Source organism: Vibrio sp. D54 (assembly GCF_021728075.1).
In the GTDB taxonomy this organism is placed as follows: domain Bacteria; phylum Pseudomonadota; class Gammaproteobacteria; order Enterobacterales; family Vibrionaceae; genus Vibrio; species Vibrio alginolyticus.
In genome coordinates, this window is the sequence record NZ_JAKKCS010000002.1 from 1 (window position 1) to 57,671 (window position 57,671).

Consider the following 57,671-nt stretch of genomic DNA (forward strand, 5'->3'; position numbering starts at 1 on the left):
TGTAAGCGTTGTGAGGCGTTGAGCTAACCTGTACTAATTGCCCGTGAGGCTTAACCATACAACACCCAAGGGGTTTTGATGGACTCAATGAAAGAACATTGAATGTGTAAGAACGAGAATTAAAAAAACAGCTTTCCAGATTAAAGAATTTGCTTGGCGACCATAGCGTTTTGGACCCACCTGATTTCCATGCCGAACTCAGAAGTGAAACGAAATAGCGCCGATGGTAGTGTGGGGCTTCCCCATGTGAGAGTAGGACATCGCCAGGCTTTAAACATCGCTTTCAAGTTCTCTTTAATTGAGATAACTGAAGGCAAAACTAAAAATTAGCATCAATAGTATAAGACTAAGTTTTAGTGACAATTTGTGGAGAGATGGCTGAGTGGTTGAAAGCACCGGTCTTGAAAACCGGCATACGTTAATAGCGTATCTAGGGTTCAAATCCCTATCTCTCCGCCACTTTTAAAAAAACCGCTGTTCTTACAGCGGTTTTTTTGTATCTGCTGTTTTTTAACCGCTGTTATCGAAACTTCTAATTGATTTTTCTCTAGCTCTTTCTCCAAGTTTTTGCGTACCTACTTTGGGTTTAGTTTACGCAGTAATACCTTCAATCGAAGACATTTCCATACGTCTCATTTGGGCTTCAAATAGAGCTTTCTTAAGTCTCAACGTGGGATGCTTAAACGCATTTTGATAGAGTTCCAGTCTAAATACTGCGGATGCACTTGGAGAAAAAATGAAGCTACTTTACTGGTTAGATGAATGGCAAGCTCTTACTCAACAAGAACAAGAGATGGCTTTACCTATCTCTGGCTACGATTTACTTGATGATGTGTTTGTGAAGTATGAACTCGTCGATCTTAACAAGCCATTGTTGTTTACATTTTCTCCTTCCGGTACTGATGTGCAGGTACAAGATTTAACTCCGGATTTTTCTCCTTGGGGCTACGAGCTCGGAATACAACAACAAGTAAACATTATTGCCTTTCAACATTTAGGACAAAGTAATTGGTTCCGTAGTCGGAATTTGATTTTCTTTCTGGAGCAGCTATCTGAGTTGCTTCATCCCTTCAAATGTCGTTTGGGTTATGGGCAAAGTCGAGGTGGCTTTGCAATTGGCGCGTTCGCTAACTTGCTGAAACTAGAACATCTTTTGTTGTTTTATCCTGTTAGCACTAAAAATAAAGCGTTAGTGCCTTGGGATGATCGGCCGAGTACTGAGCTTGCTCAGCAGTTTGCTTGGGAAAGCGGCTACCATGATCGAGATTTGGGCAATGCCAAAGGTTATATTATTTATGACCCATCCAATCGCATTGATCGTCTTCATGCTGAACGTTATCCAGAGCTTACCCATTTAAAAGTCGTCGGTATGGGACACGGCACTCAATCCACACAATTAGATAAATTAGAATTTTTTAATCTGGTGGCGCAGGAGTTTGTTCGCCATCAAACCTTAGATATTGACCAATTTAATAAGCAAATTCACGCTTTGTTTTAAAAGAGGACTGATATCAGAGTCCCCTGTAACCAGGGGGAGATGATCACACACTAAAAACTAGATTTTTAACACAATTGCTAGGCGCAATTTAGATGGAGGATTAATGAAGTTACTGTACTGGTTGGATGAATGGCTGGCTCTTTCTCGTGAAGAACAGCAAACCAGGCTACCGATGTCCGGGGAGGACTTACTTGATGATGTATTTGTTAAGTATGAGTTTGTCGACCGCAATAAACCGTTGTTGTTCACCTTTTCCCCTGCTGGTACGAATCTACAAGTACAGGACTTACACTCAGACTTTGCGCCTTGGGGCTATCGCTTAGCCCAGAAACAAAAAGTAAATATTATTTCATTTCAGCACCTTGGGAAAAGTAACTGGTTTCGTAGTCGTAATTTAATTTTCTTTCTAGAGCAACTGTCGACTTTACTTGAGCCCTTTGAATGTCGTTTAGGCTATGGACTTAGCCGCGGTGGTTTTGCTATTGGTGCCTTTTCTAATCTATTAAAGTTGGATCAAGTATTGATGTTTCACCCGGTCAGCACAAAAAACAAAGTTTTGGTGCCATGGGATGATAGGCCAAGTACTGAACTTGCCCAACAATTTGATTGGGAAGGAAAGTATCACGACCTCGACCTTGGCGATGCAAAAGGCTATATCATTTATGATCCAACTAATGAAATCGACCGCCTTCACGCCAAACGCTACCCAGAGCTCACTCACTTGAGAGTCTTTGGGATGGGACATGGTACCCACGCGACGTATTTGAATAAATTCGGTTTTTATAAGCAAGTGGCCGTAGACTTTATACGTTATCAGAAGATAGATATAGCGCAGTTTCGTCATCAGACCAAAACGCTGCGCTTAAAAGAAGATTACTATCAGTGCCTTAACAAGGCGAATGCGAGCTCACAGCATCGTTTAAACTTACTGAGTACCGCTCATAATGTACTAATTGAAGAAAAGAAAGAACATGTGAAGGAGCATCAAGCACAAATCGATATTCAGCCACTTGTTGATATTGCACTTAAGCATGAGTATGACAACCCGCAAGATGCAGTACAGCTTTTGGAAGTCGCTCAGCAGTTGGTTCCGAATGATCCCGTTGTGGAGCACAAGTTGCAGCAACTGTCGTAACGTTGAGATGTAATGCGGACGATATTGGTCAGTGGCTTTTGTCGCTGGCCTTTTTAATAGCTTATGGATTGATATTTCGATGAAATCTAATGAAGCAGTACAAAATAAAAAGCCCAAGCAAATGCTTGGGCTCCATAAATGTTAATGCGAGTTTTAAAACTCTTTTGGCGCAAAGCCTGTCATCACATCAAGGCGAAGTTCTTTACCAACTTTTGTTAATGGGTGAACGATTACTAAGCCGCGTACGCGTTTTTTCAGTTTGCCGATGTCCGCTTGTTCTGCTTTGGTGATTTCACGAGAGAAAGGCATATCAAGTAAGCTTTTACGTTCTTTATTCAGCTCATAGTTTTGCTTGTGCTTTAACTGGTTAAGCTTTTTGGTCAGCTGTTCTACTTCATCCGTGAACTTTGTAATCATTTCGTGATCACCACGAGAACGTGCCGCATCAAGTTTACGTTGGCATGTATCTAAACGGTTGTGCAGCTTTTGAATATCAGTTTTTATGCTCATGGTAATTTGGCTCAAATTTTAAATAGTCGAGGAGTATAGCATAGCTGAGATCACACGCTCTACTATACTTCTCGATTGTCTGGCTTTAGTTAATCAGTTCATTGCCCGATACGTTACCAGAGAAAAAGGCTTCGACGTTATCAAGCGTCACAGAGGCAATATTATTAAGTGCTTCGTGAGTCAAGAATGCTTGGTGGCCAGTAAACAGCACGTTATGACAAGCCGATAAACGGCGGAAAACATCATCTACAATGACATCGTTAGATTTATCTTGGAAGAATAAGTCTTTTTCATTGTCATACACGTCTAGGCCAAGCGCACCAATCTTACCTTGTTTCAACGCTTCTATCGCCGCTAGTGAATCTAGCAACTCGCCTCGACTGGTGTTAATGATCATCACGCCATCTTTCATTTGCGCGAAGGCTTTTTCGTTCAATAAGTGATAGTTTTCTTCACTCATTGGGCAATGGAGAGAGATAACATCCGCATTAGCGTAGATTTCTTCAAGCGAACAGTAACGGGCTCCCATTTCTAGTGCTAATGGGTTTTCGTAGGGGTCGTAGCAAAGCAGCTCCATGCCAAGCCCTTTGAAGATACGCATCGTCGCGATACCAATCTTACCCGTACCAATAACACCAACGGTTTTTCCGAAAAAGTTAAAGCCAACAAGACCTTCTAGCGAGAAGTTGGCGTCACGTGTCCGTTGGTAGGCCTTGTGAAGACGGCGGTTTAGGCACATCATTAAACCAACCGTGTGCTCTGCCACTGCCTCTGGTGAGTAAGCAGGAACTCGAACCACTTGTAAGCCTAGTTCTTTGGCTGCTTGTTGATCAACTTTATCATATCCCGCGCAGCGCATAGCAATAAGCTTGGTCCCGCCCAGAGAAAGCTGTTTAAGGACAGGAGCTGAAAGATCATCATTAACGAACGCACATACAACATCACTGCCGTGCGCCATCTTGGCTGTTTTTTCGGTTAGTCGGAAGTCGTGATAGTGAAATTCAAAATCGCGGTTATTTTTAATTTTATTAAAAGAGGCTTCGTCGTAGGATTTTGCACTAAAAAAAGCAATGTTAATCATGGTTCCCTCTCAAAAAGTGCGGACTTTATAAATAAATATGCTTATAAAGTAATGCAACTTAGCCGCAATGAATAGAGAAATCTTCTCTTTGACTTTGTTGTATCAAATAACGATAAGAAGTACGCCTTTCAGCGAGTGCTATCTTACGGTTCCGCATTAGATACTGTTTGCTTTACGAGCATTAACTGACTAGCATTATCGCTCTTTTCTTGTTCACTTTATTAGCTTAGGCGTTACGACAATGTCAGTAAAATGGTTCTCTATGTTCTTGTGTTGTGTGTTTGCTTCGGGCACTCACGCAGCTGTTGACCTTGTTAAAGTCGACAAGTCTAAGCGTCGAATGTATTTGATGGAACAAGGAGCAGTGCTAAAAGAATACCGAATTGCTTTAGGAGCGAACCCGCAAGGACATAAACAAGAAGAGGGAGACAATCGCACGCCAGAGGGCGAGTACACTCTAGATTATGTTATAGAGGACTCTGCTTTTTATCGTTCTGTGCATATCAGTTACCCTGATGCGATTGATACGTTGGAAGCGAAGCGCCGAGGTGTGTCCCCTGGAGGGAACATCAAAATTCATGGCTTAAAAAACGGTGAGAGTCAGTTGCCGATTTACATCCAAAGTTTTGATTGGACTAATGGGTGTATTGCGATTACCAACGAAGAGATGGATGAATTTATCCAGCTTGTCGAGATGGGGACACCAATTCAGATTGAGTGGTAATAAAAGGTCCCCTTTAATGTTCTGGCTCTTATAGGCTATGGCATAAAGCGCTGTGGATGATCACTAAAAATACCGTCTAACTGAGGCAGGTATTTCAGTTTATTTGGATTGTTCACCGTATAGCACATCACTTTGTAACCGGCTTGTTGGAGTTTGTTTATCTGGCGAGTACGAACCCAGTTAATGTTTAGGTTGCAGCTATAGGCACTAACTTCTTCCAAAAGGCGTTTATCTTTTCTCGTAAAGAATTCACTTAACACACCCAATCGGTAGCCACTGCAGTATTTGTGCATCGCTCTAATGACGTCATGACTAAAGCTCGATAGGAGTACATTCTCTTGCGGCATTGGACTTTTTGCTAACGCATTGGCGAGAGTCTGCGCCACTTCTTCCGCTGGATGGTTGTCTACTTTAACTTCAATATTCAAGTTAAGCTTATTCTCAGTAGCTAAAGTGAGCAGTTCATCTAGTGTCACGATCTTCTCGCCTGAAAAGTCTGTGCTAAACCAACTACCGAAATCTAATGCTTTTAACTCTTCCAGGGTGAGCTCATCAACACGGCCTTGTCCATTGCTGCATCGATTGACGGTATGATCATGGCAAACCACTAAAACATTATCTTTGGTAGGCTGTATATCCACTTCCACCCACTTTAATCCCAGGTCAATGGCTGCTTGAATGCTTATTTTTGTATTCTCAGGGTATGAACCTGCCACGCCACGGTGACCAATTAATAACGTTTCCATTCGCTTTATCTTTTGCTTTGTGGTTGCCAGATTGTACTCGTTTTTTCTATGAAGATATATCTAGGTGCATATTGTTAGGAACCTTTAGTGCAAGTGAACATTAAACTCTAATAGTACGTTGCTGCTTCTTGGACTGAGTCCTGTTGACTTAAAGCCCTAGGATGTGTAGTTGTTTAATTTGTAAATGAGTAATAGAATGCGAACCATTTTTATTTGAATGGTGAGTGGTAATGTCTCGAGTTTTGATAGTGGATGATGACGTTCCTTTGTGTGAGCTATTAGAAGCAGTTTTGCAAGAGGAGGGCTATATTGTCTCTTCTGTACATTGCGGTGAAAGTGCTTTGCAATATATGGAAAAAACGCCGGTAGATCTTGTACTGCTTGATGTCATGTTACCAAACCTTAACGGCATGCAAGTTGCCCGGAGAATCTGTCAACGCTTCGCGACACCTATTCTAATGCTTACTGCTCTTAATGATGAAAACTCGATGCTTGATGGCTACCAAGCGGGAGCCGATCAGTACATAGGAAAGCCTTTTAATGTTGCTGAGCTTCTGATGCGCATCAAAGCGATTCTTCGTCGTGTTGGTTTAGAGCGCCAACGTCAGGCGATGTGCAGTACCGTTCAAACGATCAGTGAACAGCTCAATAGCTTACCACTCACAAGCACGGAAGCCGAGTTACTGAGCTATCTAGTCAAAAACCAAGGTGTGGTGATTTCAAAAGCGGAACTCCAAACCGAAGTATTAAAGAAAGAGCTAAGCCCTTTTGACCGCAACCTTGATATGCACATCAGTAATATACGTCGCAAGCTAGTAGAAGCAGGGCTCTCTAAGCAACATATCAAAACCTTCCGTGGCAAAGGTTACAGCTACCTAGAGGCTGTAAACAATTAATGAAGCTCACGTGCCCACCTTTTATCGCTAAACGTAAAGATAGCTTAGCGTTTAAGTTGTTTAGTTATATGACTGCAATTGTGATAAGTATTTTGGTCGTACAAGCAATGGCTGAGCAAGCTCTTGTGAAAGCCATGCTAAAAGTGCCGGACAGTGTGCGAGAAGAAATGCTCGATCTTGCACATCAAGCCAATGTGCTGATTGAGCACGGAGACATGGATGAACTTGCTGACTGGGCGAACGCGCAAAACTTTTATCTGTTTGTGCTGAATGAGCACCAGCAACCCGTCACTCACCGTTTAATGCATCCACACTTCGAGTTCAAACTTCAATTTAAAAGAAGTATTGATGATCAACTTGAGGGAAAGGTAAATCGCCCGATTATCAATATCCCTTTGGTTAAAGATAATAGCTTGGTGATTCAACTGCCACATCGACTGCATCCCGCACATGACTTCATTTTATATTTCTCTATTCTCAAAGTGGTGATTGCGGTAGTTATTTTAGCGTTGTTCTCATTGCTAATGGCACGCAACTTACAACAGCCGCTTGATCGCTTAAGAGAAGCAAGCAAAAAGCTATCTAACGGCGACTTTAATGTCAGTGTGGTGAAAGAGTTAAAATCGAATACGCGCGAGTTTAACGAGCTGGCGCAAGACTTCGACCACATGACACAGCAAATTCATTCTCTTGCCGAAAAGCAGCGATTGCTTATAAGAGATGTCTCCCACGAGATCCGAACGCCGTTAGCAAGACAGAATTTAGTTCTACACCTTTTGCGGAAGCGAGTTGGGGAAAACGAGCAAAGCTTGGTGACCAGGCTAGAAGACGAAGCTAAAGAGCTAAACCATTTGATAAGCGATATCTTGGAGTTCAGTCGCTTGGAAAATGCGCGTTTCGACAAAGGTGCGAAACGCCGTGATTTAGAGGTGTTGCTCGCACCGCAAGTAGAGCGGTGCAAAATCGATTTAAAACCAGAACAAACATTGTCATTCCGTTCAGAAGCAACATGCGCCAAAGCTTTTTGCGAAGAAACGCTCATCATTCGTTGTTTGAATAACCTTGTTGGAAATGCCATCAAATATTCAGGGCAAGCATCTCAGATAGAAGTTTCTCTGGCTAATCATGTCAAAGATGGGCAGCAATTGATTTCCATGTCTGTATCCGACAATGGGCCTGGTATTCCAGAGAACAAGTTGGTCGATATTTTTGACCCATTTACTCGCTTAGATGCATCAAGAGATAAGAAGCTTGGCGGCTACGGCTTAGGTCTCGCGATTGTCAAAGAATCCATGCGCATTATGGGTGGATCCGTTACGGCGAAAAATCGTGAACAAGGAGGTCTGAGTGTTACTTTGGTGTTCAAGCAGTAAGTATGGTTAAGTCTTATTAACCGTGATGCTGATCACGTTATTGTAGCTCGTCATCAGAGAGTACTTTACAAAAGTTTGCAAATGCAAAGAATGTAAATTTAATGCAAATGGTAATACTTATCACTTATATTCACCCGCGAAATAATTAAGAGGGAATCGCATTCAACAAGCATGTGACCCGAAAAATAATAATCGGAGTGAAAGGATATGTTTACTAAGAGCCATTTGGCGCTAGTGATCGGTGCGGTATTAGCAACACCTGCAGTGGCGGACGTTCAAACAGACGAACATGTAGTTGTAGAAGGTCGAGAGTTCGGCTACAAGGCGGATACAAACAGTACAGCAATGCGCATGGAAATGACGCAACTGGAAACGCCAGGACAAGTAGCGGTTATCGATGAAACGGTAATTGATGAGCAGCGTGCAAGTACACTTGGTGAAGTGCTACGTAACGATGCAAGTGTTAGCGCGGGTGGTACAAGCCGTAACCGCGAACGTTTCTCTCTACGTGGTTTTGAACTTAGCAGTTCAGACGGTTTTCTTCGTGATGGCCGTCAACACTGGTCACACTACCGCCAGCCAATTGAGCTTTTAGAGCGTGTTGAAGTGCTTAAAGGCCCATCAGGTCTGCTATACGGTAAATCTGAGCCGGGTGGCTTGGTAAACATGGTTTCGAAAAAACCAACAACTCAAACACAAGCTAGTTTGAGTCAAGATCTAGGTTCGAATGATCACTCACGCACGGTGCTTGATGTGAGTGGCGCGCTAAATGATGCAGAGACACTGCGCGCGCGCGCAATTTTTGCCAAAGAAAGCTACGGCTCTTGGCGCAGCTACGGCGATGGTACCGAGCCAGAAACGGATCGTACGGTTGCGGGCCTAGTGGTTGAGTACGACATCACCGACAACTTTATGGTGTCAGCGCATTACGATCGCACGAAAGACGATGGTAGTGTGGATTCTGGTGCTTACATTGTGGATGGTAAAGCGGTTCGCGGTGACAAGCACATCTGGGATGCCCAGTGGTCAAAGATTGACAACGAAGTAGAAAACTACGGTATCGATATTAATGCTCAAGTGACTGACAATGTAAACGTAAAAGCGGGTTACAACCGTCAAGACTTTAAGCGTTTTGATGTAGAGTCTTACCCTAAGTTTGACAATTATGACAAAGACGGTGTGATTCGACACAAAGGGAATGATCGCTCCGATAATTGGGTATTTGATACTGCATATATAGATGTGACGACGGACTTTACTTTGTTCGGTACGGAAAACACGTTGTTAGTGGGCGCTAACTACTTAGATTACAGTTATGATCGCTTTATGGCATTTCATAATGAGGCGAGTATTGCGCCAGGAGAAACGGTGCCTAAGCCTGGCTATCGTAGTTCGAAGAAATCACCAACGACTGAGTACGATACTTGGGGTATCTACGCGCAAAACATGATGACTATTAACGAGTCTTGGCAAGTACTTGCAGGGGTTCGTTATGATGAAAAGCGTGATGATGACCTGACAGAGAATCAAGTTTCTCCTAAGTTTGGTGTGATTTTCCACCCAGCGACAAATGGCTCGGTTTACGTTCAGTACTCTGAAAGCTTTATGCCGCAAGGTGAAGTCAGCAGTGGTCGTGGCAAAACTTACGTGAACGATGGCGAGAAGCTAGACGCAGAGCGTGGTATCTCTTACGAGATCGGAACTAAGTGGGAACTGTTCGATCAGCGCTTATTTGTATCCGGTGCAGTGTTTGATATCACATTAGAGAACATCTCGCTGGATGTTGAAAGCGGCAAAGACGCGGGCGGTAATCTCCTACACAAGAAAACGCAAGGTGGTGAGCAAGTTCACAAAGGTGCTGAGTTAATGGCTCAAGGTTTTGTGACCCCAGAGTTGTCGCTAACGGCTTCTGCAATGTATTTGGATGCAGAGTTGACGAAAGCGGATAAAAAATTCGAGGGTAACCGCCCTGCAGATGTGCCAGAGTTCTCGGCAAGTCTATGGTCTAGCTACAAGGTTCAGGACAATACGAACCTAAACCTCGGTTTGATTTATGAAGGTGATCGCTACGGTGATGCAAAGAACACCTTCAAGAAAGATGGCTACGCTCGCGTTGATATGGGCGTGTCATACAAACATAAGTACGATGAAAACTTGGATATCATTGCTCGATTCAATGTCGAGAATTTATTCGATACCGACTACTTCGCAGGTGGTGGTAGCACGAATAGCGAGCAAAAAGGTGCGAGTGGGGTTGTGGTTGGAGAAAGCCGCAACTACATGGCAACAATCCAGTTCAAGTACTGATAACAATTTGATTATTAAAGGGGAAGGGTAGTCTTCCCCTTTGGTCGTTTTTGGAACACAGAAATATAACTCGTATGAATCTAATGAAATCAAGTATCGCTCTGTTGATATCATCGGTTTTGATTCCCGCTCACGCGGCGAACTTAAACGATGCACAAGCTGTGCAGAGTAAAACAAACCAGTCGTCGGCGGTAAGCCAAAAACGTATTGATGCAAGCGCAGAAAAATCACTTACTCTAGAAGCTGAAATTGAGCAGCTGCAAGAGGAAGTCGGTAACTTGAAGATTTATCGCGATCATCTTGCAAGCCTTGTTGAGAGCCAAAATCAAGAAGTTGATAGCTTGAACGAGCAAATTGAGCAGATTGCTCAAACTCGTCAAGGTGTCGTGCCTTTGATGTATCACATGCTTGAAGGCTTAAAAGCGCTCGTTGCTAATGACAAACCTATACGCAAAGCGCAACGTGAGGAACGAATTGCAAAGCTGGATTCCATGATGACGCGTGCAGACGTTGCGGATGCAGAGAAGTTTCGTCGTATTTTAGAAGCGTACCAAATTGAAATGGATTACGGCACCAAGCTTGGCGTTTACCAAGGCAAGATTAACCTGGGTGACAATGAAGCTGTGGAGGCGGACATTCTCTATTTAGGGCGTTTGTCTTTGGTAGCGCGTAGCTTATCTGGTGACACATTTTGGAGCTGGTCACAGCAACAACAAGCATGGCAACAAGTGGGTTCTGAGCAAAAATCAGAGCTAGATAAAGCGTTCGCTATGGCGAATAAACAGATCGCGCCGAGTATGTTAACTCTGCCAGTGTCGTTAACCGCTGCGGAGGGCAAATAAATGATGAAAAAATGGTTATCGGTTGCACTAATCTCGACAGCCGCATTAATGCCTCATACAACTGTTGCTAGTGATGCATTGTTACAAAAGGCGCAGCAAGAAAATCGTCAACAGCAATCGCACAATGTCGCGCGTGAATCAGGTTTTAAGAAAACAGAGCAAGAGCTACAGGCTATAAAGAATAAATTGGCCGCAGAGCGAGCGGCTCTTCAAGCAGAAGCGGACTCATTAAGTGTTACTTTCGGTGAAAATGAAGCGGAACTGGCGCAGCTAGAAGAAAAGCTACGTCTAGAAACCGGGAGCTTAGGTGAGCTATTTGGCGTCGTTCGCCAGAACGCAAAAGAGCTAGAGTCAGAGCTCAAGAGCTCAGTAACGGGTGTAGATGCAAACTCATATCAGAAAGATATCGATGCTATTGTTGCGGCTAAATCACTGCCAACGTTGACCCAACTTCAGGCGATGTGGCACAGCATGGTAGAACAAATCAAAGCAAGTGGTGAGATGGCAAACGTCTCTTTCACACTGCTAAATGGCGAAGGTCGTGAACAAACGGTTAATGGTGTTCGTCTTGGTTCTATGGCGCTGCTGGATGACACTGGCTACGTTAAGTGGAATGGTCAACGCGGAGATGCGGTAAACTATCTTCGTCAGCCTGAAAGCGGTCCAACAGCGAATACTATTTCCTCTGGTGACATTGATGCGCTTGTCATTGACCCGTCACGCGGCATTCTTCTTGAGCAGATCGCAAACTCACCGACTTTGGCTGATCGCCTAAATGCAGGCGGCGTTGTCGGTAAAATCATCCTTGGTTTATTAGCTATCGGCCTATTGATTGCGCTCGTACGTGGTGCATCACTGATGATTTCGCGCCAGAAAATCATGAAGCAACTGAAAACTCCAGCACAGCCAGAAGACAACCCTTTGGGTCGTGTGCTTGCGGTGTATCAGAAAGATAAGCATCGCAGCGTAGAAGCGTTAGAGCTACGTCTTTTGGAAGCCGTTGTTGATGAGCAAACCCACCTAGAAAAAGGGTTGTCGATGCTGAAGCTTCTTGCTGCGCTGGCCCCTATGCTTGGTCTACTGGGCACGGTAACGGGTATGATCGAAACCTTCCAAGTCATCACTCAATTTGGTAATGGTGATCCGAAAGTAATGGCGGGTGGTATTTCGATGGCGCTTGTAACTACTGTACTTGGCCTTGTTTCAGCCATGCCATTGTTATTGGCGCACAACGTATTGAGCTCTCAAGCAGAAAATATTCGCAGTATCTTAGAAAAGCAAGGTATCGGTTTAGTTGCAGAACAAGCTGAGCGTGATATGCCGAGCAACAAGAGTCACTCTAACACCTTAGCGGAGAACGCAGCGTAATGGAGCAGATCCTACTCAGCACATTGGGTTTGATCAGTGAGGATTGGGCCACAACCTTGATGAGCTTTATGCAACAAGGTGGTCAAATCCTATGGTGGCTAGCTGCCGTCGTGGCGGTGTGCTGGCTGTTGGTCATGGAGCGAGTTATTTATCTCACAACAGTTTTTCCTGGGGTAAAGAAGCAGCTTTGTGAGCAGTGGCAAGCAAGATCAGAGCACCACTCTTGGTACGCACATCAAATCCGTGAAGGATGGATTGCAAAAGCGCAAATCGAACTGCGCCAAAACCTATCGACTATTAAGCTGCTTGTGGCGGTTTGCCCAATGCTAGGGTTGTTAGGGACGGTGACGGGCATGATTACGGTGTTTGACGTAATGGCATCGCAAGGCAGCAGCAATCCGAAATTGATGGCTTCTGGTATCTCACTTGCTACGCTGCCAACCATGGCGGGTATGGTAGCAGCGCTGGCGGGCATGTTTATTCATGCTCGCCTTAGCAAAGTGTGTGAACGAAAAGCTATCCAGTTAGAACAATCTTTAAGGAGTCAAAAGTGAGACTCGGACGCAGACCTAACCAACAAGATGAAGCTCAAGTCGATTTAACGTCGATGCTTGATATCGTCTTCATCATGTTGATCTTCTTCATTGTGACCAGTTCGTTTGTACGTGAATCCGGTGTAGAAGTGAACCGCCCTCAGGCTTCTAATGTGGTAAGCCAAAAAGATGCGGGCATTTTTATCGCGGTAACGGCAGCAAATGACGTGTACATCGACAAACGAGTGGTTGATATTGAGCGTGTTGAGGCCTCTATTGAGCACCTGTTACTTGATCAGCCTGATGCTTCGTTAGTTATCCAAGCTGACGAGCATGCTTACAATGGCACTGTCGTGAAAGTGATGGACGCTGCAAAAGCGGCGGGCGTGAAAAACATCGCATTGGCGGCGGAGAAACCTTAATGGGCAGGCTGTTACTTGCACTACCAGCATCACTGTTAATTTCTGTGAGCCTGTTTAGCTTTATGGCGTGGATGGTTGATAAAGGCAACCAGCGTGCGCCAGAAGCTTCGGAAGCGGTTCGTTTTGATATGGTGATGGTAGAGAATGAAGCAGACGTGCAGCGCCGTCAACGTTCAGTGCCGGAGCAACCAGAACCACCCCAAGCGCCGGAGCCAATGGATCTGTCTCAAGCTGACACTCAAATGGAGCCAATGAGCCAGATGACGCCAGTCAGTGCTTTAGGTTTGAACACTGCCCTTGAAGGTATCGCGATCAGTGCACCAAACTTGAAGGGAACAATGGGCAACCAACAAGCACTGCCGTTGTATCGTGTTGATCCTCGCTATCCAAGTAAGGCGCTGAAACGTAGAGTTGAAGGCTATGTCATTATGCGTTTCACGATCGATGCAACTGGACGACCAAAAGATATTGAAGTGATCGAGGCTGAGCCACAGCGTATGTTCGAAAGAGAAGCGATTCGTGCGCTTAAAAAATGGAAGTATCAGCCAAAAGTTGAGGATGGTGTGTCAATTGAGCAGTATGGACAAACCGCTAAAGTGGAGTTCAAGTTAGCCAAATGATGAAAAAATTCTTAATCGGTACGGTATTAAGCCTGAGTGCACTTTCAACCATTGCCAGTGAGTTAAGCCAATACACTGCCGCGAGAGTTCAACGAGCACACAACTTGGCTCAAGAGGAGAAGCTAAAAGAAGCGATTTCATCTCTTGAAGCTATGGAGCTTTCTCGTGGATATGACCAAGCTTATGTCGCTCGAATGTTGGGTATTTTTTACTGGCAGAATGAACAAACTCAAGCAGCAATTAAGCAACTTGAGTTGGCAGTCAATAGTGGTTTGCTACAAGATGAGCAAGCATGGCAAACCCGAAAAATGTTGGCCGATATACTGCTGAACGAGCAACGCTTTTCTAAGGCGTTACCTCATTACTATGCCTTGAGCAAAAACATTCCTAAAGGTCAAAAAGCGCATGAGCTATGGCTGCGTATTTCCCAATCTCATTATCAACTGAGTCAGTGGCAGAAAGTGCTTTCAGCAATGGCTCGTTATGAGAAGTTTGGTCAGCTAGACAAGCTTGGCGCATTGTCGATAAAGCTTTCTGCTGAGCTAGAACTGAAAAAGTGGAAGCCGGCAATCTCGACCATCAAACGCTTGATCGCGATTGAACCTGAGCGAATTGAATGGTGGCGTCAGCTTGTTGCTCTTTACCTGCGTGTTGATGACAACAAACGTGCTCTGGACTCTTTGGCGTTGGCAAAACTGAAAGGGTTACAACTTAGCCAAGATGACTTAAAGCTGCTGGCACAATTGTACGCGAAACGAGGTATTCCTGAGAGAGCTGCGTTGGTAATGAACGAGCTAGAGGATGTAAACTCGAATAGTAAACTGAAAGCTCAGCAAGCGACGTATTGGCAAATGGCAAAAGAGTGGGAAGAGTCTATTGATAGCTGGCGTATTGCTGCTCAGCTAGATAGGCAGTATTACTGGAACTATTCTCAACTGTTGGTGCAAGAAGGCCATTATAAAGATGCCATTGCCGCGCTCGATAATGTCAGAGGTCGTAAAGCGGATGTTGCACTTATCAAAACTCGCGCTTACTACAAACTTAAGCGGTTTGACGATGCGCTCGCTAATGCCAAAAGAGCGAATGAGATTAAGCCATCGAATCAGGCAAAAAGTTGGGTTAAGTATCTATCTCAGCTACGTAAAGTAGAATCGACGCAGAACTCATAGCGAACATTTTTATTAAATACCCGAGCTCAGTCTCGGGTATTTTTTTGTCTAAAGTAAACAATGTAAATTAAATGCCAATACGAATGATTATCACCTAAATTATGCCCCACATTTATTGGTGATGATTGTTTCTATGTTGCTTACAAGCAAAGGTGTTCAAACTTGGGCTCGCCGCCTACATATCTATATTTCGATGGCTCTTCTCTTAGTTACGCTGTTTTTTGCAGTAACTGGTATTACCCTCAATCGCCCCGAATTGTTTGAACGCAGTGAACCTATCATTCAACAACATACTCTGACGGTTCCGCACTCAGTTCTATTCTCACATTCAGATACCTTTCAACCTAATCGTGAAGGGCTGGTGGCTTTCTTGACTAAAGAAACCGAGCTTCGCGGCACTCCCTCCACACTAGATGTGTATACCGAAGTTGAGCAAGGTGAGTTGTTACTCGGAGAGCTTTCTATGGATTTTAAAGGCCCGGGTTATAACGCTACGGTCTTTATTGATATGACTACTGGTGCAGCAGACGTCGAAACGACGCACTACGGTATTGTTGCGCTGCTGAACGATCTACATAAAGGACGCAACAGTGGTGGGATTTGGAAGTGGTTTATCGACGTCACTGCGCTTTTGATGGTGTTTTTTGTTCTTACAGGCGTGTGCTTGTTACTGCCTAAGAAGAAGACGCTCAGAACGTCAATGCAATGGATGAGCTTTGGTACGTTACTGTCGCTCGTAATTTATTTTGTTGCTGTTCCATAACAGCTTTTTTAGAGAACACTTATGTTGAACACAGGAAGATTTTTCCGCCGTAATCACTTTTGTAAAGCCGCTTTGATCGCGGCTTTTGCTCCTTTCTCTCTTTCCGCGGCGCCTTTACCTGATAACGCGAAGGTCGACTTCGAACTCGAACTTCCAAAGATAGATACCTCAATGTATGCACGCCCTTATGTGGCGGTTTGGGTTGAAAACGATCAGCGTAAACCAGTTAAAACCATTCAGTTATGGGTAGGGAAAGACGAATGGTTAAAAGATCTACGCAGCTGGTGGAGAAAAGCGGGTCGTTATGATCGTGAACTTGTTGATGCGGTGACGTCTGCAACACGTCCTGCTGGTCAATACCGCTTCGTCTGGGATGGAACCAATGACGCAGGGGAGCGTTTGGAGCAAGGAAATTACACGTTGTACGTCGAAGTCGTTCGTGAACATGGTGGGCGAAACTACTTACGTCAAAAATTAACGCTAGCGGACAGTGACGTGCGCTATGAGCTTAAACCAACACAAGAGACGGGTGTCATCACCGTCAATTATCAAGTTAAGTGATTAAAGGACACAACAATGAAAACCAAAATGAAAGCAGTGGCATGGGCGAGTGTAATGGCAATGGGATTGGCTGTAACCACCACCGCACAAGCACATCCACGTTGGGTTCTGCCCTCTCACTTTACGGTTTCTAAAGAAGGCGGTGACTGGCTGACATTTGATGTTACTGCCTCTCACGGAACGTTTGTTTTTGATAAGCCTGCGGGTAGTGACCAGGCATTTGTGGTGATGCCGGATGGCCGCTCTGAGCGTCCTAACTTTGTTGTTCGTGGCAAGCGTCGCTCTATGTTTGATTTCTTTTTTACAGAAGAAGGCACGCACAAAGTTGCGATTAATAATCAGCCGAGCTACTACACACAATACAAAGCGGGCCGTCGTGATACGGTGAAATGGGCGCGAGCAAGCAAAGCTGAGCGTGGTGATGTGCTTCCCGAGCAAGCGCGTGATGTGGTTACTCAACTAAGTTACACCCGAGCAGAAAGCTACATTACGGTTGGTATGCCAACGGACAAAGCGTTGGAGATTGAAGGCAAAATGCTAGAGATGAAACCGATCACGCATCCATCGGACATCATTGAAGGTGAGCCTGTGACTTTCCAGTTTTTCTTTAACGGAGAGCCACAAGAGGGCGTTACTGCTGAGATTACACGTGAAGGGACCATGTACCGAAACCATCAAGAACAAATCGATGTGGTGAGCGATAAAGATGGCAAAGTGATCTTCACGCCAGAAGTCGCCGGGCGCTACTTAATGAAAGCGAACTACAAAGGTGAATTAAAAGATAATCCATTGGCGGATAAAGCGAGTGCCAATGTTCACCTAACGTTTGAAACTCAACTTAACTAATCGAATTAGGCTCAGCAATTGCTGGGCCATTTTGGAATTATCATGAATAACACTTCTCTTCTAAAAGCGGTTTTGCTTTTTTCTGGATTTGCGTCCTTTCACGCTGCTGCACATTTTCCTCTGATGAGCTGTCACTTGGCGCAAGATAAAGTGATTTGTGAAGCGGGCTACTCGGATGGATCGACAGCGGTCGACTACGATGTCGAAATGTACGATTACGACGACAATCTGATCGCCAAAGAAAAAACAGATAAGCGTTCCATCGCAGAATTTACTCACCCTGAAACAGATTTCTATTTGGTATTTGATGCCGGACATGAAAGCCCGGTGGAAGTGGATATCGTTGAGCTGAAAGAGAAATGAGTGTACAGAAAGTTCGCCCTGATGATGGTAACCGAGAAGGAAAGTGGGTCGCACTGACAATCGCAGCAATTCTCAGTTCAGCAGCCATACTTATGCCCTACCATCAGGTCGCGACTGAAAAGCCAGACATGCAGTCTCATCAAGTGTTAATCACGGATTTACATCAAAATGAGTTGGGGTTGATCGCTGAGCTTAAGCTCGCTCATGAAGAGATTCGTGATTTGCAGTTAGATACCGGAACTTGGCCTGAGATCTCTGATATGGAGGTGCTTTGGATTGCTCCGTTCGTGAAAGACCAAAACTGGAAGCGTAAAGGTTCTCATCAGTGGCAACGAATTGATGACGGTGTCTACATTGGCGTGAAGACCAGTGCCCAAGGCTCTGCTTCCATGCTGTTGGATAGCCGCAGTTCTCAAGCTGATATTTGGTTTAATGATTCTAGCCGTTCGTTAAATGTGGAGGGACTAAGCGAGCTAGCAAAACGCCACGATTTCGGTTGGAAACAAATCGTTGTGTCAGACTCTTCCTCTCACTCTCACGCCCATTAAGACAACATAATTGATAAGTACTATGATCAAACGCTCTCTTTTACGTCGTATTCTTACAGCCACCGCGTTATTGACGGTGTCTTCTACTGGCTTTGCTGCCGATAAACTCAGTATTGGTATTACGCTTCAACCTTATTACAGCTATGTTAAAGCCGTTGTTGGTGAGAAGGCGGACATCGTTCCTTTGGTTGATGCTGGTTTTAATCCTCACAACTATTTGCCACAACCTAATGATCTTAAGCGCTTAAATGAAATGGACGTAATAGTGATCAATGGTATTGGTCATGACGATTTTGCACTGAAAGTGATCAAGGCTTCTCAGCGTGATGATCTCGTGGTTATCGAAGCGAACAAAGAAGTGCCTATATTGCCCGCTATGGGGCAGTCTGTTGGTCAAGGAGCAGTGAACCCTCACACCTTTGTCGGTCTATCAACAACCATTCAAAAGGTTTACACCATCGCGAGTGAACTAAGCCAATTGGACCCAGACAATGCTACGTTCTATCGCCAAAATGCTCGTAAATACGCGAAAACATTTCGCCTGATGAAGCGTGATGCAATGTTGTCTCTTGGTGAGTTGGACACGGCTGGTATGAAGGTGGCGACAACCCACAATGCTTACGGATATATCCTTCAGGAGTTTGGTGTTGACGTTGCCGCTGTCATTGAGCCTGCTCATGGTGTAGAACCAAGTGCAAGTCAGCTACAGGAAACGATAGAGAAAATTCGTGAATCGGGCATTGATGTTCTGTTTTATGAGCTCAATATGCCGAATCGCTTTGTTGATACCATCGAAGAGGCTACTGGGGTGCAGCTTTATCGCTTTTCTCACATGACTCACGGTGAGTATGAGGCTGATAAAGTCGAGGTTGAGATGCGAGATAATGTGGAAACACTAATCGAAGCCATGAAATTTGTGGCGAGTAAGCGAGCAGGGGAAAAGGCGTGATGACTGGACCTTCCGTTTCCTTAAGTAACGTGGGCCTAAAATACGCCGACAATATCATTTTGCAGAACATCAGCGCCGAATTCGAGAACGCGAAATGTCACGTGATTATGGGACCGAACGGCGGTGGTAAAACCTCTTTGCTTCGTTCGGTACTTGGACTCACGCCATTTTCGGGAAACATAGCGCTCAATTGGCCAGAACCATCAGCTGCATCGGGGAAGATAGGGTATGTGCCACAAAAAGCGATGTTTGAAGCAAGCCTCCCGTTAACCGTGATGGATTTTGTACTGCTTAACCAAACTCGTATCCCTCTATTTTGGCGACGTAAAACGAAACAAACTCAACATGCCCTGGCCCAGCTGGATCGCGTGGGTATGGCAACGCGTAGCGACCGTCGTATGGGGCAACTCTCTGGCGGTGAGCAACAGCGTGTTTTGTTTGCGCAAGCTTTACTGGATGAGCCCAATTTATTGGTTTTAGACGAACCTACAACTGGCATGGATGAGCAAGGTGTTCGATATCTTGAAGGTTTGATTCATGAAGTCGTTGGAGAAGGCAAAACGGTACTGGCAGTACACCATGACGTGACCGCAGTGCGCCGTTTAGATGCGCAGGTCCATGTTGTAAATCGTCAAATTGTGGCGTCAGGGCACCATTCAGATGTGCTAAGTCCTGATCGTATAGAAACATTATTCAAGCACTACACAGCAAAAGTGGAGGCTGCATAATGGATTGGTTGCGAGAGTTAGCGGTTAGCGGCGTTGAAGCTGGATGGTTAAGCGATAGCTTTTCTTATGCTTTCATGGTGAACGCAATTGTGGCAGCGCTGATATTAGGGCCATTACTTGGTGGTCTTGGGACATTAGTCATCGCCAAGCGACTGGCTTTTTTCTCTGAAGCGGTTGGGCATGCTGCGCTTACCGGAATCGCGATTGGTGTGTTGCTCGGTGAGCCGCCAGAGAATCCGATCATCGGATTGTTTAGCTTTTGTATGATTTTTGCGCTGTTGCTTCACTTTGTTCGTAATCGTACGAATGTACCTTACGACACACTGGTTGGGGTTTTTCTTGCACTAGCGTTAGCGGTTGGTGCTGCGCTGTTAATGTACGTTGCTCGCAAGATCAACATTCACATGTTGGAGAACGTGTTGTTTGGCTCGATCTTGACTGTGACGGACAACGATATCCTTATTTTAGCGATCAGCTGTTTGATCATATTACTGCTTCTTATTCCAACGTTTAACCGCATTTTGCTAACTTGTATCAGCCCGGATATTGCACGTGTACGCGGCTTTAATACCAGCTTTTATGATTACTTATTTGTCATGATGATCACCTTGGTCACCATCGCCGCGGTAAAGATTATTGGCGCGGTATTGGTTGGTGCATTGCTACTGATTCCTGGTGCAACGGCTAGGTTATTGACTAAACGCATGGGCAGTTTCGTTCTCCTTTCTTCTTTATTGGCAACCATTGCGTGTTTAGTAGGAACCATACTGCCTATGGAGCTTGAGCTACCAGTGCCATCAGGCGCATCCATCATCATTGTTTCTGCGGCATTTTTCCTAACAGCAACGGTTTACCGAATTATCCAAAAAACGTAACCCTTTTTATAAAGTAATGAACATGAAGATAAAAAAATTAGCGATAACTTTTGGTTTGGTTATAGCGACGACACTTCCATCGTGGGCAAGCGCCAAAGACATTTTAACCAGCACTCCCGTCACGTACATGTTGTCTGAGCAACTCATGAAAGGTACAGGGATAGAGACTCAGTATCTGCCTCCAAAGCGTTACGGCGTTGAGCGTCTTGAAAACTGGTTCGCAAATAAAGGTACAGAGCAAGTTAAGCAAGCGGGTCAAGTCGCGACGGTTGCTATTACTCTTGGTGCGATTTGGAAACAAGACCCGACTTATGTTTACGCTCGACAGGGCAACATTCACTTGATTGAAATCGATGCATCGCAGGCCATTTCTCCTAGAGCTCAAGGAGTTGCAGTACTGACATTAGAAAATGGGTCAACATCGAAGTACGCATGGCTTAACCCTACAAACTTAATCCGAATGGCGGGCATTGTTGGAGAGGATCTACAACGTGTATATCCTGAACACCAAAAGGCGATTCAAACGAATCAACAGGCTTTTATGCTCAATGTGCGTGAACTGATCAACCAACAACAGGCAGAGATCTTCGATAAAGGCATCGATTCAGTGGTACTGATGAGTGAGTCACTAGAGGACTTTGCCTCTGGCAACCAATTGTTTGTGGTTGGGCGCGAATTTAAGCCGGAGCTCGAGTGGACAGAAGAAGACAAATTATCTTTAAAAGCTCAGTTTGAACAAGATAAAACGCTATGGTTAGTGACGGATAAACGACCGTCGAAAACCTTGACATCGCTTATTAAACCGAGCCGCATACTGCAAATTGATGTTATTGACCGCTGGGGCAGTAAGGGTATCAAAACTGAGAAGCCACTCGCACGTTGGGAGATGTGACACGTAAAAAGCCACAGATTTTATGATGGGGAATGAAAAGTTCCCTATTTTTTTGTGACTAAGTTCAAAATGTGAGCATTGATACCACTGGTTGCATAAGAAAGTGTTTGTTTCATTTCTATTTCATTACTACTTTGTTATGTGTTCGTTGCGATTGATTCGGATTTAATCTGTTTCTAAGCGAACCGGTACAAACAACTATACGGATGTTAACAATGAAAATGAAAACTCTAGCCGTTGCAGTGGCGGCACTAGCATGTGGTTCACAGGCCTTCGCAGCAGAAGTTTACAACAGCGATGGTACATCTTTATCGATCGGCGGTCACGTTTCAGTTGGCGTAGGTGAGTACTACGAGGAAGATGTGAAAGTTCACCAAGTGTCTCCACGTATTAACGTCGCGGGTAAGAAAGACATTGGCAACGGTATCACTATCGACGCTAAAGGCGAATGGGCGCTTAACTACCTAAATGGTGGTGAACAATCGTTCAAAACTCGTCTAGGTTACATCGGTGCAACTCACGAACAGTACGGTCGCCTTGTTGCAGGTACTCAATGGTCACCTTACTACGATGTAGCTGGTGTTGCGGATCTACCAATCGCGTTTGCGAACGACTTTTTGTACGACAACCACGGCAACCTAGGCTCAGCTCGTGCTGATAAAATGCTTAGCTACCGTAAAGGTTTTGAATTTGGTGAAGGTTTTGCTTTCAACCTAGGTCTAGGTTGGCAAGGTGAGCAAACTTCAGATGCAACAACATACGAGCAACGTGGTCAAGTTGCACTGAGCGGTTCTGTAGCTGGCTTTGGCCTAGGCTACGTATACAGCGGCGGTGATGTTAAAAACGCGACTCTAGGTACTAAGAACGCTGAATCACACCTATTCTCTGTAAATTACGGTCAGTACGGTTCAGGTCTATACGCAGCAGTAGTATACGGTATGAACGAGTACTTCTACCAAATGCGTAAAGACACTTCTCAACTTGAAGCTCTTTTGGCATACGGCGTAAACGATTGGACATTCAGCGTTAACTACGAAGGCGTAGAAGACGAAGAAGACAACAAGACACTTTCAAGCGAAACTGCGCTACAAGCAGAGTACGCTGTAACTCCTGCTTTCGTAACGTTTGCAGCTTACCAGTTTGATCTAGGTAACGACTACAACAATGAAGAGAACGACTACTGGACTCTAGGTGCTCGTTACTACTTCTAATAAATAGGCCAGTTTCTACTGCCTAAACACATTTATTGTGTTAACGCCTACTCGTTGTGAGTAGGCGTTTTTCTTTCTGCTATTCTTTGGCTATAAGAGACACTGTTAGTTCTCTGCTTAGGTAACCCCAGAGAGTGCGTCTATAAAAATGCCCGCAACTTGCGGGCATTTTTTGTTGTTAGAGATACAGTTCTATTAATACGCTTATTTTTTATCGAGTAAATCGAGGAAGAAGGCATACTCTAGCGCATCTTCTTTTAAGCGCTTAAATCGACCAGATGCGCCGCCGTGTCCGGCTTCCATATCGGTTTTGAACAACAAAACGTTATCGTCTGTCTTCATTTCACGAAGTTTGGCGACCCACTTCATTGGTTCAAAGTACTGTACTTGAGAGTCGTGCAAGCCAGTCGTTACCAACATGTTCGGGTAGTTTTGCGCCTTGATGTTGTCGTAAGGCGAGTAACTCAACATATAGTCATAGTATGTTTTGTTATTTGGGTTACCCCATTCATCATACTCATTGGTGGTCAATGGAATTGATTCATCGAGCATAGTGGTTACCACGTCCACAAACGGAACATGTGCACCGATACCGCGGTACAGTTCTGGTGCTTGGTTGATGATAGCCCCCATTAAGAGACCTCCTGCAGAGCCACCAACAGCGAAGACTTTATCTTTCGCGCCGTAGCCTTGTTCAACCAAACCTTTAGTCACATCAATAAAGTCGTTGAATGTGTTTTGCTTGGTTAGTTTTTTACCGTCTTCATACCAAGGGCGGCCAAGCATTTCAGATCCACGAATATGAGCAATGGCGTAAACAAAGCCGCGATCCAATAGACTCAAACGTGTCGAGCGGAAAGTTGGCTCAATGGTTGCGCCATAAGACCCATAACCATATTGGTAGAGTGGATTCGTACCATCTTTCTTAAATAAGTCTTTACGATACACCAAAGAAACGGGTACTTCTTTACCGTCACGGGCTGTGACCATGATGCGTTCTGATTGGTAATTGTCAGGATTAAAATCACCAAGTACAGGTGTTTGCTTCATGATTTCTGACTCGCCCGTTGTTAGATCGAAATCGTAGTAGGTTCCTGGAGTGGTTAAACTGCTGTAATAAATACGAACTTTCTCGTTATCCAGCTCTAGGTTACCTGTCAAATAGGCAGCAAACGCATCGTCATTAAATGTGAGGGGGAATTCTTTTCCTGTTGAAAGCTGACGTACAGTGACGCTTGCTAGGCCGTTAGAGCGCTGCTCATAGACGATGTGATCATCGAATAACTCGAAGTCGACAAGTTGATTATTGTCGTCTGCGGCAATCACATCTTGCCATTTAGAGCGGTCATGCATGTCATTTTGATGAACTTTCATCAAACGGAAGTTGACGGCTTGATAGTTAGTATAAATGTAGTACCAATCGCCTAGCTTAGAAATACTGTATTCAATGCCATCTTCACGAGGATAGAACGGTTTCGCCTTTGCTTTAGAGTTGTTCGCATCAATGATAGAGACCCCACTGGTTTCTGTACTCGAATGCCAGATATAAATATCTTCGCCATCTTTGCTTTTGCTTAGTGAGGTGTAATAGGCGCTGTCGGTTTCCTCAAAAATCAGCTCATCGTTGCTTTGTGGTGTGCCCAATACATGACGATAAACTTGGTAGCCCAATAAGGTCTGTGGATCTTTTTTGATGTAGTAAAAGGCGTTGTTATCGTTCTGCCATGCGACAGCGCTTGAGGCCCCTTCGATTTCATCTTGTAGGTAATTGCCTGTTGTCAGGTCTTTGATCTTAAGGGTGTACACTCGGCGGCTTAATGTGTCTTCGCCATACGCCAATAAGTTTTCATTCGGACTAACGTATAGGCCGCCGATACTGAAAAATTCATGTTCTTTTGCTAGTTCATTGACATCTAAAATGATTTGTTTGTCTTTGCCTGCAAAGTCTTTAGCTCGCAAATGGACTTCGTACTCGTTATCTCCGGTCACTTCACTGGAGTAGAAGTAGTTGCCTTTACGAACCGGTACTGAGTTGTCGTCTTTTGCGATGCGCCCTTTAATTTCTTCAAATAGCGTATCTTGAAGTGTTTCAGTGTGCTTTAGAACGGTTTCTGCGTACTGATTTTCTGTCTCTAGGTGCTGTAAAATTTCAGGGTCTTTACGTTCGTCGTCACGCATCCAGTAGTAGTTATCAACGCGGGTATCGCCATGAATAGTCATCGCGTGAGGGATTTTTTTCGCAACCGGAGCTTGAGTTTGTTGAGCAACGATCTGTGTTTGGGAGTATTGAGTCATGCTAGGAATTCCTTGATTGCTGCATCCGGCGACAAGCGCGACCGAGACGGCCAACGTAGTTAAAGTGAAACGCATCTGATTTTATCCTTATTGTACACCCAAGTGGCCTCATCCTGAGGGCTGGGCTTTCATTTTGTTAGTGGTTTTCAGTTGTCCATTCTTTGTTATGGGGTATACCGAAAAAGTGAGAATCCTCAATATTTCCGAGTTGGATACTCAATTTGAAGAGAGCTGAAAACACATTGTGTAAGCAGCTGTTATTTTTAACAAATATCAATTCGAAAGTTAAATCATTCTCATCGGGAAATCGATATAGTGTGATATGAAAAAAGGGACACACTTGTTGAGTGTGTCCCTTTTGGATTTTGAAAGTAAGCTGATAATGATCAGATAACTTGCGGTACTTCGTTTGAGTGATTGTGTGCTCGATTCACCCACATTAACCCAAGCATTGCAATTACCGACATTGCCATCATCAAAATGCCCAAAGGCATCTGGTTATGCGCTGGAAATAGTGACGCGAGCAAAGTTGCGACACCTGCCCCCAAGTTTTGCATGCCACCCAATGTCGCGCCTGCTGTTCCTGCATGGTATGGGAATGGCGCAATCGCTCCAGTTGTTGCTGCTGGGAAGAGAATACCCGCACCCAAAAAGTACACGGTTGCGCCTCCAACCAGCGTTAACGCCGTGGTCAAACCAAACAAGCCTGGGATGAGCACAATAGCAGAGCCCACAAAAATAGAGACCAAGCCTACGTTTAAAGCACGACGCTCAGAGCGACGTCTTGCGATGTAGCTAGATAAGCCCGCACCCACCAAGTAACCTGGGATCGGCAATATAAACAGCAAACTTACCGTTGTTGCAGGTAATTCTAATACCCCACCCAACAACACCCCAGCCGCTGCTTCGAATACACCCACACCAGCGAATGTTGCAACCAGGCAAATCAAAAAGCCTTGAAAGCGACGGTCAGACAAAACGTGTTTGTAGCTTTTGGCTACTGGTTCGAATTTGCGTTTCTCTTTTGGTAGCGTCTCCATCATGCTTGTCATCATGGTGATCACAACCGCGATAGCAAATAGCGCTAAGAACAAGTAGCTCGACCGCCATCCGAAAGCTTCTGTTAGGTAACCGCCTAATACTGGTGCCATTAATGGTGAGAAAATCACACACATGCTAATTAAGCTGTTTGCTCTGTGTAGATCAGAGCCTTCAAAGCAATCGCGAGTCAGAGTGCGTGACATCGCACCGCCGCAGCCAATACCTAAGCCTTGGATAAAGCTACCAATCAAGAACCATTCAAATTGATGTGCAAATAATGCTACCAGTGTACCCGCGATGTAGATAAGCAGCCCGACGATGATGATCGGTTTGCGTCCCAAGCGGTCCGATAGTGTGCCATACGCAAATTGCGACAAGCCATATGGGATTAGGTAACAAGCCATCACAGCTTGAAGTGATGACGCAGATACCAAAAACTCGCCCGCCATATGACCGATTGAAGGCACGTACATTGTCTGGGTCATTTGACCCACGGCAGTCAATATAGCGATTAAAAAGGTAAGTTTCGCTAATGGAAACGAAGCAGACATTTGCGTATCTCTCCAAAAAATTTAAGACGTAAAAACCCTTAGCGCTCTTTTACAGAGTGCCAACTGACTTCTTGTGTTGCGGGGGTATTTGCGCGAGATAATAGTGCTTGCTTGTATAATTAGCAATCGAAAAGTGTGAAGTTGAGCAAGATAAAAATCTATGATTTCAATTAGAAAAACTAATCCGATTTTGTTTTCAAAAAGCGGTGCATTTCTTTGTCTAATTACGTTAAATTTTTTACTTTTCGTGAATAGAATGAGCCTTATAGGTAACTGGTTTTAATGGTTAAAGTGCAAAAATAAAGCGTCTGCTCGGTTGAGCTGAGTTCAAGATGAAACGAGTGAATAAAAGGTAGAGGAAAGCATCAGAAAGAAAAGGGAGCCGAAGCTCCCTTAGAAATGATTATGTCTATTCGCGCTCAGATGCGTATGCGTAAAGCATTTCTAGTGCGATGGTTGCTCCCGCTAGTGCGGTAACATCACTGTGGTCGTATGGAGGCGATACTTCGACAACATCCATACCCACGATATTCATGCCGGCTAAACCACGAATAATTTTCAGCGCTTTGTCTGAGTTCAAGCCACCACAAACTGGTGTACCAGTTCCCGGTGCGAAGGCCGGGTCTAAGCAGTCGATGTCAAAAGTGACATATATTGGCTTGTCTGCGACGGTGCGACGAATTTCTTCTAGGATCTCGTTCACCGGCATGTCATTCGCTTGCATCGCATTAATCACATTGAAGCCGTGATCTTGCTGTTTGTACTCCGTACGAATGCCGATTTGTATTGAGTTCTTCGCTGAGATCAAACCTTCTTTCGGCGCATGGTAGAACATCGTACCGTGGTCGTATGAACTGCCATTTGCATAGGTGTCCGTATGAGCATCAAAGTGAATCAAAGCCATTTGGCCATGATGCTTCGCATAGGCACGTAGGATAGGTAGCGTGATGAAGTGGTCACCGCCCAATCCCAACATGGTTTTACCACTTTTTAGAATTTCACTGGTTGCCGCTTCAAGGCGGTAAGTAAAATCTTCCGCATCACCGCAATCGAACACGAGATCACCTGCGTCGATCACTTTCAGTTTATCCAATACGTTGAAGCTCCACGGGAACTTCTTACCTTCCCATGCCAAGTTGACTGAGGCACGGCGAATTGCATCTGGACCCATACGCGCACCTGGACGACCAGATGTTGCCATGTCCAGAGGGACTCCCAACACCACAACGTCTGCGTCTGCCGATACCGGGTTACGAATGTACGGCAGACGTAAAAACGACATAGAGTTGGAGTAAAGCGAATAATCAGTTTTAGTAAACAAATCATTCATATCAGAAGTCCTCTAAATAGGTGTATCCTGCTAGACCTTGTTCTAGTTCTGCTAGGATTTGTGCTTGTTCATTGGCTTCAACTCGCTGTGAAACCAATTGTTTATAATTGTCACGAATCGCATCCACGTCGATATGAACGTAGCGCATCATGTCTTCTACACTATCACCTTCGTTGATGTAACTGATCTCAAATTGACCATGTTCATCAACATTGACTACAGCACTGTGGGTATCACCAAATAGGTTGTGCATGTCACCAAGGATTTCTTGGTATGCGCCTACTAGGAAAAAGCCCATTAGGTACGGTTTGTCTTTGCTCCAAGCTGGTACAGGTAGCGTGCTCTCGATTCCTTGACCATCAACGTAGTGATCGATCGCGCCATCAGAGTCACATGTGATGTCCAACATCACTGCACGACGCTCTTCCGCCTCGCCAAGGCCAGAAAGTGGCAGAACAGGGAACACCTGATCAATACCCCAAGCATCTGGTAGAGATTGGAAGAGAGAGAAGTTCACGAAGAACTTATCCGCAAGACGTTCGCTCAACTCGTCCAGAATCGGACGGTGGAAGCGATTCTTAGTGCTCATCTTGCGGCCTAATTCGAAGTAAATGCGTAGTGACAATTGTTCTGCCCACGCACGTTGTTCCAAGTTAAGCACGCCTGTAGCAAATTGAGAGTGCACTTCTGCCAAATCACTTTGGGTATCATTGTAAATCTCAATTAACGCACGAGCGTCTGTACCATCTTGTAAGTTTTCCCAGTTTCGCCACATGTTTTGTAGCAAAAGCGGAGCGTCCTCATCAAGCTCATGTACTTCTTCCGGTAGGTACGACTCGGTACCAATTACGTTAGAAATCAATACAGCGTGGTGCGCTGTTAGCGAGCGACCCGATTCCGAAATGATCACTGGCATTGGTTGTTCGTATTGCAGACACACATCGCCCACTGTGTTCACGATATTACGTGCGTATTCTGCAAGGCCGTAGTTCATCGAATTCGATGATTGGCTGCGTGTGCCGTCATAATCCACTGCCAAGCCGCCGCCCACATCGAAGTACTCGATGTTTGCACCGAGTGCGCGTAGTTCGCAGTAGAAACGTGCAGACTCGTTCACACCATTGCGTACATCACGGATGTTTGCCATCTGTGAACCAAGGTGGAAGTGAACCAGTTGCATCGCGTCTAGGTTGCCTTCGCGTTTAAGACGTTCAATAACGCTAAGCACTTGCGATGCTGATAAACCAAACTTCGATTTTTCACCGCCACTTGCTTGCCATTTTCCTGCGCCTTGAGAGGCGAGGCGAATGCGTAAACCAAGGCGCGGTTTTACGCCCAAACTTTTCGCTTCTTCTAGTACCAGATCCAGCTCAGAAAGCTTCTCTAGTACGATGAATACCTTGTGACCCAGCTTTTCACCGATCAGTGCAAGACGCACATACTCACGGTCTTTGTAGCCATTACACACGATTACGGAGCTACCTTGTTGAGCCAATGCAAGTACCGCCAACAATTCTGGCTTGCTACCCGCTTCAAGACCAAGCTGCTTGGTTTCTAGTTGAGCTTGGCTCGCTAGAATTTCATCCACCACTTCACGTTGTTGGTTTACTTTAATTGGGTACACCAACAAGTATTTGTTTGGATATTGGTATTCTTCAATTGCTTGGTTGAATGCGTGGCAAATACCATGCACACGTTGGTGCACGATTTGCGGGAAGCGTACTAATACAGGCAGATTTAACTGCTTCGCTTCTAGCTCATTTACAATAGCGCTGAAAGGGATTTGATGTGCACGATCACTACGTGGTGATACATATACTTCGCCTTGGTCATCAATGCCGTAGAAACCTTGGCTCCAGTAGTGAACGTTGTAGTCCGCGCGGATGCGGTCTAATTTAGTTGCTTTTTCCAACTCGATTCTCACAAAAATGTACTTAACTCCTTAATTAATTAGAAGGAAAAGTACAAAAAAGCAAATCATGAGGTATTTACCTCATACCCTGACACGAACTCCGTGTGCGCGCATTAACGGATAAAAGGGCCCTTGAGTCTAATGATTAAAATCTATCATCTCGATTATGATTTGTTGTCGTCGCTACGTGTGAATATTTGTTTACCGAAGCGTCCATTCTGCTGTTATAGTTGGTCTGACCAGTAAGGGTTCGGTCATGAAGCATCTCACTAAAATAAGGACATATTTTGCAGCTGCACAGAATTCAGGGGTACATTCAGACCATGTATCTCGCCGAATATCCCGATAAATTATTGTTGCTTGATGGTGCCAGTCGAGCAGACATCCCTCATCTTAAAGACTTTATTGAACATCAACTCCATCGTCCTTTTTCTGACCTAAAGTTGGTTGTTGTGACCCACATGCATCCAGACCATGCTGGTGGTGCGCACAAACTACGTGATTTAACAGGATGCAAGCTATTGGCCGCAAAGCGAGAGAGCCAGTGGTATAGCGGTATAGACGGTTGGCTCATGCATTTGACCGATTTGATGTTAGCACGCTGGATGGCGAATCGGATGCGTAAACCAAAGCAAAACCTGTGGTATTCCCGCAAGCTAAAGCCAGATATTGAACTTATTGATGGAGAGTTTATTCCTGGATTTGATGATTGGCAGGTGCTAGAAACGCTAGGGCATACTGATCGAGATCTGTCGGTTTATCATTCTGAACAAGATGTGTTGTATGTGGCGGATTTAATGGTGCAGGTGAAAAAGCATCTGATTGCGCCGTTTCCCATATTTCATCCGAATCAATATCGGCAATCATTAAAGCGTGTGTTTGAGATGAATCCGCAATGTTTGCTTTTGGCACATGGGGGAGAGGTGACTTTGGATGAAAAAGCGTATCAGCACATTTTGAATACAGCGCCGACTAAGCCGATGACCCATTGGCGAGTGACAAAAGTTAAAGCGAGGGGATTGTTGTTTGCGCTATTTCGTAGGAAGTAGGCGAAGATAAAGCCAGACGAGTGATGCTCAACAAAAACGTTCGATCACTCATCTGAAGCTACGGGGTTAAGATGCCAATAAGTGAGATTGGCTAGGATCAACGAGCACTTTGTCTGCCATGCCCTGACGACCTAACAGCATCATGTAAGTCATTTTTTCACGGTTAGTCAACGTAATGTCGATTGGCCATTGTTGGTCGCCCATACGCAGCATCGTCGTGATCACGCAGCGGTGCTCAAAAGTACCGTTAGAAGATTTAACCTTACGGTTTGCTTTTAGTTTCGCTGTGCAGCGAACCACTTGTTCTAAATGGTATACATCTGGGTGCAGATCGAATGCAACATAAGACTGACCATCTTTTTCAAAGCAATCAATATTGTCTACATGTAATGAAGAGGTTTGAGCGCCTGTATCAATACGCGCTTCAAGGTGAGTAATCCCTAACTCTGGCAAGCAAATAGCTTCGGCATTCCCAATGATCATTTTCTGATTCATAGTGTCATCCTAGCGACGAGTAACAAGAGAGCCGGTTTTTGGCTCTCTTGTGCGTTAAACAAAAATCAACCTTTACCGCGAGTACGGTTTGAATTTGGCTTAGCGTTTTTCTCGATAAAATCGAAGATCATACCTGCAATGTTTTTACCAGTTGCTAGTTCGATGCCTTCTAGACCAGGGGAAGAGTTCACTTCCATTACCACTGGGCCATTTTTAGATTGAAGGATATCCACACCACAAAGGTTCAAGCCCATCACTTTCGCTGCATTTACAGCGGTCGCACGCTCTTCTTTGCTCAAACGCACGAGTTGTGCAGAGCCGCCACGGTGAAGGTTAGAACGGAACTCGCCTTCTTTTGCTTGGCGCTTCATTGCGGCGATTACTTTATTTCCGACAACAAAACAACGGATGTCCGCGCCTTTTGCTTCTTCGATAAATTCTTGCACCATGATGTTAGCTTTCAAACCCATGAAAGCTTCAATCACGCTTTCTGCCGCTTTATTTGTTTCTGCAAGTACAACACCAATGCCTTGAGTGCCTTCTAGCAATTTAATCACTAGAGGTGCGCCACCAACGTTTTTGATCACGTCCTGAATGTTGTCAGGATGGTGAGCAAAGCCAGTGCGTGGCAAACCGATGCCTTTACGTGATAGCAGTTGCAATGAGCGCAACTTGTCACGAGAGCGGCTGATCGCGACAGATTCGTTGACACAAAATGTACCCATCATTTCAAACTGACGTACAACAGCAGTGCCGTAAAACGTAATAGATGCCCCAATACGTGGAATAACAGCATCGTATTGCGGTAATTCTTCACCCTTGTAGCGGATCTTAGGGTTGTTGCTCGTAATGTCCATATAACAGTGAAGCGTGTCGATCACATCGATTTGATGCCCACGTTCTTCACCCGCCTGTTTTAGGCGCATGGTTGAATATAAATTCTCATTACGAGAGAGAATAGCAATACGCATGGCAATTCCTTAGTAAGTCAGTACCAAATTAAAATATAAGTATAGAGCATAGAATGCAGTAGGCAGGTGATCATGTTATGACATAACCTACTTACTTCAACGATTTAGAATTGTGGTTGAACAACCACGTCGTCAGAGGTGCGCACCTTAGGGCGTTTTTTTGTGAGATGAAAACGAAAAAGCATCGTCGACACGACAAAAATATTTTATCGAACGCTCACGCCTTGCGGTATGAGACTGTCAAGGGTGAGATAAATAAAATTGAGCAAAAATTTCATCGCTTTGTCACGAATTATCGCTTAAAAAAGCGGCCAATTTGACCGCTGTTTTTAGCTGTTTTGATAGTGACTTAAAAAAAGTTCCGCCGTTTGGGTAGCTAACAGCCTAGATTCTTCATTCGATAAAGAGGGGCGAATTCCCATTAACTGCGGCCAGAATGCACTGCCTTTAAGTAAGTTGTGCAATTGAGTGCTTGCTATATGTACATCATCAATTTGCAAAGCGCCACTGTTCGATTTCTCAGTAAGCCAGCGGTACAGGGCGGTTTCCTGTTTCGACATTTGTTCTGCTTGTTCTTTGAGATCTTCCTGCTTAAATAAGAAGTGCCCAAATGCCACTTTTGCCAGCTCAATATAGTTTGGTTCCGTCACCACAATGATCTCGCTGTAGAGTAATTCAATCAATTGATCTTTGAGTGGCAGAGTGGCCAAGCGTTTAATATCGCTTTCCATCATTGACGAACGCCAAAGCTCAGTCAGCAACTCCGTCACGATCGCTTCCTTAGAAGGGAAGTGATTATAGACCGTGCGTTTAGATACTTGTGCGATTGCAGAGAGCTTATCCATGCTGGTGTTTTGCACCCCAAACTCTTGGAACGCTTGCCTTGCCGCGCACAAGATGGCTTCTCTTTTGGTTTCGCTACGACTTTTTCTTTTTACATTCATAAGCTTGCTAAGTTAAGAAGATCATTTCTTGATCTATTTTACACTAAGTAGTTTACTTTTGATAATTAGAAAGTAAACTGCACCGTGTAGTTTACTTTTGTTCGGGTTAACTTTTTATGAAAAAAACTTTGCTAGCCACAGTAGGAGCGTTCGCGATGGGTACATCCATGATTTCTTGTTCTAATGTTGATACTGAAAAAGCGCCAACATACCCGGACAAATTTTCAAACATAGAGTTGGAATACAAAAGCGGTTTAGGCGACATGTTCGGAATCATGAAAGCGTATTTTATGACTGAGCGCCTTAACCCAACACCAACGATTGAAATTCCAGTGCATGCGATCACAGCGCAGCAGCTGTTAGAAGAGCAAGATGACGTCATCTATCGTCTGGGTCACTCAAGCGTATTAATGAAGCTCGATGGAAAACTGGTGATGACCGACCCTGTATTCAGTGATCGCGCGTCTCCTGTGAAATGGGTTGGACCAAAACGTTTTCACAAAACCCCCATCACGATAGAAGATTTGCCAACTATCGATGTGGTGGTGATCAGTCATGACCATTACGATCACCTAGATAAAGCTTCTATCAAAGTGCTAGGCGACAAGGTGGGCACTTTCTTGGTGCCGTTAAAAGTTGGCCAATTGCTGGTGAATTGGGGTGTACCCAAAGAAAAAGTGATCGAACTAGATTGGTGGGAGTCACACTCTGTTGACGGCATTGAATATACACTAACTCCGACTCAGCATTTCTCTGGTCGAGGTTTGACAGACCGCGATACGACGCTGTGGGGCAGTTGGGTTATCAATGCACAACAACACAAAGTGTTCTTCAGTGGTGACTCTGGTTACTTCAATGGCTTTAAAGAGATTGGCGAAAAGTACGGTCCATTTGACTTCACCATGATTGAAACAGGTGCGTACAATGAACTCTGGTCAGACACTCACATGTTCCCAGAGCAAAGCGTTCAAGCACACATCGATGTGCAGGGCAAAGTTATGATGCCGATCCATAACAGCACGTTTGATTTATCGATGCACGATTGGAATGAACCGATGCAACGCGCGTTAGACATCAGTGAAGAGCGCGGTGTAACGTTAGTTAGCCCTGAGATTGGTCAACGCTTGGCGATTGCGGAGCCTCAGCCTGCTCAGGCATGGTGGCAATAATTGCTGAACTAAACAGCCAAACACCAGAATAGTTAAGTCACTTATCAGTAGTTACTATTAGTAGTTACGTGGTCAGGGATAAGGATAAAGGTGCGATGAAAGCAAAGTGGACGTTGTTACTTACATTAAGCATTCTGCCGACCTTTGCACTAGCAGGGGTAGAGCAAGATATCTCGACGTTGATAAAACGAGTTGAGCAATCCTCTTGCACCTTTATCCGCAACGGCAAGGCGTACACTAATCAAGAAGCGGCAGAACACATGCGCAATAAATGGGATTACGCCAAAGATGACGTTGATTCCGTGGATGTGTTTATAAAAGAGGTCGCGTCAAAGAGCTGGTTATCTGGCAAACCATATTGGGTGGATTGCCAAGAGGAACGCATTACCAGCGAAGAGTGGCTAACATCATTGATGCGCGCCACCGATCACATCCAATAACACTTCTTTGATGGTCTGATAGCGCAGAGGTAGAGCACGACTGCGCTTACGAACTAGAAATAGCTCTTCACATACAGTGTTTTTCAATTGAGCAATGTGTAACGTGTCTTTTAGCGGAAAATTGTCGACCGCACTTTGAGGCAGCACGGTGAAGCCAAGTCCTTTGCTGACAGGTAGCAAAATTTGGCTCAATTGATTTACGTAGCCGGATAATGGTAAATCGCTCATCTTAATTTCTTGGAGCTCTGGTTCTTCACATTGGTCAAAAAACAGCGTCATGTAATGCTCGGCATCAGGGTGGCTAATGACACCACAGTCATGCAAGAGTTGTGGCGTTATCTGCTTATTTTGATAATGCTTTGGCAGAACCAAGCACAACCTCTCTTTACCAATTCGCTCACTGTGAAACAGACCTTTGTTGGGAACATCAGTCACGATACCAATATCAATGTGCCCTTGCGTTATGGCGTTGAGAATAGATTGATTTGGCGCGGCTTCTAAATGTAACGATAAGCTCGGGTGCTGTTTTTGCTTCTCCAAAATGGGCCCATACAACATTAACGCCATTGCACCAGAACAAGCCAGTTTACAATGGCCTGAAAACGCATCATCAAAACTGAGCTCTTCGAGCAGCTTCTTCTCTCTATCTTCTAACTCGAGCGCATATGCGTAGACGATCCTGCCTTGCTCGGTTAATTCGAAGCTTTTGTTTTCGCGCTTGATCAAGGCATGCTGACAACTTTGCTCTAATTTTTTGATGTGTTGGCTGACGCCAGGCTGAGTCATAAAAAGTTTTTCTGCCGTTTGCGTAAAATGACCGACTTCAATCAATGTCTTAAATGTATGTAACCAAACAGGATTAAGCATAGTGTGTGATTTTCTGAGAGCTTTGTTGGGAGACGTAAAGAAAATGATAGCACGGTGTTTTATGAAAACAGAGAAGACTTAAACGATAAAAGATGAATCGTTATCAATACATTACAGACAAAATAAAACCCCGCCTGGTTTCCCAGACGGGGCTTATTCTTTTTCGCAGCAATCCAGCTACTAATAGGTGCTCCCTGCATCTATCCTTGATTGTGGCTAAGTCCTTTAACCGAGTTCCTTGTTCATCGCCTTCCTAGCGGTGTCCATTCTTGCCTATCATCCTGACGGGCGAACTCTATCCTAGAGCTTAACTACATCCTTGCTGACAACTCATCCTAAGCTATCAAATCTTCATCCTGAAGATACCCAATCCTTTAGGCTTTTTTCCTGTTCCCGCCAACATCCTGTCGACAAATTGAGTATTGATGTTTTGCTGATTTGACTCAATTAACTTTTCTAAATTATTTTTACTTATTATTTTAAGTGAATTTAAATATTACTTTTAAATCATATATTTAATGTTTTTTCTGGCATTGCTCTTAGAGGTGATTAATCTATTTACTTACAACTCTTGTAAGAGATCTCGCACAAGTTTGGTGGTGAATGTATTAATGTGCGCTTTTTGTTCCGAGTTCTGTGGATTGAACTGGATCACAATGCGTTAAAAGGGAGACGATAAAGATGAAAGTGAATTGATCTTGAGTAGAGATTTGTTTGAAAAGAAATAAAAATTCTTGCGGTTTTTATAAACAGTATGGTAAATCTGAAATGCCCACCTTGTTAATCCTTATTAAGATTCAATGACAGTATAAGTAGGGAACTTGATTGCCATTTTTCTGTCATATCTGGTGAGTAAGTTAACTGTGTCAGATAGATAATATGCCGTTTGCCAGTAAAAACAGGCTGCAAGAAATCGGTAATTATCATTATGTTGTGAAATTGGTCACGGTTAAATGATTGATTCCCTTATAGATTGAAGGGGATACGACCTTAGACAATAAGCTCCATGAGGAGCGTTACTTATATAAGATGAGGGACTTTACTATGAAAAAGACTAGAAGAGCTCAGCTACATCGTGTGCGTATTCAATACTGGAAAGACACGAAAGACGCACCAGCTAAAAAATCATAGTTAATTATACCTAAAGGCACGAGCTGGCTGTGGAACGCAGTTTCCCGTTGATTGCCAGCTCAAAAACGCCACAATCACTCCGCGCAACTTCCCAAGCACCCTAATTTACTATCACATTCTTCAAAAAATAAAAAAGCCAGTCTTAAGACCAGCTTTCTCTACCATTTATTGAGCTCTGCGTATTACAGGTTGCCCTTTAGTTACAGGTAGTTGGCGTCAACTAGTTCGCCCGCTTGCGCGCTTTTCACTTCTGGACGTGCTTCTAACCATTTAATAACTTGCGCTTTCTGTTCTTCAGTCGCACTGCCGTAACGGTCAGTAGAACATAGGAAGCCTTCAAACAGTTCTAGACCACCGCCACCGAAGCAAAGACCAAGCTCGTCAATGTAGTCGATAAAGTCATCAACGAATGCATCGTAACGGTCGAAGTCGTTAATGTCTGTTTCACAGCTGATCTCGAAACCTAGGATTGCGAACTCACCTAAGAACAGCTTTTTACGGATACGACGGCTCTTGTTATCGATCTTGTCTAATTTCATGATTATCTCTCGTAGATGATTTGATTTCGTACACCTTATACCTTCTATCATACTTTAGCCCAAGTAAAATCAGAATGAAGCGATACAGTTGGTGATTATGTGACCAGAATTTAATTGCTTCGTTAGCTGTGTTGGTTGGTTTGCAGTATTGTTGAAACACAAGTTTCATATGTTTTAAGCACTTTTGTCATTTTTCTTATCCAAACTTCTTGCCGTTCAACTAATCACTTATTTATTAATTAAACTATAAGATCGGGAAAGTAAAAATGAGCAAGGAAACCTTTGACGCGACGCGTTATAACCAAAGTGAAAACAAACCATTTGAAGAAGTATTAGAAGCGAGCCTATCTCGACGCAGCATTCTGAAAGGTGGTTTAGGTATCAGTGCGATGACAGCGTTTGGTGCTTTCGGATTGGCTGGTTGTAACTCGTCTGACTCAGGGAGTACAGTAAGCAGTGGTTCGGGCGCATCTAAAGCCGTTCTTAACTTTGAATCTATCCCTGGCTCACTCACTGACGCAGTTTCAATTCCACAAGGTTACACCGCACAAGTACTAGTACCTTGGGGAACACCACTTAATGCACAAGGCAGCGCATGGCAAAATGATGGTACCAACACCAGTACCGATCAGTTAAATGCGCTAGGCATGCACCATGACGGCATGCATTTTTTCCCATTGAACGATAGCACTACAGATGGCTTGCTATGTATTAACCACGAGTACATCGACACATCAGCACTGCATCCAAACGGTCCGACGGTTGAAAATGGCGTACGTACCATTGTAGATGAAGTGCGCAAAGAGATTAACGCGCACGGTGTATCAGTGGTTCGCATTCAACTGGAAGATAACATGTGGAAGTTGGTTGATACCGACCCACTAAACCGTCGTTATACTGGTGCGACAGTCATGGATTTGTCTGGCCCGGTAGCCCACACATCTTTAACTGTCACTCGTTTCTCGCCAGATGGCAGCCAAGCGCGTGGTACGTTAAACAACTGTGGCAACGGCTACACGCCGTGGGGCACGTACTTAACGTGTGAAGAGAACTGGCCAGGTTACTTTGTTAATGCCGGGACTCGTACAGAAGAGCAAGATCGCATTGGTGTCGATGACCAAAGCACTCGTTACCTATGGGAGACATTAGCAGGAAATGCAGAAGAGCGTCTTGATGAGTTCTCTCGCTTTAATGTGGCTCCAACAGGAGCAAGTGCGATGGATGATTACCGTAATGAAGCCAATGGTCACGGTTACATTGTCGAGATTGACCCTTACACGCAAAACTCACGTGCGAAGAAACGTACTGCGCTAGGTCGTTTCCGTCACGAGGGCTGTACTTTCGGTAAGCTTGAAGAAGGCAAACCAGTGGTATTTTATTCTGGCCACGATTCTCGCTTTGAATACCTATACAAATTTGAATCTGCGGCAGCGTGGGATCCAGCAGATGCTAACCCTGATAATCGCTTGGCGATGGGTGACAAGTACATGGACGAAGGCACACTGTATGTGGCGCGCTTCAATGAAGACAGCACAGGTACTTGGTTACCATTAACGCTTGATAGCGTAACAACCGCTGGTGGTACGTTAGCGGATCACTTTAACTCACTGGCTGAAATTATCATCAATACTGCTGGCGCGGCGGATTTAGTTGGGGCAACACCAATGGATCGACCAGAGTGGTGTACGGTTGATCCATTCACGGGTTCAGTATATTTAACATTGACGAACAATACGCGCCGTACAGATGAAACCAATCCTGCGAATCCACGTTTGAATAATAAGTTTGGTCATGTTATTCGTTGGGATGAAGGAGCTTCAGCAACTGACTTTACTTGGGATATCTTTGTGTTTGGTTCGCCAGCAAATGGTGATGCAGATACCAACCGTTCTGGCTTGAATGAGCTAAACCAGTTTGCGAGCCCAGACGGATTAGCGTTTGATGGCCGTGGTATTTTGTGGATTCAGACTGATAACGGCGCAGATGAAGTCACGTCTTACACCAATGATCAAATGTTGGCTGTTGTTCCATCTAAGCTAACAGATGAGAATGGTGATCAAGCTGTGATTGGTGCGGATAATCAAGCTGAATTGAAACGCTTCTTTGTCGGACCAAATGGTTGTGAAGTAACAGGCTTTACCATCAGCCCTGATTACAAATCATTGTTTGTGAATATTCAGCACCCAGGTAACTGGCCATACAGTGAAGATGCAGCCGAAGAAACGCCTGCTGGTGTTTCTGTGCGCCCACGAGCGGCGACAGTGGTTATTCGCCGTGAAGACGGTGGAGAGATTGCAGTTTAATCTCTAAATGAATAAACACCTTAAAATTCAAGCCCTGCAATTGCAGGGCTTGATGGTTTAGGCGAATGCCTAGTTGCACTTTATACCTAGACAACAGGCTTAGCTTTTCAATGAACCGCCTGAAGTACGAATCACGTCTTGATACCAGAAAAAGCTTTTCTTACGTTTACGTTCTAGCGTTCCTTGCCCATCATCATGACGATCGACATAGATAAAGCCGTAACGTTTGCTCATCTCAGCGGTTGAATTCGCGACCAAATCGATTGGCCCCCAGCTGGTAAAGCCCATCAACTCAACGCCATCCAGAATCGCTTCGTGTGCTTGCACAAGGTGGTCGTTCAAGTAAGCGATGCGGTAATCATCTTGAATCTCACCGTTTTCATCGATTTCATCACGTGCACCTAAGCCGTTTTCTACGACAAACAGTGGTTTTTGGTAGCGATCGTGAAGGAAGTTCAGCAGAATGCGCAGGCCTTTTGGATCGATCAACCAACCCCACTGGCTCTTTTCAAGGTATGGGTTTGGTACGCTATCGACAATGTTACCCACTTCCTTCTGTTTCGGATCCGCACTTGCACAGCCACTTGCGTAGTAGCTGAATGAGATGAAATCGACACTTGCCGATGCAATTTCTTCTAAGTCGCCTGCTTCCATCTGAATTTCGATGCCGTTTTCACGGAAGTAACGCTTCATGTAGCCAGGGTACTGACCACGTGTTTGTACATCACCGAAGAACAACCACTTGTTGTTTTCATGCATTGCAGCAAGCACGTCATCAGGGTTACAGGTGTATGGGTAGTTGATTGCGCCAAGCAGCATGTTACCAATTTTGCCGTTAGGTACGATTTGCTGACACAGTTTTACCGCTTTTGCGTTTGCGACTAGCTGGTGGTGAATCGCTTGGTAAATCTCTTGTTCACTGGCGCCTTCTTGCAAACCAACACCAGTAAATGGTGCGTGTAGAGACATATTGATTTCGTTGAAGGTTAACCACAGCTTCACTTTGTCTTTGTAGCGTTCCAGCACTGTGCGAGCATAACGTTCGAAGAATTCGATGACGCGACGATCGCCCCAACCGCCATAGTTTTCAACCAGTGCGTAAGGCATTTCGTAGTGAGATAAGGTCACGAAAGGTTGGATGTTGTGCTCGGCAAGTTCGTCAAAAATTTTATCGTAGAACGCCAAACCTTCTTCGTTAGGTTCTAGTTCGTCCCCGTTCGGGAAGATGCGGCTCCATGCCAAAGAGAGACGCAGACAGTTAAAGCCCATCTCTTTGAACAGCGCGATGTCTTCTGGGTAGCGATTGTAGAAGTCGATCGCCACGTCTTTGATACCCGGTGTACGCTCTTCACGGGTTTGATGCGGACTCAAAATACCGTTTGGCAGCATGTCTGATGTCGATAACCCTTTACCCCCAAGGTTGTACGCCCCTTCTACTTGGTTTGCAGCAATGGCACCACCCCAAAGAAAATGTTCAGGAAACTTAATCATGTTTCTCACTCTTTATATTTAGGAAATGTTTGTGGATTTATTGCTTGAGAATAGTGTAGGAGACACCTCGATACTTGTATCGAGATCGTATTTTTATCAGTTCATCACCAAACGTCAGTAATGATAAACATTGATATATAGGATGGTTGTTAACAATGCCAACCTAAGTGAATTTAGATTGGCATTCATATTCAAAACGTAAATGCTAAATTCGCCGCCGCGCCAAACTGGTTATCGCCAGCGTAAGAGCCAGCGAGGTCTAAACTGATCACATCAAAAGGACTGATGCCAATGCCACCTGTCACTGAGTCATCGAGATTATTTTCTAGGTCAATTTCATAACCAGCGCGAAGTTGTGCCCACCCCCAAGCATTCCCCTCGATACCGACACGAATAAACTGAGTGTCATCGTCGAGCTCTTTAAAGCGCTTTTGTTTGGTGAGATCGGCGTCTAAGCTCAGAGCTACATAGTTCCCGACATAACCGATGCCAACTGTCGCTTGTGGTGTGAGTTCGTAGGTATAGTTGCCCAGTTTTGTTTCAATATCTTGCTCGAAGACGTCTTTTAATGAAAGGCCTGCTCTAAATGCGTTGTGATACCAAGCGACCCCAAGATCCATATTGAAAGTATTCTTTGATACTTCACTTTTGTCGTAATCCTCGATATCAAAGTCGTCTAGTGTTGTACGTTGTGTGTAGGTTTTAAGTTGTTGGTATTTTGGTGTAATACCAAATGCGAATTGTTGTTCGCCTATAGTGTAAGCACGAGATAGAGCAATACCATATTCCACATTACCGAAAGCAGTTAGGTTAACGGCAGAATTGAGGTATCGATCTGCGGTGTTTGTTGAATCTGAGATATCGGGTGCAGCAAGTATCTCCACATAACCAGTGCTAAACAGGTTTACAGACATGTAGCGCGTCGGAATAGCAATTGCGAGGCTTAGCCCTCCGTTAATGACAACTGGGACGCTCTTATCCAACTGATCGAGGAGGCGATTAAGCTCGGCCTCGTTCGCTGGAGTAGGAATGCCCTGAATACTATCATAAAGGTCTTGGGCGTCATCTACGGCTGACAACGCTTCATCCTCGTCGTGGATATTGACCCCGACAGCCGGAATGAGCAGACCGATATCATCATTTTCTCGATATAGGGCACCCAAGGCTGGGTTATGTAGGGGCGCGGTCAAATAGTCAGCAGAAACGACGCCTGTATTTCCCATACCATGACTTCGAGCGTCGGCAGCGTAAGGTGCAGAAAAAGCGTGAGGTGATAATATAAAAAGCGCTCCTGTTGCAGCTAAAGTTATTTTTCTCATAACGCATCCATTCTTACTTTTAAATAATTACTTATCATTAAATTAGACGGTGGGAGCTAAAACTGGTGTCAACCACCAAAAATTGTTCTGATGAATGGTATGTGGCGATTCATCAAGTTAAGCGTAGGTTAGGCAACTCGCTTTATAAAGTTGAACAGGATTTATATTGCTCTCTTATTGAGAGAAAAGGATTGAGAGATGGGAGAAGTTGGGTCAGCTTCGGTGAGGAGCGAGTTTAAATACTAAGATGAAGGACATTCCTTCAGTAGTGTTGAGCTGTGCGCTGACTTTCCCTTGCATATCACGCATATTGTTGGCCGTAATCGCTAAACCTAGCCCCAATCCTTCCCCAATTTTCTTTGAGGTTTGGAATGGCTCGAACATGGATTCAAGCATCTCATTCGACACGCCGCAGCCATTATCACTGACGATCAGTTCGACCTGATTGTCGGTTGGATTGACGATCAAGCTGAGCTGCGGGTTGGTGGTATGGTTCATTGCGTCTAGCGCATTCGAGACAAGATTACCGAGTACCTGAAGCAGTCGTTGTTCTTCACCCAAGATGTTAGGTAAGTCATGAGGAACTCGAACACGCACATCCACTTTGTCTAGTTGGGTTTGATAAACGCGTAGGGTTTCTTCGAGTGCGGAAGTAAGAGAAATTGCTTGTAGGCTTTCTGGTTTGTTGTAGGCGAACGTCTTTAACTGGCTGGTCATGCTTGCCATGCGATCAATCAGCTTCTGTACCAAAACATTGTTGGCTTTCATCATCTCGGTTTCGCCGCGTTCCGCCAGCAGTTCGTTCGTGGTGAGCAGGGTACGCAAGCCTGTCAGTGGCTGATTGAGCTCATGAGTAATCGCGCTCGACATGCGACCCAAGGCGGCCATTTTGCTCGATTCAATTAATTGGTTTTGCGCTTCTTTTAGCGCTTGAGTACGCTCTTCTACCCGTTGCGCCAGTTCTTGGTTGACCTGTTGCAGCGATTGCTCGGCTTTTTTCCGCTTACTGATGTCGATGATCGTTGCAAGGAAATACTGCTCGCCATGCCAAGGGAAACTGGTTAGCGAGAACAGGACAGGGAAGACGCTTCCGTCACTGCGTCTGGCAATGGTTTCGACCGTACTGAGCTCTGCGAGCTCTTTATGTTTAGGTAAGTCCTTGAGCAACTTAAGTGTGGTGGAATTAGGATTGCCTGCATCGAATAACTCCCAAGCAAAAGCGTGTCGATTGACGCTTTCTGGTAAACAGAACAAACGCTTCGCCATTGGGTTGAGATCGAACAGTTGTCCTTGTTCATCAATCAATAGCAAACCAACGTGGGTTTTATTGATCATCTGTTTCAAGCGGCGTTGAGACTCTTCCAACAGGGCTTGAATTCGCTGTTGATTGATGTGCTTTTGGCGACGTTGTAGACCAATGATGACGAGTAATATAACCAATAAGAGTAGCGCTGCTACGCTCCAACCAATTACGTTGATGGTTTGCTGAATCGGCTTAGAAGGGGTGAGGTAGCTTACGTACCAATTCAAATCATCCAATTTTACGGTGTGCGCAAAATAGCGTTGCTGATTGAGCGTCCACACACTGATATTGGTGTTGTCGTATAAGCGCTGCGTTTCTAACTGAACGGTGTTGCTCGGTTCGTTAAACCAGTCAGCGTTATAGAGCGAGCTGCTTGATAGGAAAAAGCGTTGCTGGCGATTTTGCAACGTAATGATGTCTTGGCTAGTGATAGTCTGTTCGGTCAACAGACTGAGGTTGATTTGCACCACCACAATGCCTGCGATATCCAGACCGTCGTAGATAGGAGCTGCAAGGTAATACAACGGGCTCGAACCTTTGGTTTTGTTCACCAAGGAAACCCCACCGCCTTGATTGTGAATTTGTTCCACAATGGCTTTTCGGTCAGACAGGCTAAAGCGCTCTTCGATTAAACTCGAGACCAATACTTCGCCAGAGTTAGACAGGATTAGCCAACCTTCCGTATTGGCGGCTTTGTCGAGTTGAGTCAGTTGGGTTTGCAACGGTTCGTAATAAGTCCGGTTTCCTTTCACAAACGCGATGGTTTCCGGGTTATTGGTGACAAGGTAAGGCAAGTGATAGAAGCGTTTGAGTGCACGGCGAACTTCACCAATATAGTCGAGCAGTTTTTGTTGAGCTTCGGTTTGAGTTTGTACGCTCAACCATTGACGAGCAACCTCTCTGCTGGCGCTATAACAAGACAACATCAGCACTGCTGCAATTACGACCACAAGCCACGTTTTGCCATTCCTTTTGCGCTGCATACTGACTCCATTCAGCTAGTGCGTTCTCACCAACAGTCATTAAAGAGTGCGCCTAACTGGTTGGATGTTAAAGACTTGTAAGCAAGAAGTGAGATCTAGCTCCTTTTCTCCTCAGTGGTTTTTGCTACCGTTAATAAAGAGCGATTTCTTTCCCACCCCATAAAGCAGGCAGTAACTCATGGCTTTTGACGACACCCCTAAAATTGCACTTATCGAAGACGATGACATTGTTCGTCAGGCTACCAGCCAATGGCTGCAACTGGCGGGGTTCGATGTGACCGCATTCAGTTTAGGCGAAGAGGGCAAAGCGGCCATTCTTAGCCAAGAATTTGATGCGATTGTCAGTGATGTTCGCCTGCCGGACACCGACGGCTTGTCGATACTAGAAAGCCTGATTGCTAATCACATCCCAACGCCAGTTATCTTGATCACCGGACATGGTGATGTCGATATGGCAGTTGGGGCGTTGCAAAACGGTGCGTTCGATTTTATCGAGAAACCTTTCCAACCTGAGCGCCTATCCCAACGAGTAACCGAAGCGGTCGAGAGCTATCGCGCACAAACGTCTACTCAAGATCGTCAAGAGTACCTTTCTAGCGTTAGCGGCTTAGAAGAAGTGCTGATTGGCCGAAGCCGAGTGATGCAACAGCTTAGAGAACAAGTAGCCAAGTTAGCACGCATTGATACTAACGTGATCATTTACGGCGAAACAGGTTGTGGTAAAGAGCTGGTGGCGACCAGTTTGCATAATGAAAGCCAACGCAGAACCTATCATTTTGTGCCAATCAACTGTGGCGCTATTCCTGAGAACCTGTTTGAAAGTGAGTTGTTTGGGCATGAAGCAGGGGCATTTACCGGAGCGGGTAAAAAGCGCATTGGTAAGTTGGAATACGCGGATAAAGGCACCTTATTCTTTGATGAAATCGAGAGTATGCCGCTGTCGATGCAGGTGAAAGTGTTGCGTTCATTACAGGAACATACGGTTGAGCGCGTTGGGGGTAACCAACAGATCTCGGTTGATTTAAGAGTGATCGCCGCCGCGAAAGAAGATCTCAATGATCATGACGAGTTTCGTCAGGATTTGTACTATCGTCTTAATGTGGCGCAGATCTATTTGCCACCGCTACGTGAGCGAGAAGAAGATGCGTTGATCTTGTTCGAACACTTTGCTTTGAAAAGTAATCCTGAGAGTCGTCCGCTGAGTGAAGCCGATAGAAAGGCCATTCTTGCTTACTCTTGGCCCGGTAACGTACGTGAGCTTAGGAATGTAGCGATGCGTTTTGCATTGGATGAAACCGTCTCCGTGATGGAAATTCTCTCCAGTCGACCATCCTCAACAACCGAAGAGACGCATGCGGGCGTGCCGTTGGCGATTCAGCTACATAACTTTGAACGTAAGGTGCTACATGATTCATTAGTCAGGCATCATGGACGCATCAATGAGGTGATGCAGGAGTTGGATTTACCACGTCGAACCCTTAACCAAAAGATGCAGAAGTTTGGTTTGAATCGCTCCGACTATACTTAGTGCGATTTCTAGCTAATTCGAAATCACTGGCATAACAAACATGTTATGCGCTTTTGGCAGGAGCTGGGACAAACTTATAATTTAGGTCTTTACCTTCTCCAAACAAGGTAACGAGGTTCCTTCCTGTATGTTTAGAGCTATATAGCGCTTCGTCGGCTTCAGCAAGCGCCTCTTGAAGTGATTGCCCCTCAGATAACTGACTGATACCAAAGCTCATGGTCACTTCAGTTTTAAATGATTGCAAAGCGGTTTCAGTTTCGACCGCAAGGCGAATTTGCTCTGCGACAATTTTGGCTTGCTGTGCTTTTTCGAGCAAAACAATCATGAACTCGTCACCACCAAATCGCACAATGCAGGCTGACTCAGGAAGATGCTTTTTAAAAATAGTGGAGATCGTTGCCATGACGGAGTCGCCAACCGTGTGACCATAGTGATCATTAATCGCTTTGAACTTGTCTACATCAGTCATAATAATGCTGATTGCTTGGCTTTTTTTATGTGCTTTACTAACCAAGTTTGGAACGATTTCTTCCATGGCTCGACGATTATATAGCCCTGTGAGTGCATCTAAATGAGAGAGATCATTAATGGATTGCACCAAGCGTCCGTTAATTAACCACAGCATACTAAAGCTCAAAGCAACGATCAGGCAGATGCTAAATAAGAAAGTCAGCTGATGGATAAGGCCTGCGGTCATAAAATTTGGCACTTCATTGGCGAAAGCGCTCCAAAGTGCCCTAAATCCCATAAAAAAACTAAATCCAAAGAAAGAGTAAGCCATTGCTTTAACAGGGAGCTTTAAGTCCTTTTGGGTACCTTTAAGCATAGCGACACCACTAAAGAAGGTGACGATACAAATATACATGCTCAGATAAATAATGCGGCTTTTGATAGAAGGATCATGGAAGGTGAAATAGTAAAATGAACCACTGAAAACAGGTGTTAACAAGGTGAGACAGTGAGCCAATTTTAAAGGGTATTGACGAAAAATGCTTACGCTATATAGCGTAAGCAAGAAGCCGACTAATATGAGAGTGTTGGCTATGACGATGGTCAGCCAGTCTGGCGCAGAGCCCCTAAAGCCAAGTAAAAAAGGGCCTAAACCAATAAACAGTAGTGATATCGAGAAGGTTTTTAGGCCTTTGACTCTACCCTGAGTGTATTGATAACAAAGCAGACTAATAGAGTAAATGCAAGAGAACAGAATAACGATAAAGTTCAGTGTTCTGATGTCTAGATACTGATTATCCATAGGCGACCCATATCAATCTTTCATTCAGGCAACTCCTTTGCCTGATATCAATAAGCGAGCTACATAGTAACGCACTTATTGAGCGATGTCTTATGTTAAACGGCTATTCATTCACCAGCTCGAATTGTTCGGTTTGGTTGGTTTTCGTCGTAAACAGCAGACCAACAATCATCATAAATACGCTAGGCACAATCCAGCTGGCAAAGTCATTGTACAGAGGCATGTAATTACCCATCCACTCATCAGTGGAACTTGGCATGTAACCTAGGATGTGCAGCGCATCAACACAACCAAACGTTAGAGCAGTGAATGCGGTCACGACCACCATGATTTGCGACATCTTGTTGCGAACCGGTGCCATGATCATCAACGCAATCGCTACTGGGTGAAGCGCCACAACCGCTGGTAATGTGATAGCCAATAGTTGCTCCAGACCTACGTTGGCGATCAAACCAGCCAATACCATGGTCGTGATAACGCAGCCTTTGTAGTTCACTTTGCTGAAAGTGTTGTCGTAGAACTCACTGCCTGCGGTGGTTACGCCGATAGCAGTAGTCAAACACGCCAATACCATCACGGCACCTAGTAATAGTGAACCAAATGCGCCGAAGTGGCTGAAGGTGAATGCCGTTAAAATGTCGCCACCATTGCTGAACTCAGAACCCAAGTATGAGCTTGTCGAGCCAATATAAGCCAATGAGATGTAAACAAATGCCATGGCAACCGCGTACATTAAAGCAGCAATTAGTGTGTATTTTGCAGTGGCTTTCGGGCAATCCACACCCATGCTGCGAATCGCACGGAAGATAATCCAACCAAAACCGATAGAACCTAGCGCATCCATGGTCATGTAGCCTTGGGTCAAGCCTTCAGCAAATGCGCTAGATACGTATGGTCCCGTTGCGGCAGTTAGCTCGCCAGCAGGAGAAACCAAAGCCGTCACAGACATGATGATCAAGATACCCATCAAGGCAGGCGTTAAGATCTTGCCTAGGTTGTCGACCAACTTACCCGGATATAGGGCAAATAGAATGGTGATAGCACAGAAGGCAATAGTGAAAGGCACCAAAGCGGCATCTCCAAACATTGGCGCAAAGCTAAATTGGTAAGCGACGGTAATCGCACGTGGTATTACAAACGCAGGGCCAATCACGATAAATACCATTACCCAAAAACTGGTCGCCAAAGGTTTAGGTAGGGCAGCGGTTAATTTGTCTGAACCGTTTACGATAGCCACCATCACCAGTGCCATCGCAGGCAGACCTACGCCCGTTAAGAGGAAGCCAGACATCCCGCTCAGAAAGTTTTCACCTGCTTGGTAACCCAAAAATGGAGGGAAGATCAGGTTACCCGCGCCTAAGTACATGGCGAAAGTCATGAAGCCCAAAGCGGCGATATTGCGTGCGCTTAACATTGTTATTCCTCTTATGTTTCGCTTGGAAGAAACTGAAAGGAATGGGAGGAGTATGTGGTGTTCCCGTCAGCTTCTTCTCAAGCTGACAGAAAGTTTAGATATAGCCTGTCAGCTCTGAATCAGTTCCAGAGAGAGCAGGAGGATCGCAGCAGCAACGCCAGATGGGCGTTTTAAAGCGAATTGTAATTGCGCAGTTGCTGACATGGGTGATCCTTAAAGACGAAAAAATACCAAGGAATACGTTTGCCTTGGCGTGTTGTTACACTAACGAACATAGGGCCATTGGCACAACCCCGAAGTAGAAAATAAGTTGATACGGTCAATGTTTATTTCTGAACTGGTGGATCGAGCTGCTTTTTAAATTAAAAATTAGAATAAATGACTTTTCATTTTTGTAACATGGCTTTCTTTGCTGTATTTTTGTGCTATTTGTAGTCGTTTAGGCTATAAACCTCAGCTGATAAATTGAGCAGTTTAGAATGATGCGCTTTTTCTTCTTATTGTTAAGACGCTCATTAGTTGCAATTCAATCCAAAATTGCATCGGCAAAATATTGCTTATTAGTGAATCGTGCATTTATTTTGTCTTGATCACATTTTATTAACCTTTTGCGATCTAGGCGTGCAACCTTCTCCTCTTCAATGAGCAAGATCTTGCTCATTACTTTGCTATCAAATCAGCATGATTTTGCTCATTTTTGATGTCTTTCAGTACTTAGTTCAATAAATACAAAGGGTTAAAAGTTGGCATTTCAATTGCTCTAGGGAATGTGTTGTTAATAAAGGTTTAACATGGTGTAAATCCCCAATCGTGAAACGACTACACGGAGAGTAATAATGAAAATGAATAAGCTGGTAAAAGCTTTGGCTGTCGCTGTGACTTCTTTTGGTATTGCTGCTAACGCTGCGGCAGAAGATCGTAGCTATATTCTTGCAACGGCATCGACAGGTGGTACTTACTACCCTGTGGGCGTAGCGTTGGCGACGTTAAGCAAAGTGAAGTTGGCACCAAAGCACCACTTCTCCCTTTCTGCAATCAGCTCTGCGGGCTCTGGTGAAAACGTTAAACTGCTGAATGAAAACGAAGCACAGTTCGCGATTCTACAAGGTCTTTACGGTGCGTGGGCTTGGTCTGGTGAAGGTCCTTATGAGAAGAGCGGTCGCCAAGAACAACTGCGCTCAGTCTCTATGCTTTGGCAAAACGTTGAGCACTTTATTGTTCGCTCTGACCTAGCAAAAACGGGCACAGTGACTGATCTGAACAACCTAGATGGCAAGAAGTTCTCTATCGGTAAGAAGAACTCAGGTACTGAGAACTCTGGTCGCCAAATCATGAAAGGTCTGAAGGTCGACCCTGATAAATTCAATCTTGCTTACATGGGTTACGGCGGCAGTGCGAGCGCACTTCAAAACGGCACCATTGACGGCATGAACACGCCTGCGGGTGTACCTGTTGGTGCGGTCACTCAAGCTTTTGCTGCGTTGGGTAAAGACATTTCGATTCTTTCGTTTACTGACGAACAAATCAAAGAGGCGAACGGCAATTACAACCTATGGACGAAGTACGAGATCCCAGCGAACACGTACCCGGGTCTAGATAAGCCGATCACCACCATTGCACAGCCTAACTTCTTGGCAGTTCGTGAAGATATCTCGGAAGAAGACGTTTACCAGCTAACCAAAGCGATCTACGAGAACCTGCCTTTCCTACAAGGCATCCACAAAGCAACAAAAGCAATGGCGATTGAGAAAGCGATCGCTGGCTTGCCAGTGCCTCTTCACCCAGGTGCGGTGCGTTACTACAAAGAAATGGGCATCGAAATCCCATCAGACCTAATGGCGAAATAACGCCAACTTCGCCCCGAGTTTCGGCTCGGGGCATTTTATCCCTACCGATTTCTAAGATGGAAAAAGCCGCCAGAGCTTGGAGTATGAGATGAGCGACTCAATAGAAAAGGAATTGCAGAAGTTTGAGCTGCCCACGCGCACTGATTTTCCGTGGGTAACCACTACAATCACTGTGTTTGGCGTGGTGTTGTCTGCTTTGCACATTTGGTTTAATACCTTATCGACGTTACCAGAGTTATGGATTTCCGCGACCCACTTTGCTGGCTTTGCGGTGATTTGTGCGCTTTGGTATCCGGCTCATATCTCTCTTAAGCAGAGTAAGATTGCACTCGGCATCGATGTGTTAATTGCCATGGGCGCAGTCGCGTGTTTGCTCTACATTCCCTATGCCGAAGATGCGCTGTATGAACGTGGCGTCAAGTTCGTGACCAGCGATTGGGTCTTTGCCATCATGGCAATTTTAATTGTTATTGAATTGATTAGACGCACCATGGGCTGGTTTATTCCAGTGCTGATTGTGGTGTGTTTAAGCTACGTTGTGCTTTGGGGAAAGTGGGCGACAGGTATTTTCCACTTCCCGGGTTTGAGCATGGAAACCTTGCTCTACCGTAGCTTCTATTCTTCTGAGGGCATGTTTGGTTCTATCTCGCGCATCAGTTGGACTTTCGTATTCATGTTCATTCTGTTTGGTGCGTTTCTTGTGCGCTCTGGTGTCGGTGATTACATCATCAATGTGGCACGTGCTGCGGCTGGTAAAATCATCGGTGGTCCCGGTTTTATCGCAGTGATTGGCTCGGGATTGATGGGCTCAGTATCTGGATCTAGTGTGGCAAATACGGTTTCAACCGGTGTTATCAGTATTCCTTTGATGCAAAAAGCAGGTTTTCCTTCGCGCTTCGCGGCGGGCGTTGAAGCAGCGGCATCGACAGGTGGTCAGTTGATGCCACCAGTGATGGGCGCGGGTGCTTTCATCATGGCGTCTTACACGCAAATTCCTTATGTCGATATCATTGCGGTGTCTTTCATTCCTGCTCTTATCTATTTCTTGTCTGTGGCGTTCTTTGTGCGTATCGAAGCCAAACGCAGCGGGGTTCAAAAAATCACGACCAGTGATGAATCTCTATTAAAAGTGCTGATCAGCGGTTGGCACAACCTTATCCCGCTGGCGGTATTGGTTACTTTGTTGGTTCAAGGCTTTACACCGACTTACGCTGCGGGTTTGTCGATCATTTCTGTGGTGGTGGCTTCTTGGTTCTCGAAAGATCACAAGATGGGACCAAAAGCGATCATCGAAGCGCTATCGCAAGGTGCGAAAAACATGGCGACAACCGCCGTATTGCTGGTGGGTATTGGTTTGGTGATCAACGTGATCAGCACAACAGGCATCGGCAACACGTTCTCATTGATGATCGACGGTTGGGCGAATGGCGACCTGTTCATCATGATCGTTCTGATTGCGCTCGCTTCTCTTGTTTTGGGGATGGGTTTACCCGTGACAGCGGCGTATATTGTATTGGGTACACTGTCTGCCCCTGCGCTTTACAAGTTGATTGCGGAAAACCAATTGCTTGAATTGATGGTATCGGGTCAATTGCCTGAACAAGCAAAAGCCATCTTTATGTTGGCAGCGCCAGAAAAGTTGGAACTGCTTAATGCACCAATGGCGTTGGAAACTGCGAAAGAAATGGTGGCGTTAGTACCTGCAGACTTTATGGAAACCCTACTAGAGCAAAGTTTGGGTATGGAAGCGGTAGGCTTGGCATTGCTGGCTGCTCACCTCATCATCTTCTGGTTATCGCAAGACAGTAACGTAACGCCTCCAGTATGTTTGACTGCATTTGCTGCGGCAACCATCGCTAAAACACCGCCAATGCGTACCGGTTTGATGGCATGGAAAATCGCTAAAGGTTTGTATCTTGTCCCGCTGCTGATTGCTTACACAGGCTTAGTAAGTTGGGATGTAACGTCGGTAATTACCGTGGGCTTCTTCGCCATCATCGGAACCTATGCATTGATTGGTGCGATTGAAGGTTACTTGGAAGGTCCTCTAAACATTCTGACGCGTCTCTTGTTGGTAGTGGTGGGTACATTGCTGGTTTGGCACGACATTCCAATGTTGGTTCGTGTGGCGAGCTGCGCGGTATTTGTCGCGGTGTTCATTTACAGTGGTCGCAAGTTCAAATTGCAACAATCTCAACTATCGGTTTTATAAGAGGTCGTATGAAATCAGTCTATGACTACATCATTGTTGGTGGCGGTATCGTTGGTGTGTCGACGGCATGGCAACTGCAGCAACGTCATCCAGACAAATCCATTTTATTGGTTGAGAAAGAGTCCGGTTTTGCCAAGCACCAAACCGGACACAATAGCGGCGTGATTCATGCCGGGGTGTACTATGCTCCGGGCAGCTTAAAAGCGGATTTTTGTAAGCGTGGGGTAGAGCGAACCATTTCGTTCTGTGCTGAGCACGATATTCCGGTGGAGAACTGTGGCAAGTTACTGGTTGCGACCAATGAGCAAGAAGTCGAACGCATGAATGCCCTCTATGAGCGCTGCCATGTCAACGGCATCGACGTAAAGCTACTCGATGAAGTTCAACTCAAGCTGGCTGAGCCAAACATCACGGGATTGGGCGCGATTTATGTCAAAACCACCAGTATTGTCGATTATCGTTTGGTTACTGATCAGATGGCGGAAGAGTTCAAAAAGCTCGGCGGTCAAATCAGCTTGAGAACCAAAGTGGTGGCTGCCGAAGAGAAGGACGAGAAAGTCCAACTGACCTGCATTTCAGACGGTCAAACGATGCAGCTTAATACTAAGTTCTTGGTTACTTGCAGCGGCTTGATGGCGGATCGAATGACTAAGATGATGGGTATTCCAATTGACTTTCAGATCATCCCTTATCGTGGTGAATACTACCGCTTAGATAGCAAACACGACCAAGTGGTGAATCATCTTATTTACCCAATTCCCGACCCTGATTTGCCATTCTTGGGCGTCCACCTGACTCGTATGATTGATGGCAGTGTGACTGTTGGTCCAAATGCGGTGCAAGGCTGGAAGCGAGAAGGGTACGATAAGGTCAACTTCAGCTTGCAAGATACCATGCAAATGCTCAGATTCTCCGGTTTCTGGAAGGTAACACAAAAGCATCTAAAAACCGGACTGGATGAGTTTAAGAACTCGTGGTGGAAGCCTGGCTATCTCAAGTTGGTCAACAAATATTGCCCTAGCATCAAGGTCGACGATCTCAAACCATATCCTGCGGGTATTCGCGCACAAGCGGTGTTATCCGATGGCACTTTGGTTCATGACTTTTTGTTTGCCGAGAGCGCAAGAAGCCTGCACGTTTGCAATGCCCCCTCTCCCGCAGCGACATCTGCAATGCCTATTGGAGAGTACATTTGCGATAAAGTGAATGAAAAGATAGAGGCGAAAACGGTATAAAACAAAGGCGACGTAACGGTCGCCTTTATTGTATTTGAATCTGGGAATTAGGAGTTGCCATCTTTAGGGCAGAGTTCACCTTTCTTGGCGTGTCTTTCTATCATGTAATCGCCTCGGGCACTGTGCAATACAATTGCATTCCAGACTTGACCATCTTGCAACTCGAACTCAAAAGCATAATGGGTGCCGCCGACCATTTTCGTTCTCACCTCATGAATTGCTTTCAATTTATCATCGGCATTCATTTGATAAAGCACCATGTTGAGTGAGCGTCTGGCGTCAGGAGTTGCTTCAGCAAGTTGCCAATGGCCCTGCTCGTCTGTTGCGGAGCAAATAGACCGCATTTTACTTTTCATGGCGGATGACATCTGCTTGTCTACGGCCAATGCATTTGGTGAAAACAGTGGAACCGTCAAAAGAATCAAAGTTACCAGAAACCGCTTTAAGGTCATAAAAACACTCCGTTGTTTTACTCTTGCTTGAGTATAGACCTCAATGGCTTCAGATGTGGTGCAGTAGACTCTGGGCCTACAATATCGCAGTTCGTATCAACGAACTGATGATAAACAAGGCGACCACGCTTACCAGCCAAATGCCAATGAACCACAAAATGGGTTTTAGTTTCACTAGTGATATCCTTCTCCACGTTTCATCTTGCCGCGGAAAACCCAGTACGAATAAGCCGTGTAGGCTATGATCAGAGGAAGTAATACCACCGCACCGGCAAGTAAAAATGCCAAACTCTTATCTGGCGCGGCGACGTCTTGATAAGTGAGTGCGAATGGGACCAAGTAAGGGAATGTACTGACACCGAAACCCATCGCGGACACAAGAAACAGGCCGATCGCAAGAACGTAGGCTCGGACGGCTTTGTGGTCGAGTAAGGCTTTGAATAGCTGCCAAATAAGTGCCGCTGCAATAATTGGTAAAATGAAAAACAGTAGCGAGTTTGGTAATGAGAACCAACGTTCAAATACGATATTTTGGCTCAATGGCAGCCACAAACTGGCGATGAATATACAGGCTACCATCGCTAGCCCCCATCGTCGCGCGACCACGTAATAGCGCCCCATCAGCTCTTCTGGAAGCTTGATTAATAACCAGCATGAACCGAGCAGAATATAAGCACAAACAAGCGCCAAGCCACAAAATACGCCAAATGGCGAAAGCCAATCAAACCATCCACCTGCGTATGCTCGTTCACTAACCTCTATACCTTGGAGCAGGGTTCCGAGCATAATGCCTTGCATCAATGCCGCGGTGAGTGAACCAATGAAAAAAGCGCTATCCCATAAAAACTTTCCGCGTTGTGTTCGGAAGCGATACTCAAAAGAAACCCCGCGCAGAATTAACCCGAGCAGCATTAAAATCAGGGGAGCATAGAGTGCTGGCATAATGACCGCGTAGGCGAGGGGGAACACGGCAAAAAGCCCACCACCGCCAAGAACTAGCCAAGTTTCATTCCCATCCCAAACAGGAGCGATGCTGTTCATCATCATGTCGCGCTCTTCATCGTCATTAGCGCTGAGAAATAGGATACCAATACCGAGATCAAAGCCATCTAACACGACATAAATCAGAACGGCGAGCCCAATCAAAGCGTACCAAATTAATGCGTAATCCATGAGTTAGCTCCTAGGTTAGATGGTTAGAATGTGTGATGGCATCAGTTTTCGTGCCATCAGGAAGTCGGCTATCTAGACCTTCTTCATATCGAGTTGGAGACTTACGCATCAAACGTAGGAGATAGAAGAGGCCTGCTCCAAAAACCACAAAGTAAACCACGATGAACGCCGTCAGGGAGACGCTCACCGCGGCGGCATCAATAGGCGATGCCGAATTGGCTGTGGTTAAAAGACCGTATACGGTGTAAGGCTGTCGACCGACTTCGGTGGTTATCCAGCCTGCTAAAACTGCAATGAACCCCGCTGGGGCAAACAGCACACAAATACGTTGAAGTGCCCTCGAATCAAAAAGTTTGCGACGTTTTCTTAGCCAAACGCTCCACAAACCAATAACAAGCATGCCAAAACCAAGCGCGACCATTACTCGGAAAGACCAGAAAACGATAGATACAGGAGGGTGTTCCTCCTCTGGAAAAGCATCTAATCCCTTCACTTCACCGTTGAGGTCATGAGTTAAAATCAAACTACCGAGTTTGGGGATTTCCAGTGCGTATTCCATGCGTTTTTCTTCATCGTTAGGGATACCGAAGAGGATCAATGGCGCGCCTTGGTGAGACTCATAGTGCCCTTCCATCGCGGCGACTTTGGCGGGTTGATGTTCAAGGGTGTTTAATCCATGCATGTCTCCAGCAACGATTTGAATTGGTGTCACGATGGCAGCCATCCACATTGCCATCGAGAACATAATTCTGGCTAGAGGGTTATGGTTTGCTTTTAGTAAGTGATAAGCGGCAACGCCAGCTACAACAAAGGCAGTAGTAAGGTAAGCGGCGAGCAACATATGAACGAGCCGGTAAGGAAAAGAAGGGTTGAAGACAATCGCCCACCAGTCTTCTGGGATAAACTGTCCGGCTTCGTTGATACTGTAGCCCGCTGGTGTTTGCATCCAACTATTAACCGAAAGTATCCAAAACGCAGACAAAAACGTCCCGAATGCGACAATACAAGTCGCGGCGAAGTGAAGCTTCTTACCCACCTTATCCATACCGAAAAGCATCACGCCTAAAAACCCCGCTTCGAGGAAAAACGCAGTAAAAACTTCATAACCCATTAGCGGGCCTAGGATTGGGCCTGTTTTGTCGGCAAACACGCTCCAGTTAGTACCGAATTGATAGCTCAACACGATGCCACTCACCACACCCATACCAAAACTGATGGCAAAGATTTTGAGCCAGTACTTATAGATTTGCATGTACTGTTTGTTGCCCGTTTTTAAGTACAAGCCCTCTAATACAGCGAGATAACTTGCCAAACCAATCGTAAAAGCTGGAAAAATAATGTGGAAAGAGACAGTAAAGGCAAATTGGAATCTAGCTAGGTCAATGGCGAGTGTGTCCATGAGCGGTCCCTTTTTCGTTGGATAAACTGTTCGCCGGATTTAAAGAGGAGACAGAAGAGTGGCGAA

The 57,671-nt window shown here is 45.1% G+C and carries 50 protein-coding genes, 1 tRNA gene and 1 rRNA gene; 32 read left to right on the forward strand and 20 right to left on the reverse strand.

Annotation, left to right across the window (positions count from 1 at the left end):
- Window positions 1–152 precede the first annotated feature (152 nt).
- The 4 genes from rrf (at window position 153) to L3V37_RS02615 (ending at window position 2,633) form a co-directional block, all read left to right on the forward strand.
- A 5S ribosomal RNA gene (gene rrf / locus L3V37_RS02600) occupies window positions 153–269 on the forward strand.
- Between the two features lie 99 nt (window positions 270–368).
- Window positions 369–459 (forward strand) — tRNA-Ser (locus tag L3V37_RS02605).
- A gap of 277 nt (window positions 460–736) precedes the next feature.
- Entirely contained in the window at window positions 737–1,498 is a 762-nt protein-coding gene (locus tag L3V37_RS02610) for a hypothetical protein (RefSeq protein ID WP_005374276.1), read from the forward strand.
- Between the two features lie 103 nt (window positions 1,499–1,601).
- Window positions 1,602–2,633 (forward strand): hypothetical protein, encoded by a 1,032-nt coding sequence (locus L3V37_RS02615; protein WP_005374275.1) that lies wholly within the window; start codon window positions 1,602–1,604, stop codon window positions 2,631–2,633.
- Between the two features lie 153 nt (window positions 2,634–2,786).
- On the opposite strand, the gene L3V37_RS02620 is transcribed toward L3V37_RS02615, so the two are convergent.
- Together L3V37_RS02620 and L3V37_RS02625 are read right to left on the reverse strand one after the other, a co-directional pair.
- The gene (locus L3V37_RS02620; RefSeq protein ID WP_005374274.1) at window positions 2,787–3,143 is read right to left on the reverse strand and encodes a YibL family ribosome-associated protein; all 357 of its coding nucleotides are present in this window, start codon (window positions 3,141–3,143) and stop codon (window positions 2,787–2,789) included.
- A gap of 85 nt (window positions 3,144–3,228) precedes the next feature.
- Window positions 3,229–4,224, reverse strand: a complete 996-nt coding sequence (locus tag L3V37_RS02625; RefSeq protein ID WP_267135783.1) for a 2-hydroxyacid dehydrogenase — start codon at window positions 4,222–4,224, stop codon at window positions 3,229–3,231.
- Window positions 4,225–4,465: 241 nt separating this feature from the next.
- Between L3V37_RS02625 and L3V37_RS02630 the strand changes: the two genes are divergently transcribed.
- On the forward strand, window positions 4,466–4,948 hold the full coding sequence (locus tag L3V37_RS02630; protein ID WP_005374271.1) for a murein L,D-transpeptidase family protein: 483 nt from the start codon (window positions 4,466–4,468) through the stop codon (window positions 4,946–4,948).
- Between the two features lie 35 nt (window positions 4,949–4,983).
- On the opposite strand, the gene L3V37_RS02635 is transcribed toward L3V37_RS02630, so the two are convergent.
- Window positions 4,984–5,694: a glycerophosphodiester phosphodiesterase family protein gene (locus L3V37_RS02635; protein ID WP_005386019.1), complete on the reverse strand. Its 711-nt coding sequence runs from the start codon at window positions 5,692–5,694 to the stop codon at window positions 4,984–4,986.
- Between the two features lie 230 nt (window positions 5,695–5,924).
- Between L3V37_RS02635 and L3V37_RS02640 the strand changes: the two genes are divergently transcribed.
- From L3V37_RS02640 to L3V37_RS02730, 19 genes are all read left to right on the forward strand, one after another.
- Complete coding sequence (locus L3V37_RS02640) at window positions 5,925–6,590, forward strand: response regulator transcription factor (RefSeq protein WP_237305777.1); 666 nt, start codon at window positions 5,925–5,927, stop codon at window positions 6,588–6,590.
- The gene (locus tag L3V37_RS02645; RefSeq protein ID WP_237305778.1) at window positions 6,590–7,963 is read left to right on the forward strand and encodes a sensor histidine kinase; all 1,374 of its coding nucleotides are present in this window, start codon (window positions 6,590–6,592) and stop codon (window positions 7,961–7,963) included. Before L3V37_RS02640 ends, L3V37_RS02645 begins: the two co-directional genes overlap by 1 nt.
- Window positions 7,964–8,170: 207 nt before the next feature.
- Entirely contained in the window at window positions 8,171–10,270 is a 2,100-nt protein-coding gene (locus L3V37_RS02650; RefSeq protein ID WP_237305779.1) for a TonB-dependent siderophore receptor, read from the forward strand.
- 74 nt (window positions 10,271–10,344) lie between these two features.
- Window positions 10,345–11,112, forward strand: a complete 768-nt coding sequence (locus tag L3V37_RS02655) for a DUF3450 domain-containing protein (RefSeq protein ID WP_213987657.1) — start codon at window positions 10,345–10,347, stop codon at window positions 11,110–11,112.
- Window positions 11,113–12,480 (forward strand): MotA/TolQ/ExbB proton channel family protein, encoded by a 1,368-nt coding sequence (locus L3V37_RS02660; protein WP_237305780.1) that lies wholly within the window; start codon window positions 11,113–11,115, stop codon window positions 12,478–12,480.
- On the forward strand, window positions 12,480–13,034 hold the full coding sequence (locus tag L3V37_RS02665) for a MotA/TolQ/ExbB proton channel family protein (RefSeq protein ID WP_017635540.1): 555 nt from the start codon (window positions 12,480–12,482) through the stop codon (window positions 13,032–13,034). The genes L3V37_RS02660 and L3V37_RS02665 overlap by 1 nt, the downstream gene beginning before the upstream one ends.
- The gene (locus L3V37_RS02670) at window positions 13,031–13,435 is read left to right on the forward strand and encodes a biopolymer transporter ExbD (RefSeq protein ID WP_005374257.1); all 405 of its coding nucleotides are present in this window, start codon (window positions 13,031–13,033) and stop codon (window positions 13,433–13,435) included. The genes L3V37_RS02665 and L3V37_RS02670 overlap by 4 nt, the downstream gene beginning before the upstream one ends.
- Window positions 13,435–14,055 carry an energy transducer TonB gene (locus L3V37_RS02675; RefSeq protein WP_006741220.1) on the forward strand — a complete coding sequence of 207 codons (621 nt, stop codon included), beginning with the start codon at window positions 13,435–13,437 and terminating at the stop codon, window positions 14,053–14,055. Before L3V37_RS02670 ends, L3V37_RS02675 begins: the two co-directional genes overlap by 1 nt.
- Window positions 14,052–15,224, forward strand: coding sequence for a hypothetical protein (locus tag L3V37_RS02680; protein WP_237305781.1), 1,173 nt, complete (start codon window positions 14,052–14,054; stop codon window positions 15,222–15,224). The genes L3V37_RS02675 and L3V37_RS02680 overlap by 4 nt, the downstream gene beginning before the upstream one ends.
- Before the next feature lie 133 nt (window positions 15,225–15,357).
- Window positions 15,358–15,987 carry a PepSY-associated TM helix domain-containing protein gene (locus tag L3V37_RS02685; protein WP_237305782.1) on the forward strand — a complete coding sequence of 210 codons (630 nt, stop codon included), beginning with the start codon at window positions 15,358–15,360 and terminating at the stop codon, window positions 15,985–15,987.
- Between the two features lie 21 nt (window positions 15,988–16,008).
- Window positions 16,009–16,548 carry a DUF2271 domain-containing protein gene (locus tag L3V37_RS02690; RefSeq protein ID WP_237305783.1) on the forward strand — a complete coding sequence of 180 codons (540 nt, stop codon included), beginning with the start codon at window positions 16,009–16,011 and terminating at the stop codon, window positions 16,546–16,548.
- 15 nt (window positions 16,549–16,563) lie between these two features.
- Complete coding sequence (locus tag L3V37_RS02695; protein ID WP_237305784.1) at window positions 16,564–17,394, forward strand: DUF4198 domain-containing protein; 831 nt, start codon at window positions 16,564–16,566, stop codon at window positions 17,392–17,394.
- Between the two features lie 42 nt (window positions 17,395–17,436).
- Window positions 17,437–17,757, forward strand: a complete 321-nt coding sequence (locus L3V37_RS02700) for a hypothetical protein (RefSeq protein ID WP_005374251.1) — start codon at window positions 17,437–17,439, stop codon at window positions 17,755–17,757.
- Window positions 17,754–18,305 (forward strand): DUF6162 family protein, encoded by a 552-nt coding sequence (locus L3V37_RS02705; protein WP_237305785.1) that lies wholly within the window; start codon window positions 17,754–17,756, stop codon window positions 18,303–18,305. Before L3V37_RS02700 ends, L3V37_RS02705 begins: the two co-directional genes overlap by 4 nt.
- A 22-nt stretch (window positions 18,306–18,327) precedes the next feature.
- Entirely contained in the window at window positions 18,328–19,254 is a 927-nt protein-coding gene (locus L3V37_RS02710; protein ID WP_237305786.1) for a metal ABC transporter solute-binding protein, Zn/Mn family, read from the forward strand.
- Entirely contained in the window at window positions 19,254–19,982 is a 729-nt protein-coding gene (locus tag L3V37_RS02715; RefSeq protein WP_017635536.1) for a metal ABC transporter ATP-binding protein, read from the forward strand. Before L3V37_RS02710 ends, L3V37_RS02715 begins: the two co-directional genes overlap by 1 nt.
- A complete protein-coding gene (locus tag L3V37_RS02720) occupies window positions 19,982–20,857 on the forward strand; it encodes a metal ABC transporter permease (RefSeq protein ID WP_130546496.1) in 876 nt (291 codons plus the stop codon). Before L3V37_RS02715 ends, L3V37_RS02720 begins: the two co-directional genes overlap by 1 nt.
- 22 nt (window positions 20,858–20,879) lie before the next feature.
- Window positions 20,880–21,749: a metal ABC transporter solute-binding protein, Zn/Mn family gene (locus L3V37_RS02725; RefSeq protein ID WP_130546495.1), complete on the forward strand. Its 870-nt coding sequence runs from the start codon at window positions 20,880–20,882 to the stop codon at window positions 21,747–21,749.
- Between the two features lie 215 nt (window positions 21,750–21,964).
- On the forward strand, window positions 21,965–22,960 hold the full coding sequence (locus tag L3V37_RS02730; protein ID WP_130546494.1) for a porin: 996 nt from the start codon (window positions 21,965–21,967) through the stop codon (window positions 22,958–22,960).
- A 204-nt stretch (window positions 22,961–23,164) separates the two neighbouring features.
- Here L3V37_RS02730 and L3V37_RS02735 read toward each other — a convergent pair whose 3' ends face one another.
- The 4 genes from L3V37_RS02735 to speA all read right to left on the reverse strand — a co-directional run bounded on the left by L3V37_RS02735 (window position 23,165) and on the right by speA (window position 30,101).
- Window positions 23,165–25,330, reverse strand: coding sequence for a S9 family peptidase (locus tag L3V37_RS02735; RefSeq protein WP_237305787.1), 2,166 nt, complete (start codon window positions 25,328–25,330; stop codon window positions 23,165–23,167).
- A gap of 311 nt (window positions 25,331–25,641) precedes the next feature.
- Window positions 25,642–26,847: a multidrug efflux MFS transporter EmrD gene (emrD, locus tag L3V37_RS02740; RefSeq protein WP_005374234.1), complete on the reverse strand. Its 1,206-nt coding sequence runs from the start codon at window positions 26,845–26,847 to the stop codon at window positions 25,642–25,644.
- Between the two features lie 409 nt (window positions 26,848–27,256).
- Window positions 27,257–28,177: an agmatinase gene (speB, locus tag L3V37_RS02745; RefSeq protein WP_237305788.1), complete on the reverse strand. Its 921-nt coding sequence runs from the start codon at window positions 28,175–28,177 to the stop codon at window positions 27,257–27,259.
- Window position 28,178: 1 nt separating this feature from the next.
- Window positions 28,179–30,101: an arginine decarboxylase gene (gene speA, locus L3V37_RS02750; protein ID WP_237305789.1), complete on the reverse strand. Its 1,923-nt coding sequence runs from the start codon at window positions 30,099–30,101 to the stop codon at window positions 28,179–28,181.
- 311 nt (window positions 30,102–30,412) lie between these two features.
- Between speA and L3V37_RS02755 the strand changes: the two genes are divergently transcribed.
- Window positions 30,413–31,138 (forward strand): MBL fold metallo-hydrolase, encoded by a 726-nt coding sequence (locus L3V37_RS02755; protein ID WP_237305915.1) that lies wholly within the window; start codon window positions 30,413–30,415, stop codon window positions 31,136–31,138.
- 66 nt (window positions 31,139–31,204) lie between these two features.
- Here L3V37_RS02755 and L3V37_RS02760 read toward each other — a convergent pair whose 3' ends face one another.
- The 3 genes from L3V37_RS02760 to L3V37_RS02770 form a co-directional block, all read right to left on the reverse strand.
- Entirely contained in the window at window positions 31,205–31,633 is a 429-nt protein-coding gene (locus tag L3V37_RS02760) for a RimK/LysX family protein (RefSeq protein ID WP_005384193.1), read from the reverse strand.
- Between the two features lie 65 nt (window positions 31,634–31,698).
- On the reverse strand, window positions 31,699–32,604 hold the full coding sequence (gene rimK / locus L3V37_RS02765) for a 30S ribosomal protein S6--L-glutamate ligase (RefSeq protein WP_005374224.1): 906 nt from the start codon (window positions 32,602–32,604) through the stop codon (window positions 31,699–31,701).
- 329 nt (window positions 32,605–32,933) lie between these two features.
- On the reverse strand, window positions 32,934–33,548 hold the full coding sequence (locus L3V37_RS02770; RefSeq protein WP_237305790.1) for a TetR/AcrR family transcriptional regulator: 615 nt from the start codon (window positions 33,546–33,548) through the stop codon (window positions 32,934–32,936).
- Window positions 33,549–33,703: 155 nt separating this feature from the next.
- On the opposite strand from L3V37_RS02770, the gene L3V37_RS02775 reads away from it, so the two are divergent.
- Window positions 33,704–34,717 carry an MBL fold metallo-hydrolase gene (locus tag L3V37_RS02775; protein WP_237305916.1) on the forward strand — a complete coding sequence of 338 codons (1,014 nt, stop codon included), beginning with the start codon at window positions 33,704–33,706 and terminating at the stop codon, window positions 34,715–34,717.
- 95 nt (window positions 34,718–34,812) lie between these two features.
- Window positions 34,813–35,157, forward strand: coding sequence for a DUF5329 family protein (locus L3V37_RS02780; protein ID WP_033906240.1), 345 nt, complete (start codon window positions 34,813–34,815; stop codon window positions 35,155–35,157).
- Here L3V37_RS02780 and L3V37_RS02785 read toward each other — a convergent pair.
- Entirely contained in the window at window positions 35,125–36,024 is a 900-nt protein-coding gene (locus L3V37_RS02785) for a LysR family transcriptional regulator (protein WP_237305791.1), read from the reverse strand. The two genes, L3V37_RS02780 and L3V37_RS02785, sit on opposite strands and share 33 nt — an antisense overlap.
- Window positions 36,025–37,355: 1,331 nt before the next feature.
- On the reverse strand, window positions 37,356–37,694 hold the full coding sequence (locus tag L3V37_RS02790) for a YggL family protein (RefSeq protein WP_005374208.1): 339 nt from the start codon (window positions 37,692–37,694) through the stop codon (window positions 37,356–37,358).
- Between the two features lie 266 nt (window positions 37,695–37,960).
- Between L3V37_RS02790 and L3V37_RS02795 the strand changes: the two genes are divergently transcribed.
- Window positions 37,961–39,997 (forward strand): PhoX family phosphatase, encoded by a 2,037-nt coding sequence (locus tag L3V37_RS02795; protein ID WP_005384183.1) that lies wholly within the window; start codon window positions 37,961–37,963, stop codon window positions 39,995–39,997.
- A gap of 99 nt (window positions 39,998–40,096) precedes the next feature.
- On the opposite strand, the gene L3V37_RS02800 is transcribed toward L3V37_RS02795, so the two are convergent.
- From L3V37_RS02800 to L3V37_RS02810, 3 genes are all read right to left on the reverse strand, one after another.
- Window positions 40,097–41,488 (reverse strand): glycoside hydrolase family 1 protein, encoded by a 1,392-nt coding sequence (locus L3V37_RS02800; protein WP_005384182.1) that lies wholly within the window; start codon window positions 41,486–41,488, stop codon window positions 40,097–40,099.
- 191 nt (window positions 41,489–41,679) lie between these two features.
- Window positions 41,680–42,807 (reverse strand): conjugal transfer protein TraF, encoded by a 1,128-nt coding sequence (locus tag L3V37_RS02805; protein ID WP_005384181.1) that lies wholly within the window; start codon window positions 42,805–42,807, stop codon window positions 41,680–41,682.
- A gap of 213 nt (window positions 42,808–43,020) precedes the next feature.
- Window positions 43,021–45,093 carry a sensor histidine kinase gene (locus L3V37_RS02810; protein ID WP_237305792.1) on the reverse strand — a complete coding sequence of 691 codons (2,073 nt, stop codon included), beginning with the start codon at window positions 45,091–45,093 and terminating at the stop codon, window positions 43,021–43,023.
- 178 nt (window positions 45,094–45,271) lie between these two features.
- Between L3V37_RS02810 and L3V37_RS02815 the strand changes: the two genes are divergently transcribed.
- Window positions 45,272–46,621 (forward strand): sigma-54 dependent transcriptional regulator, encoded by a 1,350-nt coding sequence (locus L3V37_RS02815; RefSeq protein ID WP_237305793.1) that lies wholly within the window; start codon window positions 45,272–45,274, stop codon window positions 46,619–46,621.
- A gap of 43 nt (window positions 46,622–46,664) precedes the next feature.
- Here L3V37_RS02815 and L3V37_RS02820 read toward each other — a convergent pair whose 3' ends face one another.
- Together L3V37_RS02820 and brnQ are read right to left on the reverse strand one after the other, a co-directional pair.
- Entirely contained in the window at window positions 46,665–47,873 is a 1,209-nt protein-coding gene (locus L3V37_RS02820) for a GGDEF domain-containing protein (protein WP_237305794.1), read from the reverse strand.
- A gap of 103 nt (window positions 47,874–47,976) precedes the next feature.
- Window positions 47,977–49,287, reverse strand: coding sequence for a branched-chain amino acid transport system II carrier protein (brnQ, locus tag L3V37_RS02825; RefSeq protein ID WP_237305795.1), 1,311 nt, complete (start codon window positions 49,285–49,287; stop codon window positions 47,977–47,979).
- A gap of 836 nt (window positions 49,288–50,123) precedes the next feature.
- Here brnQ and L3V37_RS02830 point away from each other — a divergent pair.
- From L3V37_RS02830 to lhgO, 3 genes are all read left to right on the forward strand, one after another.
- The gene (locus L3V37_RS02830) at window positions 50,124–51,134 is read left to right on the forward strand and encodes a TAXI family TRAP transporter solute-binding subunit (protein ID WP_017635521.1); all 1,011 of its coding nucleotides are present in this window, start codon (window positions 50,124–50,126) and stop codon (window positions 51,132–51,134) included.
- A gap of 88 nt (window positions 51,135–51,222) precedes the next feature.
- The gene (locus L3V37_RS02835) at window positions 51,223–53,346 is read left to right on the forward strand and encodes a TRAP transporter permease (RefSeq protein ID WP_009705104.1); all 2,124 of its coding nucleotides are present in this window, start codon (window positions 51,223–51,225) and stop codon (window positions 53,344–53,346) included.
- A gap of 8 nt (window positions 53,347–53,354) precedes the next feature.
- The gene (gene lhgO / locus L3V37_RS02840; protein ID WP_130546486.1) at window positions 53,355–54,581 is read left to right on the forward strand and encodes an L-2-hydroxyglutarate oxidase; all 1,227 of its coding nucleotides are present in this window, start codon (window positions 53,355–53,357) and stop codon (window positions 54,579–54,581) included.
- Window positions 54,582–54,628: 47 nt separating this feature from the next.
- Here lhgO and L3V37_RS02845 read toward each other — a convergent pair whose 3' ends face one another.
- From L3V37_RS02845 to L3V37_RS02855, 3 genes are all read right to left on the reverse strand, one after another.
- Window positions 54,629–55,033 carry a cystatin gene (locus L3V37_RS02845; RefSeq protein ID WP_130546485.1) on the reverse strand — a complete coding sequence of 135 codons (405 nt, stop codon included), beginning with the start codon at window positions 55,031–55,033 and terminating at the stop codon, window positions 54,629–54,631.
- 174 nt (window positions 55,034–55,207) lie between these two features.
- Window positions 55,208–56,206 carry a cytochrome d ubiquinol oxidase subunit II gene (gene cydB, locus L3V37_RS02850; protein ID WP_237305796.1) on the reverse strand — a complete coding sequence of 333 codons (999 nt, stop codon included), beginning with the start codon at window positions 56,204–56,206 and terminating at the stop codon, window positions 55,208–55,210.
- Window positions 56,207–56,216: 10 nt separating this feature from the next.
- Entirely contained in the window at window positions 56,217–57,605 is a 1,389-nt protein-coding gene (locus L3V37_RS02855; RefSeq protein ID WP_130546483.1) for a cytochrome ubiquinol oxidase subunit I, read from the reverse strand.
- Window positions 57,606–57,671: the final 66 nt, after the last annotated feature.

Bases quoted from the DNA above. Each gene is read 5' to 3' on its own strand.
- L3V37_RS02610 (WP_005374276.1), top strand. From the start codon at position 737: ATGAAGCTACTTTACTGGTTAGATGAATGGCAAGCTCTTACTCAACAA.
- L3V37_RS02615 (WP_005374275.1), top strand. From the start codon at position 1,602: ATGAAGTTACTGTACTGGTTGGATGAATGGCTGGCTCTTTCTCGTGAA.
- L3V37_RS02620 (WP_005374274.1), bottom strand. From the start codon at position 3,143: ATGAGCATAAAAACTGATATTCAAAAGCTGCACAACCGTTTAGATACA.
- L3V37_RS02625 (WP_267135783.1), bottom strand. From the start codon at position 4,224: ATGATTAACATTGCTTTTTTTAGTGCAAAATCCTACGACGAAGCCTCT.
- L3V37_RS02630 (WP_005374271.1), top strand. From the start codon at position 4,466: ATGTCAGTAAAATGGTTCTCTATGTTCTTGTGTTGTGTGTTTGCTTCG.
- L3V37_RS02635 (WP_005386019.1), bottom strand. From the start codon at position 5,694: ATGGAAACGTTATTAATTGGTCACCGTGGCGTGGCAGGTTCATACCCT.
- L3V37_RS02640 (WP_237305777.1), top strand. From the start codon at position 5,925: ATGTCTCGAGTTTTGATAGTGGATGATGACGTTCCTTTGTGTGAGCTA.
- L3V37_RS02645 (WP_237305778.1), top strand. From the start codon at position 6,590: ATGAAGCTCACGTGCCCACCTTTTATCGCTAAACGTAAAGATAGCTTA.
- L3V37_RS02650 (WP_237305779.1), top strand. From the start codon at position 8,171: ATGTTTACTAAGAGCCATTTGGCGCTAGTGATCGGTGCGGTATTAGCA.
- L3V37_RS02655 (WP_213987657.1), top strand. From the start codon at position 10,345: ATGAATCTAATGAAATCAAGTATCGCTCTGTTGATATCATCGGTTTTG.
- L3V37_RS02660 (WP_237305780.1), top strand. From the start codon at position 11,113: ATGATGAAAAAATGGTTATCGGTTGCACTAATCTCGACAGCCGCATTA.
- L3V37_RS02665 (WP_017635540.1), top strand. From the start codon at position 12,480: ATGGAGCAGATCCTACTCAGCACATTGGGTTTGATCAGTGAGGATTGG.
- L3V37_RS02675 (WP_006741220.1), top strand. From the start codon at position 13,435: ATGGGCAGGCTGTTACTTGCACTACCAGCATCACTGTTAATTTCTGTG.
- L3V37_RS02680 (WP_237305781.1), top strand. From the start codon at position 14,052: ATGATGAAAAAATTCTTAATCGGTACGGTATTAAGCCTGAGTGCACTT.
- L3V37_RS02685 (WP_237305782.1), top strand. From the start codon at position 15,358: ATGTTGCTTACAAGCAAAGGTGTTCAAACTTGGGCTCGCCGCCTACAT.
- L3V37_RS02690 (WP_237305783.1), top strand. From the start codon at position 16,009: ATGTTGAACACAGGAAGATTTTTCCGCCGTAATCACTTTTGTAAAGCC.
- L3V37_RS02695 (WP_237305784.1), top strand. From the start codon at position 16,564: ATGAAAACCAAAATGAAAGCAGTGGCATGGGCGAGTGTAATGGCAATG.
- L3V37_RS02700 (WP_005374251.1), top strand. From the start codon at position 17,437: ATGAATAACACTTCTCTTCTAAAAGCGGTTTTGCTTTTTTCTGGATTT.
- L3V37_RS02705 (WP_237305785.1), top strand. From the start codon at position 17,754: ATGAGTGTACAGAAAGTTCGCCCTGATGATGGTAACCGAGAAGGAAAG.
- L3V37_RS02710 (WP_237305786.1), top strand. From the start codon at position 18,328: ATGATCAAACGCTCTCTTTTACGTCGTATTCTTACAGCCACCGCGTTA.
- L3V37_RS02715 (WP_017635536.1), top strand. From the start codon at position 19,254: ATGACTGGACCTTCCGTTTCCTTAAGTAACGTGGGCCTAAAATACGCC.
- L3V37_RS02720 (WP_130546496.1), top strand. From the start codon at position 19,982: ATGGATTGGTTGCGAGAGTTAGCGGTTAGCGGCGTTGAAGCTGGATGG.
- L3V37_RS02725 (WP_130546495.1), top strand. From the start codon at position 20,880: ATGAAGATAAAAAAATTAGCGATAACTTTTGGTTTGGTTATAGCGACG.
- L3V37_RS02730 (WP_130546494.1), top strand. From the start codon at position 21,965: ATGAAAATGAAAACTCTAGCCGTTGCAGTGGCGGCACTAGCATGTGGT.
- L3V37_RS02735 (WP_237305787.1), bottom strand. From the start codon at position 25,330: ATGCGTTTCACTTTAACTACGTTGGCCGTCTCGGTCGCGCTTGTCGCC.
- emrD (WP_005374234.1), bottom strand. From the start codon at position 26,847: ATGTCTGCTTCGTTTCCATTAGCGAAACTTACCTTTTTAATCGCTATA.
- speB (WP_237305788.1), bottom strand. From the start codon at position 28,177: ATGAATGATTTGTTTACTAAAACTGATTATTCGCTTTACTCCAACTCT.
- L3V37_RS02755 (WP_237305915.1), top strand. From the start codon at position 30,413: ATGTATCTCGCCGAATATCCCGATAAATTATTGTTGCTTGATGGTGCC.
- L3V37_RS02760 (WP_005384193.1), bottom strand. From the start codon at position 31,633: ATGAATCAGAAAATGATCATTGGGAATGCCGAAGCTATTTGCTTGCCA.
- rimK (WP_005374224.1), bottom strand. From the start codon at position 32,604: ATGCGTATTGCTATTCTCTCTCGTAATGAGAATTTATATTCAACCATG.
- L3V37_RS02770 (WP_237305790.1), bottom strand. From the start codon at position 33,548: ATGAATGTAAAAAGAAAAAGTCGTAGCGAAACCAAAAGAGAAGCCATC.
- L3V37_RS02775 (WP_237305916.1), top strand. From the start codon at position 33,704: ATGGGTACATCCATGATTTCTTGTTCTAATGTTGATACTGAAAAAGCG.
- L3V37_RS02780 (WP_033906240.1), top strand. From the start codon at position 34,813: ATGAAAGCAAAGTGGACGTTGTTACTTACATTAAGCATTCTGCCGACC.
- L3V37_RS02785 (WP_237305791.1), bottom strand. From the start codon at position 36,024: ATGCTTAATCCTGTTTGGTTACATACATTTAAGACATTGATTGAAGTC.
- L3V37_RS02790 (WP_005374208.1), bottom strand. From the start codon at position 37,694: ATGAAATTAGACAAGATCGATAACAAGAGCCGTCGTATCCGTAAAAAG.
- L3V37_RS02795 (WP_005384183.1), top strand. From the start codon at position 37,961: ATGAGCAAGGAAACCTTTGACGCGACGCGTTATAACCAAAGTGAAAAC.
- L3V37_RS02800 (WP_005384182.1), bottom strand. From the start codon at position 41,488: ATGATTAAGTTTCCTGAACATTTTCTTTGGGGTGGTGCCATTGCTGCA.
- L3V37_RS02805 (WP_005384181.1), bottom strand. From the start codon at position 42,807: ATGAGAAAAATAACTTTAGCTGCAACAGGAGCGCTTTTTATATTATCA.
- L3V37_RS02810 (WP_237305792.1), bottom strand. From the start codon at position 45,093: ATGCAGCGCAAAAGGAATGGCAAAACGTGGCTTGTGGTCGTAATTGCA.
- L3V37_RS02815 (WP_237305793.1), top strand. From the start codon at position 45,272: ATGGCTTTTGACGACACCCCTAAAATTGCACTTATCGAAGACGATGAC.
- L3V37_RS02820 (WP_237305794.1), bottom strand. From the start codon at position 47,873: ATGGATAATCAGTATCTAGACATCAGAACACTGAACTTTATCGTTATT.
- brnQ (WP_237305795.1), bottom strand. From the start codon at position 49,287: ATGTTAAGCGCACGCAATATCGCCGCTTTGGGCTTCATGACTTTCGCC.
- L3V37_RS02830 (WP_017635521.1), top strand. From the start codon at position 50,124: ATGAAAATGAATAAGCTGGTAAAAGCTTTGGCTGTCGCTGTGACTTCT.
- L3V37_RS02835 (WP_009705104.1), top strand. From the start codon at position 51,223: ATGAGCGACTCAATAGAAAAGGAATTGCAGAAGTTTGAGCTGCCCACG.
- lhgO (WP_130546486.1), top strand. From the start codon at position 53,355: ATGAAATCAGTCTATGACTACATCATTGTTGGTGGCGGTATCGTTGGT.
- L3V37_RS02845 (WP_130546485.1), bottom strand. From the start codon at position 55,033: ATGACCTTAAAGCGGTTTCTGGTAACTTTGATTCTTTTGACGGTTCCA.
- cydB (WP_237305796.1), bottom strand. From the start codon at position 56,206: ATGGATTACGCATTAATTTGGTACGCTTTGATTGGGCTCGCCGTTCTG.
- L3V37_RS02855 (WP_130546483.1), bottom strand. From the start codon at position 57,605: ATGGACACACTCGCCATTGACCTAGCTAGATTCCAATTTGCCTTTACT.